The sequence below is a fragment of the Streptomyces sp. NPDC051105 genome (genome assembly GCF_040682795.1).
In the GTDB taxonomy this organism is placed as follows: Bacteria; Actinomycetota; Actinomycetes; order Streptomycetales; family Streptomycetaceae; genus Streptomyces.
Map to the genome: position 1 here is coordinate 1 of NZ_JBFBBR010000019.1, position 56,672 is coordinate 56,672.

The window sequence follows — 56,672 nt, forward strand, 5'->3', positions numbered from 1 at the left end:
CGGGCGGACTCCTTGTTGCCGCCGACCGCGAAGATCCAGTTGCCGTACTTGGTGCGCAGCAGCACCCAGGTGGCGATGGCCGCGAACACCAGCCAGTAGACGATGGTGATCTTCACTTCGACGCCGCCGACGTGGAAGGAGGACGCGAAGACCTGCTGCGCCTGGCCGAAGCCGTCCATGTTGCTGATGTCGTCGGTGGCGACATTGCCGGTCACCAGCTTGGTGACCGCGAGGTTGGCGCCCTGGAGGATCAGGAAGGTGCCCAGGGTGATCAGGAAGCTGGGCAGCCCCGTCCTGACCACCAGCCAGCCGTTGAGGAAGCCGATCGCCAGCGACACCAGCAGCGCGACGACCACGCCCGCCCAGACGTTCATGGTCAGCTGGTAGGCGAGCATGCTCGCGGTGAGCGCCGAACTGACCACCGCGACACCGGCCGAGAGGTCGAACTCGCCGCCGATCATCAGCAGCGCCACCGGCAGCGCCATGATCCCGATCGTCGACGACTGGTACAGGATGTTCGCCATCGAGGAGCCGTCGCGCACCGGCGGAGCCGCGATCAGGAAGAACACGTACACCGCGGCGGCACCGAGGAAGACGCCCACCTCGGGCCGGGCCAACAGCCGGACAGCCCGGGACCGTTCGGCTGTCCGCCCGTCCTTCTGGTGGGCCGGTGGAGTCGGCGACGGGGCGTCCGTCGCCGGGGCCGCGCTCTGGACCGTACTCATCACCGGGTTCCCTTCGCCGCGAACTCGGCGATCTTCGCGACGTTGGTCTTGTCGACGAAGGCCGGCCCGGTCAGCACCGGCGCCTCGCCGCCGCCGCTGTAGTTGCCGTTGTTCTTGTAGAGCCACAGGGAGTCGACCGACAGGTAGCCCTGCAGGTAGGGCTGCTGGTCGACGGCCCACTGGATCTTGCCCGACTTGATGGCGCCGACCGCGTCCTTGTTGAGGTCGAACGTGGCGAGCTTGGCCTTGCCGCCCGCGTCGGCGATGGACTGGATGGCGGTCATCGCGAACGGAGCACCGAGGGTCGTCACGTAGTCGATGGACGGGTCCGTCTTGAGCTTGGCGGTGATCGTCGACTTCACGGACGGCATGTCGGTGCCGTTGACATAGAGGATGTCGGTCTTGCCCTCGAACGTCTTCTTCACCCCGGCGCAGCGGGCCTCCAGGGACACCTGCCCCTGTTCCATGATCACGCAGACCGTGTGCTTGGCGCCGGCCTCGTTCAGCTTGCGGCCGAAGGCCTCTCCGGCGATGCTCTCGTCCTGGCCGAAGTACTCGAGCAGACCCTGCTTCTTCCAGTCGGCCACGCCGCTGTTGAAGCCGACGACCGGGATGCCGGCCTGTTCGGCCTTGGCGACCACGGCCTTCATGGCGTCCGGCTTGGCGAGGGTGACCGCGATGCCGTCGACCTTCTGGTCGATCGCGTTCTGCACCAGGCTGGCCTGGTTGGGGCCGCTGGGGTCGCTGGAGTAGACGAGCTTGACGTTGTCCTTCGCGGCGGCCGCCTCGGCGCCCTTGCGTATCGTGTCCCAGAAGGTGTCACCGGGCGCGGCGTGCGTGATCATCGCGACCGTCATACGGGCGGTGGTGGCCTTGCCGGCCGAGACGCCGCTGTCGGCCTCCTCGGCCTTCTTGCCTCCGGAGTTGCTGGAGCATCCGGCGACGAGCAGCGCGGCCGCTGCCGCCGCGGCGACGACGGGGGCGATTCTGCGGGAGCGGGGGTACGACGAGCGATCCATCTTCCGGCACCTCACTGTGCGACGGGGAGGAGAAGGAGGCGACTGGCTACGCAGGCGCTACGGGACACATGCCGTTAACGCGGCTGTTTCCCATGACGAGATGGAACCGCCATGAACCCCGGGGGTCAACGTTTGTAATGACATCATTTATCCATCAGGACACGATGTCAGAACATGCGCTTGACGCCGATTGCGGCGCCCTCCGCACCTGAAATGGCCTGAGCCATTCCGTCTCCTTTTTAGATGCATTAGCCATTCAGCACCCGGCCGCACGGGAGGCGACCCGCACCGGCGGAGAGCGTCCGGCACCGGGTCGCCGGCAGGCCCGACGACCGGCGGCAGGGCAGAGGATTCCGAGCCGACCGGAACGGACGAGGCCCATTCCCGGACGGGCGCGAATTCGACCCGGAATCGGCGGGACAGGCGGTCCGTGTACGGTTACGCGGTGGCGCGCGGCACCGAACGCGGCTGCCCGGCGCTTTCCCCTACCTCGTCGACGAGTCCCTTTCCCTTGGGTTCCGCGGCGAGGGGGCCCACCCTCATGGCAGCCATCATTTCTCCATCATCGTCCGCGGCGAGGGCGGCGTCGGAAACGTGGCCGCAACAGGGCCGCGCCGAAATCGGAGTGCCAGGGGGCCGTTGCCTTGTGATACTGCTCCGATGATCAACCTGCCTACCGCCGCGCTGGACTCGTTGTCCGGGCTCGCCTTCGGTGATGCCTTCGGTGACCGCTGGTTCGGCATCCTGCGCCACGAAGGCCCGGCAGCCTGGGAGGCGCGGATCCTGCCCCCGGAGCCCCTGTGGCGGTGGAGCGACGACACCGCCCAGGCGCTCGTTCTCGTCCGGGAACTCGCCGAGGGCGGCGGCATCGTCGACCAGGACCGCCTCGCCCTCCGCCTCGCCGAGGCCTACGCCGACGACACGCACCGCGGCTACGGAGCCTCGATGCACGACGTGCTCCGCCGGATCGGCGCGGGCGAGCCCTGGCAGGAGGTAGTGGCCGGACAGTTCGGCGGCCAGGGCTCCTGGGGCAACGGCGCGGCCATGCGCGTCGCCCCGCTCGGCGCCTGGCACGCCGCCGACCTCGACGCCGTCGCCGAGCAGGCCGCCCGCCAGAGCGTGGTCTCGCATCACCATCCGGAGGCGGTCGCCGGGGCGGTGGCGGTAGCCCTCGCCGCGGCGCTGGCAACGCGCAGCCGGGGCGGGCCCGCGCCGGCGCGTCCGGACTTCCTGCAGGCCGTCGCCGCGCGACTCCCCGACAGCGACGTCCGGTCGGGAGTGCGGATCGCGGCCCGGATGCCGGCACGTACCTCGGTTCGCCACGCCGCGGAGGTCCTGGGCTCCGGCTACCGGATGTCGGGGCCCGACACCGTCCCCTACTCCCTCTGGTGCGCGGCGGGACACCTCGACGACCTGCACGAGGGCCTGTGGTTCACCGTCGCCGGGCGCGGCGACATCGACACCACCTGCGCCATCGCGGGCGGGGTGATCGCCGCTCGCACGGGCGTCGCCGCGCTCCCCCCTGCCTGGCACGCAGCCCGTGAGCCGCTGCCCCCGACCCCGGTCGGGTAGCCGAACTGCTCCAGGGACCGGTACAGCCGATCGGCTGTACCGGTCCACGTCGTGACGCGGCGGCACCCGCTTGAGGGGGGAGTCGCGCCTCGTCCTCCGGAGTACCGGCTACAACCCCACGATCGCGTTCCACCGCTTCGCGAAGGCCACGCGTTCGGTCGACGTGATGTCGCGGGCGATGGCCAGGCGCCTGCGCATCGCCGCGTTCGGGAAGATCAGGGGGTTCTCGGCGAGGGCCGCGGTGTCCTTGTCCTTGGAGGCGGCGAGGACCTGCTGGGCCGCCGGGACGGGGCAGACGTAGTTGACCCAGGCGGCCAACTCCGCGGCGACCTCGGGCTCGTAGTAGTAGTCGACGAGGCGTTCGGCGTTGGCCTTGTGGTCGGCGCGGTCCGGGATCATCAGGGAGTCGGACCACAGCTCCGCGCCCTCCTCCGGGACGAGGAAGCGGATGTCGGGGTTGTCGGCCTGGAGCTGGATGACGTCGCCGGAGTACGCCTGGCAGGCCAGGACGTCGCCGCTGACCAGGTCCTTGGTGTAGTCGTTGCCGGTGAAGCGGCGGATCTGGCCCCGGGCGACCTGCTTCTCCACCTCGTCGCAGACGTCGTAGAAGTCGTCGGCCGTCCACTTGGTGATGTCCACGCCGTTGCCCTGCATCAGCAGCGCGAACGCCTCGTCGAGGCCGGAGAGCAGGGTCACCCGGCCCTTGAGGTCACTCGCCCACAGGTCCTTGACGTGCCGGATCTCGCGGCCCAGCTTCCTGCGGTTGTACGCGATGCCGGTGATGCCCGACTGCCACGGCACGGTGTAGAGGCGGCCCGGGTCGAAGGCGGGCGAGCGGAGCAGCGGGTCCAGGTACTTCGCCACGTTCGGCTGGTGGGCGCGGTCCATCTTCTGGACCCAGCCCAGCCGGACGAACCGCGCGCACATCCAGTCGCTGATGACGATCAGGTCGCGGCCGGTGGACTGGTGGTTCATCAGGGCCGGGCTGATCTTGCCGAAGAACTCGTCGTTGTCGTTGATCTCCTCGATGTAGTCGACGGAGATCCCGGTCCGCTTCTCGAAGGCGTCGAGGGTGGGCCGCTTGTTCGGGTTGTCGTCGTCCACGTCGATGTACAGCGGCCAGTTCGCGAAGACCAGCTTGTGGTCCTGGGCGGAGAGGTCGGTCACGGCGCGGTCGCCGGCCTTGACGTAGGCGGCGGGCACCCCACAGCCGGCCAGGGCGCCGAGTGCGGCGGTGCCGCCGAGCGCGCGCAGCAGGGAGCGACGGGAGAGCGCGGGCGTCCGAGGAGAGGTCTGGGGCACACCTGAAGCATGTCGCGCCTTCCTGTGGCCGGGCAATCGACGCTGCGTCGAGCCCCTGAGACGGACCGGACACCCTGTCGATGACCTAGGTCAACACGGCGTTACGCACCGGGTCACCGGGGACTTCCCCACCCCGGGCAGCGCAAGCGCCCCGAAAGGGGCACCCCTGTCGATGTGCGGCTGCGGCCGCGTGGGCGCGACCAGCCCCCACGCGGCCGCAGCCAGGATCAGCCCTCCAGCGACGTCATCACGTGCTTGATCCGCGTGTAGTCGTCGAACCCGTACGCCGACAGGTCCTTGCCGTACCCGGACTTCTTGAACCCGCCGTGCGGCATCTCCGCGACCAGCGGAATGTGCGTGTTGATCCACACGCAGCCGAAGTCCAGCTTCTTGGACATCCGCATCGCCCGCCCGTGGTCCTTGGTCCACACGGAGGACGCCAGCGCGTACTCGACGCCGTTGGCCCACTCGGTGGCCTGGTCCTCGTCCGTGAAGGACTGGACGGTGATGACGGGACCGAAGACCTCGTTCTGGACGATCTCGTCGTCCTGCTTGAGCCCGGAGACGACGGTCGGGGCGTAGAAGTAGCCCTTGTCACCGACCCGCTGCCCGCCGGCCTCGACCTTGGCGTGGGCGGGGAGCCGCTCGATGAAGCCGGAGACCTGCTTCAGCTGGTTGGGGTTGTTGAGGGGACCGAACAGCACGTCCTCGTCGTCCGGCTGCCCGGTCTTCGTCTCGGCCGCGGCCTTCGCGAGCGCGGCGACGAACTCGTCGTGGATGGACTCCTGGACGAGGACCCGGGTGGCGGCCGTACAGTCCTGGCCGGCGTTGAAGAAGCCCGCGACGGAGATGTCCTCGACGGCCTTGGCGATGTCCGTGTCCTCGAAGACGACGACCGGCGCCTTTCCGCCCAGTTCCAGGTGGACCCGCTTGAGGTCCTTGGACGCGGACTCGGCGACCTGCATGCCGGCGCGTACGGAGCCGGTGATGGAGGCCATCGCCGGAGTCGGGTGCTCGACCATCAGACGGCCGGTGTCACGGTCGCCGGTGACGACGTTGAAGACGCCCTTGGGGAGGATGCCGCCGAGGATCTCGGCCATCAGGACGGTCGACGCCGGGGTGGTGTCGGACGGCTTCAGCACGACCGTGTTGCCCGCGGCGAGCGCCGGGGCGAACTTCCACACGGCCATCATCATCGGGTAGTTCCACGGCGCGACCTGCGCGCAGACACCGACCGGCTCGCGGCGGACGATGGAGGTCATCCCCTCCATGTACTCGCCGGCCGACCGGCCCTCCAGCATCCGCGCCGCGCCCGCGAAGAAGCGGATCTGGTCGACCATCGGCGGGATCTCCTCGGAGCGGGTGAGCCCGATGGGCTTGCCCGTGTTCTCCACCTCGGCCGCGATGAGGTCCTCGGCGCGCTCCTCGAACGCGTCGGCGATCTTGAGGAGGTACTTCTGGCGCTCGGCGGGCGTGGTGTCCCGCCACGCCGGGAAGGCCGCGGCGGCGGCCGCCATGGCCGCGTCGACGTCCGCCGCCCCCGACAAGGGCGCCGTCGCGTACGCCTCGCCCGTCGCCGGGTTGACCACCTCCGTGGTCCGTCCGTCGGCGGCGTCCCGGAACTCACCGTCGATGTAATTGCGCAGACGACGCAGCTCGGTGCTCACTGCCGGCCCTCCAAGTTCGGGTGTCCATTGACTGAGACACCCACAGTAATCCGAGATCCCACGTTTTCAACACCCCCACGGCCGCCGTCTCTGCGAAATCCGCAATACCGGGTACCCCAAACAACGAATTTCATCGATACGGCCTTGCGGAACCGCCGAGACGTCGTGCACAGTGAGGTCGTGGCCAGTCGAAGCGCAGACCAGAGGGACTCGTCCCGCGAGTCCAGGAACGGCACTCCCCAGTTGGATGCCGTTTCCCTCGCCATCATCCAGCAGCTCCAGGAGGACGGCCGCCGGCCGTACGCCGCGATCGGCAAGGCCGTCGGCCTGTCGGAGGCGGCCGTGCGCCAGCGCGTCCAGAAGCTGCTGGACCAGGGCGTGATGCAGATCGTCGCCGTCACGGACCCGCTCACCGTGGGCTTCCGCCGGCAGGCGATGGTCGGCGTCAACGTCGAGGGCGATGTCGAGTCGATCGCGGACGCGCTGACCGCCATGTCGGAAGTCGAGTACGTGGTGATGACCGCGGGCTCGTTCGACATCCTCGCGGAGATCGTCTGCGAGGACGACGACCACCTGCTGGACGTCATCAACAAACGCATCCGGGCGCTGCCCGGCGTGCGCTCCACCGAAAGCTTCGTCTACCTGAAGCTGAAGAAGCAGACCTACATGTGGGGAACCCGATAACCGTGACCCAGAAGGACCTCAGCCGCACCGCGTACGACCACCTGTGGATGCACTTCACCCGCATGTCCTCGTACGAGAACTCGCCCGTCCCGACCATCGTCCGGGGTGAGGGCACCTACATCTACGACGACAAGGGCAAGCGCTACCTCGACGGTCTCGCGGGTCTGTTCGTGGTCCAGGCCGGTCACGGCCGCACGGAACTCGCCGAGACCGCCTTCAAGCAGGCCCAGGAGCTGGCGTTCTTCCCGGTGTGGTCGTACGCCCACCCGAAGGCCGTCGAGCTGGCGGAGCGCCTGGCGGACTACGCCCCCGGCGACCTGAACAAGGTCTTCTTCACCACCGGCGGCGGCGAGGCCGTGGAGACCGCCTGGAAGCTCGCCAAGCAGTACTTCAAGCTCAAGGGCAAGCCGACCAAGTACAAGGTCATCTCCCGCGCGGTCGCCTACCACGGCACCCCGCAGGGCGCCCTGTCGATCACCGGCCTGCCGGCTCTGAAGGCGCCGTTCGAGCCCCTCGTCCCGGGCGCGCACAAGGTGCCGAACACCAACATCTACCGCGCCCCGCTCTTCGGCGACGACCCGGAGGCCTTCGGCCGCTGGGCCGCCGACCAGATCGAGCAGCAGATCCTCTTCGAGGGCCCCGACACCGTCGCCGCGGTCTTCCTGGAGCCCGTGCAGAACGCGGGCGGCTGCTTCCCGCCCCCGCCCGGCTACTTCCAGCGGGTCCGCGAGATCTGCGACCAGTACGACGTGCTGCTCGTCTCCGACGAGGTCATCTGCGCCTTCGGCCGCCTCGGCACGATGTTCGCCTGCGACAAGTTCGGCTACGTCCCGGACATGATCACCTGCGCCAAGGGCATGACCTCGGGCTACTCCCCGATCGGCGCCTGCATCATCTCCGACAGGCTCGCCGAGCCGTTCTACAAGGGCGACAACACCTTCCTGCACGGCTACACCTTCGGCGGCCACCCGGTGTCGGCGGCCGTGGGCCTCGCCAACCTCGACCTGTTCGAGCGCGAGGGCATCAACCAGCACGTGCTCGACAACGAGGGCGCGTTCCTGTCGACCCTCCAGAAGCTGCACGACCTGCCGATCGTCGGCGACGTCCGTGGCAACGGCTTCTTCTACGGCATCGAGCTGGTCAAGGACAAGGCCACGAAGGAGTCCTTCAACGACGAGGAGACCGAGCGCGTCCTGTACGGCTTCCTCTCCAAGGCCCTGTTCGAGAACGGCCTGTACTGCCGTGCCGACGACCGCGGCGACCCGGTCATCCAGCTCGCCCCGCCGCTGATCTCCAACCAGGAGACCTTCGACGAGATCGAGCAGATCCTGCGCGCCACGCTGACGGAGGCGTGGACGAAGCTCTGATCATCGGATCAGCGGTCCGATCCGGCCCCGGAGCCGTCCGTTCGAGTGAGAACGGCGGCCCGGGGCCGTGTGCTGTCCGGGCTCGGCCCGCCGACCTGCCTAGCGTGCACGTGACCGATCGCCCCGGCCTTCGTTCCCCCGGACGGGGGATCGAAGACGGGAAAACGGATCAGAACCGAGGTGTACGCCCATGGAGGCCCCGCCGGACAACGACGTGCTGTGGGCACGCTCCCTGCACTTCTGCCACCCGGACGGCTCGCCCGGTGTCGCCGGTGTCTCGCTCGGCGTGCGGGAGGGCGAGATCCTTGCCGTCAGCGGGCCGCGCGGCAGCGGCAAGACCACGCTGCTGAGGTGCCTGTCCGGTCTGGTCCCGGTACAGCGCGGCGAGGTCTGGTTCAACAGCACGGCCGTGCACCGCATGGGCCCGCTCACCCGCGAACGGCTCCGCCGCGACCGCTTCGGCTGGATCGACCCGGCCCCGGCGCTGGTCCCCGAGCTGAACGTCTGGGAGAACACCGCCCTGCCCCTGATGCTGCGCGGCACCGGCCGCCGCCGGGCCAAGGTGGCCGCACTGGAGTGGCTGGAGCGCCTCGACATCGGCGACATGGCCCGTAGCCACCCCGCCAAGCTCCAGCAGGCCGAACGCCAGCGCGTCTGCATCGCCCGCGCCCTCGCCCCCGCCCCCACGATCCTCTTCGCGGACGAGCCGACGGCACCGCTGCACCGCGCCGATTGCGCCCATGTGCTGCGCACCCTCACCACGGCGGCCCGCTCGCACGGCATCACGGTGGTCCTCGCCACGCACGACGCGGAGACGGCGGCCCTCGCCGACCGCAAGATCTCGCTCCTGGACGGGCGCCGGGTGAACACGGTCCACCTGCCGCCGGTCCCCGAAGCGGAGGGCCGGGCCGAGTGCTCGCTCTCCGTCTGACCCGCGCCGCCCGCCCGGCCGTCCACCTGCGCCGCCTCCTGGTGGCCACGGCGGCCGCCGGCACGGGCTTCCTGCTGCTGTCCGCCCTCGGCTACGCGATGGTCCACCCGGCCCACTCCACGGCCGCCCTGCTGCGCCTGTCGTGGTGTGCGATCCCGCTCGCCGCCACGGTGTACCTCGCGATCGCGGTGGCCCGCACCGACCCCGGCACCAAGCCGCGCCCGGGCCTGTCCGCACTGGGCCTGGGCCCGGCCCGGCTGATGGCCATCGCCGCCCTGAACACGGCCCTGGCGTGCACCCTGGGCTCGCTGCTGGCCCTCCTGGTCTTCCTCCACCTGCGCGGCGACCTCACCGGCATGCCCTTCGACGGCGCGGCGAAGGACTTCCTGGCGGCGAACCGGTCCCTGCCCGTCCCGGCGGCCCTGACGCTCCTGGCCGTGCTCCCGGTGCTCGCGTCCACGGCGGTGGCGGTGACCCTCCGCCCCAGGGACCTGCCGGGCCGGGCGGGCCGGGCGCGCATCTACGGCCGTTTCGGGGCCTACGACACGACAGCGCGGCGGGAGACCTTCGGAACGTACGGCCGCTTCGGCGCCCGCCTCTTCCCCTCCTCGCCCCGGTCCGTACCGCCGCCCACGGGCAGCCACGCCGCCGAGACGGCCCAGGCAGCCGCCGCGGACGTCCCCTCCGGGGACGGCACCCCGCAAGCGCCGGCCGGCGAACCCACCCTCCCGGCCCCCGCGGACGTCCCCGAGCTGATCGGGGTCGCGAAGTCCCCCACCGGCCTCCCCTGGGGCATCGCCGTGCTCGCCGCGGGCCTCGCCGTGGAGTCCTACGCCGGCGCCACCGAAGCCACCCCGCGGACCACCCTCCCCGGCGGCCTGGCCGTAGGCCCCGTCGGGGTCCTCGCCGGCTGGACCCTCACGGCCCTCGGCCTGATCCTCGCCGCCCCCGGCCTCACCCACCTCTGCGGCCGCCTCCTCCAGACCGCCCGCCCCGGCGCCCTCCGCCTCCTGGCCGGCCGCGTCCTGATGGCGGAGGCCACCCGCATCGGCCGCCCCCTCGGCGTCGTCTGCGCGGTGGCGTCGGCGGCCTTCGCGGCCCGCACGCTCTACGACGACGGCGGCACCCTCGCCTTCGGCCCGCTCACCGCACTCGGCGGTGCCGTGGTCGCCGGCTGCACGCTGGCCACTCTCCTGACCGCCGCCGTGGAGGCCCGCCAGTCCCGCGCCGACACCACCGAGGCCCTGCTCCGCCTCGGCGCCCCGGCCACGGTGCTGCGCAGCGCCGCGGCCCTGCGCTCCGGCGCCCTACTGGCCTTCTTCGTCCCTCTCACCCTGCTGGTCGCCGACCTCGCCGCGCTGCCCCTCGCGCGCTGAGCGGCCGGACGAAAGTCACCGCACAAAAACGCGAACCCACCGATGACTTTCGGGCCACCCCGCGGTCTGACCCCCCGAACGGCACGACACCCGAGGGAGAGACCCCCATGTACCAGCAGATGATCTTCGTGAACCTGGCCACCAACGACGTCGCCGCGTCGCGGAAGTTCTTCACGGAGCTCGGCTACTCGATCAACCCGCAGTTCAGCACCGACGACTGCTCCTGTGTCGTGATCAGCGACACGATCATCGCGATGCTGCTGAGCAAGCAGCGCTACGCCGACTTCACGAAGAAGGAGATCGCGGACTCGACGAAGACCAGCGAGGTGCTGATCTGCCTGAGCGCCGAGAGCCGCCAGAAGGTCGACGAACTGGTGGAGAAGGCGGTCGCGGCCGGCGGCACGGCGAACGACGACGTCCAGGACCAGGGCTTCATGTACGGCCGCTCCTTCGACGACCTCGACGGCCACAGCTGGGAGGTCGTGTGGATGGACCCGGCGGCGGTCCAGGGCTGACCGACCGGCCCGGCCCCGCCCGCTCCTTCTCCCCGGGGCCCGGTGAATCCCTCCGAATCCCTACGAACAGCTGTGCCAGCATGGGCGGGTGCATCCGACACCCGCCCAGCCCCAGCCCCACCGTGCCGCCCGCGACCGTGAGATCGAGTCCCTCGCCGAGTTCGACGAGGTCGTCGCCGCGCACGGCACGCTCGCCCAGTACCGCGTCCAGGCCGTCGACCTGACGGACCGTACGGATGTCCTGCTCACCACCGACGCCGCGGGCGCCGTCTTCCTCGGCTGCCCGATGTCGGACGAGGCCGCCGCCCGGGTCCGCGCCTCGGGCGCCCTCGTCTTCCCGCCCGTCCCGGACCTCCCCTTCGACCCCTACCGCGCCTTCGTCTACACGCCCGACGAGCTGTTCGACGCGCTCGGCGAGGGCTACGAGGCGACCCCGGACGCCCGTTCGTACGCCTGGTTCCAGGGGACCAAGGCGGACGGCGACATATTCGCCTCGATGCTGCGCTCGATCCACGACGACGCGGTCTCCGACGCGCTCGACGAGCTCCTCGTCGGCGCCCGGGTGGTGGGTGTGATGGGCGGACACGCGATGGCGCGCGGCACGGTGGAGTACGCCGGCGCCGCCCGGCTCGGCCGGGAGCTGGCGCGGGCCGGCTTCACGGTGGCGACCGGCGGTGGCCCGGGCGCGATGGAGGCGGCGAACCTGGGCGCGTACGCGGCGCCCTTCGACGACGGGATGCTGGAGGAGGCGCTGCGGCTCCTCGCCAAGGCGCCGTCGTTCCGGCCGTCCGTCACCGACTGGGCGCGGGCCGCCTTCGAGGTCCGCGAGCGCTGGCCGGACGGCGGTCCCTCGGTCGGCATCCCCACCTGGTTCTACGGCCACGAGCCGCCGAACGCCTTCGCCGCGCACATCGCCAAGTACTTCGCCAACGCCACCCGCGAGGACGGTCTGCTGGCCCGCTCCAACGCCGGTGTGGTGTTCCTGCCGGGCGCCGCCGGGACCGTACAGGAGATCTTCGACAACGCGACGCCCAACTACTACGAGTCACGGGGTGAACCGACGCCGATGGTGCTCGTGAACGAGGCGCACTGGAGCGAGAGGCTGCCGGCCTGGCAGCTGCTGACCTCGCTTGCCCGGGAGCGGCCCATGGCGTCCCGTATCGCCCTGGTTGACCGGATCGAGCAGGCTTCCGTGGCACTGAAACGTCTCAGTGGTTAATAAGCAGGCAAAGTCAACACCCGTGGACCGCATATGCATTGACACTACTTACGGCACACTTATAGACCTGTGAGCCTCCTGGGGTTGCTGATGCCTCACCTCACGTTGCGTCAACTTCCCCGCAAACCCCCCGCAGTTATGCACCCAGTAAGGACAAACGTGTCCATATCCCGCCGCAGTGCACGTCGTTCCGTGCGCATCCTGGGAGTTGCCGCTGCGTCGGCCGCGCTGACGCTCGGCGTCTCCGGTTCCGCCCTCGCGTGCAACATCTCTGATTTCTCCGCCGAAGCCACCTGCGACGGCTCCAACGGCGTCATTACGGTCACCGACACCGACGCCTCCGGTACTCCGGCCACGATCACCGTCTTCCTCGAGAGCAACGGCGGCGACGCGAAGCAGGTCGGCGACGCCCAGACCGTCAAGGGCTCCAAGGAGGGCACCCCGGTCACCTTCTCCGAGGACTGGCAGCCGAACGCGGTGTACCGCGTCCACGTCAAGGTCGACAGCGGCAAGATCCAGATCGACAAGGACATCACGCCCAACCTGACGACCTCGTCCACCGCCTGCAAGGGCGAGGAGAGCTCCAGCCCGTCCCCGTCGGATTCGGCCACGCCGTCGCCGTCGGAGTCCACCCCGGCCGAGTCCGACTCCCCGACCCCGTCGGCCTCGGAGAGCAGCAGCACCGCTCCGGCGGGCACGTCGGACAACGCCCCGTCCCCGGCGGTCGGTGAGTCGAACCTCGCCGAGACCGGTGCCAACTCGAACACCGGTCTGATCGCCGGCGTCGCGGGCGCGCTGGTCGTGGTCGGCGGCGGCGCCGTGTGGTTCGGCATGCGCCGTCGTGGGGCGAACAGCGGAAGCTGACGCACCCGCCTTCGTACACCGCTTCGTACACCGTCGAGGCCCGTCCCCGTATCCCCGGGGGACGGGCCTCGGCCGTGTCCTGAAGAGCCTCAGTCCAGTACGACGGTCTCCGCCGCGTCGAACTCGACGCCCACCGCGTCCCCGGCCTCCGGCGCCTCCCGCAACGCGCAGGCGGCCTCCAGGCGCGGGCCATCCTGGGGCTGGAGGTGGACGGTGACATGGGTGCCCTGGAAGGTGCGGGCGGTCACCGTGCAGGGCAGCCCCGCCTCGGCCGCCACGAGCCGCACACCCGCGGGCCGTACCAGTACGGTGCGGGACCCCTGGGGCGCGTTCCCGGGCAGCGGCAGCTTCCCCCAGGGCGTGACCGCGACCGAGCCCTCGACGGTCGCCGGGACCACGTTGCCGAAGCCGAGGAAGCGCGCCACGAACTCGTCGGCCGGCCGCTGCCAGACATCGAGGGGCGTGCCGGACTGGGCGATCCGGCCGTCCCGCATCACCACCACCCGGTCGGCCAGCGCGAAGGCCTCGCCCTGGTCGTGGGTGACCGCGAGCACGGTCGTGCCCAACCGGCCGAACAGCTCCCGCAGTTCGACCACCAGCCGCTCCCGCAGCGAGCGGTCGAGCTGTCCCAGCGGTTCGTCGAGCATCAGCAGCCGGGGCCGGGGCGCCAGCGCCCGCGCGAGCGCCACCCGCTGCTGCTCACCGCCGGAGAGCCCGGCCACCGCCCGCCGAGCGGCCCCCGGCAGCCCGACCAGTTCCAGCAACTCGCCGACCCGCTCGGCCTGTTGCTCCTTGCCGGCGCCACGCATCCGGAGCCCGAAGGCCACGTTCCCGCCCACGTCCCGCTGCGGGAACAGCTGATGGTCCTGGAACATCAGCCCGACCCCCCGCCGATGGGCCGGTACCCGCGTCTGATCCTGTCCGTCGAGCAGCACCCGCCCCTCGTCCGGCGGTCGCAGACCCGCCACCACCCGCAGCAGCGTCGACTTGCCGCTCCCGCTGGGCCCGAGCACACACACCACCTCGTGCTCGGCGACCTGGAGGTCCACGGCGTCGAGCACGGGCCGCCCGCCGAACCGCACGGTGGCCTGCTCCAGTTCGAGAAGCGGCATCAGAACTCCCCCGTTCGGTCGGTCCGCAGCCGCTCCAGCACCAGCAGCGCCACCGCGCACACCACCATCAGAATCGTGGAAAGGGCCATCGCCTGGCCGTAGTTGAGATCACCGGGGCGGGACAGCAACCGCGCCACGGCCACCGGCAGCGTCGGGTTGTCCGGCCGCGCGATGAACACCGTCGCCCCGAACTCCCCCAGCGACACCGCGAAGGCGAACCCGGCCGCGACCAGCAACGCCCGCCGCACCATCGGCAGATCGACCTCCCGCCACACCCGCCACGGTGAGGCCCCGAGTACGGCCGCCGCCTCCCGCAGCCGTTCGTCCACGGCACGCAGCACGGGCAGCATGGTCCGTACGACGAACGGCACCCCGACCAGTGCCTGTGCGAGCGGCACCAGGATCCAGGACTGCCTGAGGTCCAGCGGCGGCTTGTCGAGGGCGATCAGGAACCCGAAGCCGACGGTCACCGCGGACACCCCGAGCGGCAGCATCAGCAGCGCGTCGAAGCCCCGTACCAGCCGCCCCGCGTCCCGCCGGGCCAGCGCGGCGGCTGCGAGGCCGCCGATCACCACGGCGATGGCGGTGGCCGCGACGGCGTATTCGAGTGAATTGACCACCGACTGGACGGGCGCGACCAGGAAGGTGCCCCCGTCGGCGGCGCCCAGCGCCCGGTAGTAGCCGAACCCCCCGTCGAGCGACCGCCGTACCAGCACGGCCAGCGGCAGCACGAGGAGTACGGCGACGGTGGCGAGGACCCCGCCGAGCAGTGCCCACTGCCCCGCCCCGCGCGGCCGGCGTGCCGTCACCGACGGGTCCACCAGCCGCAGCGCGCTCTCCCGCCGCCGTACCGTCCACGCGTGCACGGCGAGGATCGCACCGACCGCGACGAACTGCACGATCGTGAGGACGGCTGCCGTGGAGAGGTCGAAGATCTCGGAGGTCTGCCGGTAGATCTCCACTTCGAGGGTGGAGAAGGTCGGCCCGCCGAGGATCTGGACCACCCCGAAGGAGGTGAAGGTGAACAGGAAGACCATCAGCGCGGCGGCGGCCACGGCGGGCGCCAGCGCGGGCAGGGTGACCTTCCGCCAGGCGCCCAGCGGCGAGTCGCCGAGCATCCGCGCGGCCTCCTCCTGCCGAGGGTCCAGTTGGGCCCACAGTCCGCCCACGGTCCGTACGACGACCGCGTAGTTGAAGAAGACGTGCGCGAGCAGGATGGCCCAGACGGTGGTGTCCAGTCGTACGCCCCACAGTTCGTCCAGCAGTCCGCCGCGGCCGACCAGGGCCAGGAACGCCGTACCGACCACCACCGTCGGCAGCACGAAGGGCACCGTGACCACGGCCCGCAGCACCTGCTTGCCCGGGAAGTCCAGGCGGGCGAAGACATAGGCGGCCGGCAGCGCCACCAGCAGGGTGAGCGCGGTGGAGGCGAGCGCCTGCCAGGTGGTGAACCACATGACGTGCCGGATGTCGGACTCCCCGACGACCTCGGCGATCCGCCCGAACCGCCACACCCCGTCGACCTTCAGCCCGCGCGTGACGATCGCCGCGACCGGCCACGCGAAGAAGACCGCGAAGAACGCGACGGGCACGAGCATCAGCCCGAGCCGTGCCGCCCTCCCGCGCCTGCCGGCTGCTTGAGCACGAGCCGCTTGAGCACGATCTGCTTGAGTACGCGCTACTTGAGTACGAGTGACGTCCACGTCTTGACCCACTGGTCACGGTTGGCGGCGATCTTGTCGGGCGCCATGGTCTCGGGGTCCTTCGCGGCGGGACCGTACTTGGTGAACTCGGCGGGCACAGCGGCCCCCTTGACCACCGGGTACACGAACATGTTCAACGGCATGTCCTCCTGGAACTCCTTGGAGACCAGGAAATCGACGAACGCCTTGCCGCCCTTGGTGTTCTTGGCATTGCTCAGCAGCCCGGCGAACTCGATCTGACGGAAGCAGGTGCCGGTCGCGACGCCGGTGGGAGCGGTGCTGGGTTTCGGGTCGGCGTAGATGACCTCGGCGGGCGGGGAGGACGCGTACGACACGACGAGCGGCCGGTCGCCCTTCGCCTTCTTGCCGCCCGCCGAACCGGAGAACTCCTCGTTGTAGGCCTGCTCCCAGCCGTCGACGACCTTGACGCCGTTGTCCTTGAGCTTCTTCCAGTAGCCCTGCCATCCCTCATCCCCATACTCCGCGGCGGACCCGAGCAGGAAGCCGAGCCCCGGCGAGGACGTGGCCGCGTTCTCGGTGACGAGGAGGTTCTTGTACTGCGGCTTGACGAGGTCGGCGTAGGACGTGGGCGGGGTCAGCTTGTGCGCGCTGAAGTAGGCCTTGTCGTAGTTGACGCAGATGTCGCCGTAGTCGATGGGGGTGACCCGGTGCTTGCCCGCGTCGAGTTGGTAGTCCGTGCCGACCTGGTCGAGGCCCTTTGCCTGGTACGGCTGGAAGAGACCGTTGTCGAGGGCGCGGGAGAGCAGGGTGTTGTCGACGCCGAAGAAGACGTCGCCCTGCGGGTTGTCCTTGGTCAGGATCGCCTTGTTGACGGCCTGGCCGGCGTCGCCGTCCTCGAGGACGTTCACCTTGTAGCCGGACTGCTTCTCGAAGTCCTGGAGCACGCTCTTGGAGACGGCCCATGAGTCGTGGCTGACCAGGGTGACGGTCTTGGAGTCGGTCTCGGTACCCGACGACGAACACGCGGACAGCGTGACGAGGCCGAGTCCCACGGCCGCGGCCAAGAAGGTCTTGGTGTGCACTGGTGTTTTCCTCCTGGGGTGGACCAGGAAGAGACGCGGCCCCGCCCAGAGGATCTGATCTTCTGGGCAGGGCGCAACAGCTTGAGTGATGACCGAACTTCCTACCCAGAATGACCTGGGCGAGGTTCAGAGGGTCTGCGGCCCGGTTGCCGCACTCTCAGCGCTGTGGCGCTCCCCTGTCGGAATATGAAGATGTACCTACGGCCCTCAGATTACCGCTCGGTGGCCGCGAGCTGACCGCAGGCTCCGTCGATCTCCTGACCACGGGTGTCCCGGACGGTGACGGGTACACCGTGCGCGGCGATCGCCTCGACGAACGCCTTCTCGTCCTCGGGCCGGGAGGCGGTCCACTTCGAGCCCGGCGTCGGGTTCAGCGGGATGAGGTTGACGTGGACGGGCTTGCCCTTGAGCAGGCGGCCCAGCCGGTCCCCGCGCCACGCCTGGTCGTTGATGTCGCGGATGAGGGCGTACTCGATCGACAGCCGCCGCCCGCTCTTCTCGACGTACTCGAACCCGGCGTCGAGCACCTCGCGTACCTTCCACCGCGTGTTCACGGGGACGAGGGTGTCGCGCAGCTCGTCGTCGGGAGCGTGCAGGGAGATCGCGAGCCGGCACTTGAGTCCCTCGTCGGCGAACCGGTGGATGGCCGGCACGAGCCCGACCGTCGACACGGTGATCCCGCGCTGCGAGAGACCCAGCCCGTCCGGAGCCGGGTCGGTCAGCGCCCGGATGGCGGTGACGACCCGCTTGTAGTTGGCGAGCGGCTCGCCCATCCCCATGAACACGATGTTGGAGAGCCGCGCCGGACCACCGGGCACCTCCCCGTCCCGCAGCGCCCGCATCCCGTCCACGATCTGGTGGACGATCTCCGCGGTGGACAGATTCCGGTCGAGGCCCGCCTGCCCGGTCGCGCAGAACGGGCAGTTCATCCCGCACCCCGCCTGCGAGCTGATGCACATGGTCACCCGGTCCGGGTAGCGCATCAGCACGGACTCGACGAGCGTGCCGTCGAACAACCGCCACAGCGTCTTGCGCGTCGTCCCCTCGTCGGTCGACAGATGCCGGACGACGGTCATCAGCTCGGGGAACAGCGCGTCCCGCAGCCGGTCCCGGGAGCCGGCCGGGATGTCCGTCCACTGCTCGGGCTCGTGCGCGTACCGCGCGAAGTAGTGCTGCGCGAGCTGGTTGGCACGGAACGGCTTCTCACCGATCTCGGCCACCGCGTCCTTGCGCTCGGCAGGCGTGAGGTCGGCAAGATGCCGCGGCGGCTTCTTGGCTCCGCGCGGCGCGACAAAGGTAAGTTCTCCGGGCTTAGGCATGGCTGTACCAGTGTCGCAGATCCAATTGGGTGACCTGGGGCCACGGCTCGCGAGGGCTGTCGTCGGTAGGCGCTACCAGTCGTGACTGAGCGGCTTCGGACGGCCCGGAGTCGGCCCGGCCGAGGGGGCTGCGCGTCCCGGCCGAGCTGCCACGGTCGTCGTTGCGGTCCACTTACGCGGAGTGGACCGTCCGTGGCGATACGTGCCGCCGCGACGAAGGCGTCGAGGCGATCATTCGGGCGGAAGCGGATCTGGGATCCGAATCGACGGGCGTCTCCCCGCCGGGTCCGTGGGACCCCGGCCGTCCGTCACCAGCACATCCCACCGGGGCTTTTCCCCTTTGTCCGGAGGGGCACACGGTCAGTGAGACCCCACGGAGGTGCCGAGATGAGCGCCGGAGAACGGGCCAAGGCAAAGGCCGAACAGATCGTCGGAAAGACCGTGCGGAAGGCGGCCCACGCGGTGCACAAAGAGACCCTCGCGGCAAAGGGTGCCGCTCTCGAGACACGGGGCAAGTTGCGGGGCGCGAAAGAACAGGCCAGGGGCTCCTTCAAGCGCTGACCGCGCTACCCGTCAGATACCCATCGGGTGACCTGCGACCGTCGCTCCGGACGGCCGTCGCCGACCGCGCCGCAGATGACCCCAGCGGGAGATCGCGTACGCCGTGAGCGTCCTCATTACCGCAAGCGTGCCTTTACCGCGGCCCTGGGTTCGAAGAGCGGCCGGACCGGTAGCAGGGCGGTGCCCGCCGGTCACCACGTCACGGGCAGGGTGCGCGGGCCGCGGATCAGGCCCTGGCGCTGGAACTCGACCTCCTCGGCAGGCACGGCCAGGTGGATGCCGGGGAAGCGGGTGAGGACCGAGCCGATCATGATCTCGGCCTCCATACGGGCCATGATGGCGGCCATGCAGTGGTGGGGCCCGTGCCCGAAGGCCAGGTGGGGGCCGTCGGTGCGGTCGAAATTCAGGTCGTCGGGGTCGGGGAAGACCTCGGGGTCGCGGTTGGCGGCGACATACGCGTTGTAGATGACCTCACCGGCCCGGATCAACTGGCCGCCGACCTCGACGTCCTCGATGGCGACCCGCGGGATGCCGACGCCGTTGCGGTGCGGGACGAAGCGGAAGAGTTCGTCCACGGCCTTGGGGAGCAGTTCCGGCTCGCGGCGCAGCCGCTCCAGATGACGGGGGTGGGTGAGCAGTGCGTACATCATCGAGCCGCTGTTGTTGCGGACCGCGTGACCGCCGCTGACCTGGATGGCGGTGGCCAGCGAGATCGCCTCGTCGCCGGTGATCTCGCCGGACTCGGTGGCCAGCGCCAGCACTCCCGCGAGGTCCTCGCGGGGCTCCTCGCGGCGGTGCTGGAGCAGTTCGGCGATCCGGGCCCGGGTGGTCCGGGCAGCCTCCTTGGCGCGCTCCTCGGCGTCGGCGCCGGCGGACAGCAGGGCCTCACCGGTCGCCGCCCAGCGGTGCCAGTCCTTCTCGTCGACGCCGAGGAAGTCACGGATGACGGCGATCGGGAAGGGGCCGTGCAGATGCTCCATGAGGTCGGCCGGCGGTCCGGCGGCCGCCATCACGTCGAGCAGTTCGGCGGCCCTACGCTCGGCCTTCGGCCGCAGTCGCTGCATGGCCCGCCCGGTGAAGGCACGGGCGACGACCCGGCGCAGCCGGTTGTGCCGGGGCGGGTCGATGTACTGCAGGCCTGCCGTCTGCGAGGCCACGGGCTCCGGGCGCATGCTGGTGACGTCGCGGCCGACGACCTGTTCGCGGGAGAAGCGGGGGTCGGAGGTGACGAAGCGACAGTCCTCGTACCGGGTGATCAGCCAGGCGTACCCCTCGCCGTGCGCGAGTTTGATCCGGGTGACCGGTTCGTTGCGCAGCATCTCGTCGAGGAACGGGTCGGGGTCGAGGGCGGGCAGGTCGTCGACGGGCCAGAACCGCACCGGAGGAGGCGGGGTCTGGGGCGGCGTGGAGGCCGGGGCCGGGTCGAGGGGCATGGGCACACTCCTGCGCGTCGGAGACACAGCGTCCTCACAGGGAGTGTGCCTCCCACCGGACTGACCATGCGATTTCTGCTGCGTCATCCGGGGCCGACAGCCGTCGAGCCCCCGCCCTGCGAAGGACGGGGGCTCGACTACGACAGGTGTGGGTCAGCCACTGCCGACGAAGAGCACCATCAGCAACCACACCACCGGAGCCGTCGGCAGCAGCGAGTCCAGCCGGTCCATGATGCCGCCATGGCCCGGGAGCAGTGTGCCCATGTCCTTGATGCCCAGGTCCCGCTTGATCATGGACTCGCCGAGGTCGCCGAGGGTGGCGCTGGCCGCGACCGCGAGGCCCAGCAGCAGGCCCTGCCACCAGGTGCCGTCGTCGATCAGGAACTGCATGCACAGCGCGCCCGCGGCCATGGCGAACAGCACCGCGCCGACCAGGCCCTCGCGGGTCTTGCCGGGGCTGATGCGCGGGGCGAGCTTGTGGGTGCCGAAGCGCCAGCCGACCGCGTAGGCGCCGGTGTCGCTGACCACGGTGAGGAGGAGGAAGGTGATCACCCGGCGGGGGCCGTCGTCCGCGGTGAGCATCATCGAGACGAAGGTCGCCAGGAACGGGACGTAGAACGCCGCGAAGAGGCCCGCCGTGACGTCCCTGAGGTAGCCCTCGGGGGGTTCCGTCATCCGCCAGACCAGGACCGCGAGCCCGGTGAGCGCCAGGGCGACCCAGGCGCCCTCGGCACCGCGGGCGTAGCCGGCGACCACCATCGCCGCGCCGCCCAGTGCCAGCGGGACCAGGGGCGCCTTGATGCCCTTGCGCTCCTGGAGCCGGCTGGTCAGCTCCCACAGGCCCACCACGACCGCGACCGCGACCACGCCGACGAAGACGGCCTTGACGACGAACAGGGACGCCACGATCACGACGCCCAGTCCGACGCCGACGCCTATGGCCGCACCCAGGTCCCGACCCGCGCTCTTCTTCTGCGGCGCGGGCGCCGGCTGCGGGGCGTCGGGCATGGGCTCCGGATTCTGCGGCGCCGCCGCATGGGGCAGAGGCTGCGCCGACGGGGTGTCGTCGCGGTACGTCCCGTCGCGGGACGTACCGTCCTGGAAGGTCTCGTCTCGGACCGAGGGGCCGCTCAGCCGAGCGGCCCCTCGGTCGTCGTCCTGGTCTCCGCCGTACGGTGGTGCGTCGTCGGGCACGATGGGCATGGGGCGAGTCTGCTGCGCGTCATGCGCATCGTACGCGGGACCCGCCGGGGCGGCTCCCTGGACATGTCCCTGGCCATAGCCATGGGTATAGCCGTGGTCGTACCCCTGGCCGGGAACATGGTCGTACCCCCGGCCTTGGACAGGACCCCGGTCGTCGTACCCCTGACCCTCGCCGGGACCCTGGTCGTACCCCTGGCCGCTGCCCTGATCGACCGGGCCCCAGTACCCGGCCGGTGAACCGGCCTGCCCGGCCTGCGCACCGGCGTGTGGCGGCGCTCCCCAGGATGAGTCGTTCATCAGACTTCGAGAAGCTCCGCTTCCTTGTGCTTGAGGAGCTCGTCCACCTGCGCGACGTACTTCGCGGTGGTGTCGTCGAGCTCCTTCTCGGCGCGACGGCCCTCGTCCTCGCCGACCTCGCCGTCCTTGATCAGCTTGTCGATGGCGTCCTTGGCCTTGCGGCGGACGGAACGGATGGACACCCGGGAGTCCTCCGCCTTGCTCTTGGCGACCTTGATGTAGTCGCGGCGGCGCTCCTCGGTGAGCTCCGGGAACACCACACGGATGATGTTGCCGTCGTTGCTCGGGTTGACGCCCAGGTCCGAGTCGCGGATCGCCTGCTCGATGTTGCGCAGCGCGCTCTTGTCGAACGGGGTCACGACCGCCATGCGCGGTTCCGGTACGGAGAACGAGGCCAGCTGGTTGATCGGCGTCGGCGCGCCGTAGTAGTCGGCCACGATCTTGTTGAACATCGCCGGGTGCGCACGACCGGTGCGGATCGCGGCGAAGTCCTCCTTGGCAACCACGACGGCCTTCTCCATCTTCTCCTCGGCCTCGAGGAGGGTCTCTTCGATCACCACTTGCTCCTGCGTGTCTTGAGTAAGGCCCGGCTGCGGTTCCTGTGCGGGCGGCGGCCGGCTGCGTCGCGTCTTCTTTCCTGCACGGTTCCCGACCGGCAGGACATTGTCCATCCCCCGGTCAGGGTGCGTCAGGCGGTGCCGGTCAGGCCCGGCTGCCCTGGTCACCCACCAGCGTGCCGATCTTCTCACCCTTGACGGCCCGCGCGATATTGCCCTCCGCGAGCAGCTCGAACACCAGGATCGGCAGCTTGTTGTCGCGGCAGAGCGTGATCGCCGTGGCGTCGGCGACCTTGAGCTCGCGGGTGATGACCTCGCCGTAGCCGAGGGAGTCGAACTTGACGGCGTCGGGGTTTTTCTTCGGGTCGGAGTCGTAGACCCCGTCCACGCCGTTCTTGCCCATGAGCAGCGCCTCGGCGTCGATCTCCAGGGCGCGCTGGGCGGCGGTGGTGTCGGTGGAGAAGTACGGCATGCCCATACCGGCGCCGAAGATGACCACGCGGCCCTTCTCCAGGTGGCGCACGGCGCGCAGCGGGATGTACGGCTCGGCGACCTGGCCCATGGTGATCGCGGTCTGCACCCGGCTGTCGATGCCCTCCTTCTCCAGGAAGTCCTGGAGGGCCAGGCAGTTCATCACCGTGCCGAGCATGCCCATGTAGTCCGAGCGGGCCCGGTCCATGCCGCGCTGCTGGAGCTCGGCGCCGCGGAAGAAGTTGCCGCCGCCGATGACGACGGCGACCTCCGCGCCGTCGCGGACGACGGCCGCGATCTCACGGGCGATCTTGTGCACCACGTCGGGGTCCACGCCCAGGCCGCCGCCACCGGCGAACGCCTCTCCGGACAGCTTCAGCAGAAACCGGCCGCGTACTTTGCCGTCGTCGCTCTTCTGAGCCTTGGTGGTCATGGAGATCCCGCCTCTTTCACGTGGTGCACATACGAAGAAGGCCATTGCCGGTGGGGTCGCTTTTCGCTGCCCATGCGCGGCAATGGCCTCCTCGTCAGATCTGCTGCCGTCCGTCACGACCCTGGGTCTGGCCGGGTACCCGGACGACTGCTGTCGACCGACCCTACCGGGATTTCCCCGCGGGTCGCGCGTCGATCGCGGTACGGACTCAGATGCCGACCTTGATGCGCGTGAAGCGCTTCAGGGTGACACCGGCCTCGTCCAGAACCTTCTGGACCGACTTCTTGTTGTCGAGCGCGTACGGCTGGCCGAGCAGCGTGGCGTCCTTGAAGAAGCCGTTCAGACGACCCTCGACGATCTTCGGGAGCGCGGCCTCGGGCTTGCCCTCGGCGCGGGTGGTCTCCTCGGCGATACGGCGCTCGGACTCGACGACGTCGGCCGGCACGTCCTCCTTGGAGAGGTACTTCGGCGCGAAGGCGGCGATGTGCTGGGCGACGCCCTTGGCGATCTCGGCGTTCGGCTTGTCGAGCTCGACGAGGACACCGATCTGCGGGGGCAGGTCGGGCATCGTGCGGTGCATGTACGCGAGCACGAAACCGTCGGCGTACTGCGCGAAGCGGTCCAGGACGATCTTCTCGCCGAGGTTGGCGTTGGCCTCGTCCACGAACGCCTGGACGGTCTTGCCCGGCTCGATCTCGGAGGCGAGCAGGGCGTCCAGGTCCGCGTAGGCGGACTTGGCGACGTGCTCGGCGATGGCGTTGGCGGCGGCCTGGAACTTCTCGCCCTTGGCGACGAAGTCCGTCTCGCACTTCAGCTCGACGAGGACGCCGGAGGAGTTGTCGTCAGCGATGATCGAGACCACGGCGCCGTTCTCGGCGGAGCGGCCCTCGCGCTTGGCGACGCCCTTCTGGCCCTTGATACGGAGCGCCTCGACGGCCTTGTCCACGTCGCCGTCGGCCTCGTCGAGGGCCTTCTTGCAGTCCATCATGCCGGCGCCGGTGAGCTCGCGGAGCTTCTTGACGTCAGCGGCGGTGTAGTTCGCCATGAGTCTGTAAGTCTTTCTCGAAGTCTGGAAGATCGAAGATCTGCACGTCTGCGATCCACATGGATCCCATGTGCGGATTCCACCTGTAGGGGTGGACCGCGGACCGTTGGCTGACCTACGGGTGAACGGTGGGGGCGGACTTCATGGCACCGCCCCCACCGTCAACGCTTCACCGGACGGTCAGGCCTGCTCGGCGTCCGCGGCCGGGGCCTCGGCGGCCGGGGCCTCGGCGGCCGGAGCCTCGACAGCGGCCTCGGCGGCAGCCGGAGCCTCGGCCTGCTCGGCGTCGGCGACCTTCTCGGTCTCGGCAGAGGTCTGGACCTCGGCCTCGTCCGCCTTCTTCTCGCCCTCGAGCAGGTCGCGCTCCCACTCGGCGAGCGGCTCGCCGGCGGCCTTCTCGCCCTTGTCGCCGGTGGCGACGCGGGAACGGGAGATGAGGCCCTCGGCGACCGCGTCGGCGATCACGCGGGTGAGCAGGGTGACGGAGCGGATCGCGTCGTCGTTGCCCGGGATCTTGTAGTCGACCTCGTCGGGGTCGCAGTTGGTGTCGAGGATGGCGACGACCGGGATGTTGAGCTTCCGGGCCTCACCGACCGCGATGTGCTCCTTCTTGGTGTCCACGATCCAGACGGCGCTGGGCACCTTGGACATCTCGCGGATACCACCGAGGGTCTTCTCCAGCTTGGCCTTCTCGCGCGAGAGCACGAGAAGCTCCTTCTTGGTCAGACCGGACGCGGCGACGTCCTCGAAGTCGATCTGCTCGAGCTCCTTGAGGCGCTGCAGACGCTTGTAGACGGTCGAGAAGTTGGTGAGCATGCCGCCCAGCCAGCGCTGGTTGACGAAGGGCATGCCGACGCGGGTGGCCTGCTCGGCGATGGCCTCCTGCGCCTGCTTCTTCGTGCCGACGAACATGACCGTGCCGCCGTGGGCGACGGTCTCCTTGACGAACTCGTAGGCGCGGTCGATGTACGACAGCGACTGGAGCAGGTCGATGATGTAGATGCCGTTGCGCTCGGTGAAGATGAAGCGCTTCATCTTCGGGTTCCAGCGACGGGTCTGGTGACCGAAGTGGACGCCGCTCTCCAGCAGCTCCCGCATCGTGACGACGGCCATGGCCGTATCTCCTTGAATTTCTCGGTTGTGCCGCGGGGACCGGACGGCTCCCGCGCCTGACGCCCGTTTGCGCTGTGCCACGAAGGACCGAGAAGCGCTGACCCAGGTCGTTGTGCTGACCTGATGTCGGGGCGTGCGAAGTCGACCCGGTGACCCGGATCGCCAAAGGAAGTGTACGGGACCCGCGAGGCCCCGGGTGACGCCGCTGTCCACAACCGGTGAGTAGTCCACAGGTACCGGCCATGATCGGCCGATTGCGGGACGGTTCGGTCATGTGGGCGATGCGACGAACGATGCGGTGGATGTGGGCGGTGACGGTGCCGCTGCTCCTGACGGCGACCGGGACCTGGGCCTGGAGCTGGAGCTGGGCGGTGGCTTGGGCGGAGGATCCCGCGCCACCTCCGGCGACGGTCCCGGCGATCGGCCGGGCCTGGCCGGTGGGGGTACGACCGCCGGTCCTGCGCGGCTGGGAGCCGCCGGCGACGGTGTACGGCCGGGGACACCGCGGGGTCGATCTGGGCGCCGCGCCCGGCGCGGAGGTGCGGGCGGTGGCGGCGGGCCGGGTCCTTTTCGCGGGGCGGGTGGCGGGGAGGGGGGTGGTGTCGGTGCAGCTGACGGGCACCGACCTTCGCGCCACCTACGAGCCGGTGACGGCGACGGTGCGGAAGGGGGACGAGGTGGCGGCGGGAGAGGTCGTGGGCACGGTGGAGGCGGGGGGTGCGCACTGCGGTGCTCGTTCGTGTGTGCACTGGGGGCTGCTCAGGGGTGACGTGTACCTGGACCCGCTGCTGCTGTTGCCGCCGTGGCTGCTGAACCGGGGGCCGTCGAGGCTGCTGCCGGTGCTGGGGGTTCCGCTGCCGGAGGGGTGAGCCGGGGTTCCGCCGCCGAAGGGGTGAGCCGGGGTTCCGCCGCCGGAGGGGTGAGGCGGGGTTTCGCCGCCGGAGGGGTGAGCCGGGGTTTCGCCGCCGGAGGGGTGAGCCGGGGTTCCGCCGCCGAAGGGGTGGCAGGGGCGGTCGCGCGACCGCGGGTGCGTGGGGGCTGGTCGCGCGGTTCCCCGCGCCCTTGCGGGGCGCTTCGCCCGCCGTTTCTTCCCAGCCGCGGGCAGTCGTGCCTCCCCCAGTGCCTCAAGGGCCTGGGAGGTGCCCCAGGGTGCGGCACGGGTGGGCGCGGGTGGGCGCGGGCGGCACCCTGCAAGCGCCGGTAAGCGACCCCACCCCCGGCCCGCCTCAGCCCCGCACACCCCGCAGTGCCATGGCCACAGCCGCCTCCGTGATCACCGTCGGGTCTTCGGCCGCGCCCAGTTCGATGCGCCGTACCGCCGCGTCCACGACCCCCTGCACCAGCATCGCCGCCAGCCGGGGCTGCGCGTGCCCCAGCTCCCCCAGCGCCTCCACGATCAACGTGACCAGCCCGCCGTGGGCGGCCCGGATCTTCTCCCGCGCCCCCGCGTCCAGCTCGCTCGCCGAGATCGCGACCACCGCCCGGTGCCGCCGGTCCCCGACCAGCGCCAGCTGCTGCCGGACATACGCCTCGACCTTGCCCTCGCCGGACGTCGCGCGCTCCATCGCCGTCTCGACCTCCGCCGCCCACACGGGGAAGTCGACCTCGCACAGTTCCTCGACCACCGCGGCCCGGGAGCGGAAGTACTCGTACACGGACGAGCGTGCGAGTCCCGTCCGCTCGGCGAGCGCGGGAAACGTCAGCGCCTCCGTCCCACCCTCGGACAGGAGGGACCGCGCCGCGTCCAGCAGGGCGGCTCGCTGCATCGACCGGTGCTCGGCCACGGAGGCCGCTCGAATCCTTGGCACGTCAACCACTCTACGGACGCGCCCCGCCGGACGGGAGACAGCACGACCGGGACACGGGTCGCGCCCCGGCCGACACGCCGGAAATCCCCAGACCAGCGGCCGAAAGCCGCCGCTCAGCGGCCGAAACTCGCCAGCTTCGCCCGCAGCTGCAACACGGACTTCGTGTGGATCTGGCTCACCCGGCTCTCGGTGACCCCGAGCACGTTGCCGATCTCGGCGAGGGTGAGCCCCTCGTAGTAGTAGAGGGTCACCACGGTCTTCTCCCGCTCCGGCAGCGTGTTGATGGCTCGCGCCAGGAACCGCCGCAGCTCCCGGTCCTCGGCCACCTCCACGGGGTTGTCCGCGGCGGTGTCCTCCAGCGTGTCCATCAGGCTCAGCCGGCCCCCGCCCTCGCCCCCGACGTGCAGCAACTCCTCCAGCGCCACCACGTTGGCCAGCGACAACTGACTGAAGACGGCGTGGAGTTCGTCGACCTCGATGCCCAGCTCGGCGGCCACCTCGACTTCCGAAGGGGTCCTGCGCAGCCGGGCCTCCAGCGTGGCGTAGGCCCGCTCGACGTTGCGCGCCTTCTGCCGTACGGACCGGGGGATCCAGTCCAGCGCCCGCAGCTCGTCGATCATCGCGCCCCGGATCCGGGTGATCGCGTACGTCTCGAACTTGATCTCCCGGTCGACGTCGAACTTCTCGATCGCGTCGATGAGCCCGAACACCCCGGAGGAGACGAAGTCGGCCTGCTCCACATTGGGCGGCAGACCGACGCTCACCCGTCCCGCCACGTACTTCACCAGCGGCGAGTAGTGCAGGATCAGCTGCTCCCGCAGCCGCTCGTCACCCGTCGCCTTGTACGACCGCCACAGCTCGTCGAGCGTCGAGGGAGCGGGCGGCCGCACGCTGCCACCGTCGCGGGCGGCTGGGGGGATCGCCGCCCGGTCGGACCCGGAGGTGTGCTGGGGCATTCGTCGCCTTGTGCCGTTCTGCCGTCAAGTGCCAGGAAGTGCTGTGATGCGCCGTGGAGTGGGGTGAGCGGGGTGAAGGGTGCGGGTTGGGCGAGGTGTCGGTCTGGTGCCGGTTGGCGCGGTCTGCGTCAGGGCTTTCGTGAGCGTAGCGTGACTGAGGAGTCGCGGTGTGCGAACACCGAGGCTCCACCCCTGCGTGAACCCCCTGTACGGCGCGTCCGGCCGCGCTCGGCGCGTCGCTCTGCGTGATCGGCCGGGGGTGTCAACTACGGGAATTCCCAAGGGCGTCGGGGGTTCCCCCGGACGGCCGAACACGCTCGGTCAGCGCCGACTCCGACGCTCTCGGACCGAGATCATCGCCTGGCGTGTCAACTTCCAGCCGTCGCCGTGTCGTTCGACGTAACCAAGTGCTCGGAGTTCGTACAGTCTCGCGACGGCCTCGTCCTCGGACGTCTGAGCGCCCCGTGCCACCTCTTCGGGTGACGCCGTCCGGTTCCCGGGCAGGGCGGCCAGGACCCGCCGGACGGCGGGTACCAGCAGGTCACGCGGGAGGACGGGACCCCGTCTGGCCGGTGCCAGCTCGCCCATGTCGCCCACGAGTTCGACGACCTCCGCGGCGTCCGTGACGAGGACGGCCTCCCCTCTCAGCAACTCGTGCACCCCGGCCGAGAGGCCGCTGGTGGCGGGTCCGGGCACGCCCATGGTGAACCGGCCGAGCCGCTGGGCCGCCCGCGCGGTGACCAGCGAGCCGCTGCGGTGGGCGGCCTCCACGACGACGGTCCCCCTGGTCAGGGCCGCGATCACCCGGTTGCGGAGCAGGAATCTGCTCTGCGTCGGATGCTCACCGGGCGGCAACTCCCCCACCACCAGGCCCTGTTCCGCGATCCTGCCGATCAACTCGGTGTGCCCGCGCGGGTAGGGCCGATCGACCCCGCAGGCCAGCACCGCGACGGTGGCACCACCGGCCCCGAGGGCGCCGCGGTGGGCGGCGCCGTCCACGCCGTAGGCACCGCCGGACACCACCACCCAGCCGCGCTCGGCGAGCCCCGCGGCGAGGGTGGCCGCCATGTGCGCCCCGTACTCGGTACAGGCCCGCGCCCCGACGACGGCGACGGCACGCAGCGCCCACATCCGCAGACTGGGCCGCCCCCGCACCCACAACCCGAGGGGGCGGGCATCCCCGAGGTCGTCGAGCTGGGTGGGCCACTCGGTGTCACCGGGGGCGACGAAACGCACTCCGGCATCCCGCGCGATCGCGAGGTCCCGTTCCGGGTCGGCGTGTCCGGCCCGGGCGCGGAGGCCGGCCCAGCGGGTCTCGCTCACCCCGGGCAGTGCCGCCGCCCCCTGCGCACGCAGCCGCCGGGCCACCTCCTGGACCCCGTACTCCCGCAGCCACCGCCCGCCCGTCTCGTCGCCGGGTTCGATGACCCTGGTGAGGAGGATCCGGGCGTGCAGTCCGCCGCCGCTCATGGCGCGGTCCGTTCCAGGACCGCTCCGCGCCGGACGCCGGTGCGCAGCTCCAGGGCCAGGTTGACGTCGTTAACCGAGGGCCGGTCGTGGCCCGCGAGGTCGGCCAGTGTCCAGGCGACGCGGAGCACCCGGTCCAGGCCACGGGCGGTGAGCAGGCCCCGGTCGAGATCCAGTTCGGCCTTGGCGAGCGCGCCGGGCTGGACGTGCCAGCGGGTGCGCAGCTCGTGGCCGGGCACCTCGCTGTTGGTGTGCCAGGGCAGACCGTCGTAGCGGCGGGCGGCCCGCTCCCTGGCCGCGCGCACCCGGTCGGCCACGGCGGCGGAGGGTTCGGCGCCGGTGTGGAGCCGCAGCAGTTCCTCCCGGGCGACCGGTTCGACGTTCACCCTGAGGTCCACACGGTCCAGCAGGGGCCCGGAGAGCCGGGCCCGGTACCGCTTGATCGAGGAGGGCCGGCACTCGCAGGCGTCGCCGGGGGTGCCGTGCCGGCCGCAGGGGCAGGGGTTGGCGGCCAGGACCATCAGGAACCTCGCCGGCATCCGCAGCATCCCGGCGGCCCGGGCGACCACGACATGCCCGGACTCCAGGGGCTGGCGCAGGGCGTCCAGGACGCTGCTGTGGAACTCGGCGGCCTCGTCCAGGAAGAGCACGCCGTGGTGGGCCAGGGACACCGCTCCGGGGCGTGGCAGGCCGGTTCCGCCGCCGACCAGCGAGGCCATGGTGGCCGAGTGGTGCGGGGCGCAGTAGGGCGCCCTGTCGACGAGGGGATGGCCCGGAGGCAGTATCCCGGCGACCGAGTGGACGGCGGTGACCTCGAGGGACTCCTGCCGGCTCAGCTCGGGCAGCAGCCCCGGCAGCCGCTCGGCCAGCATGGTCTTGCCGGCTCCGGGCGGGCCCTTGAAGAAGACGTGATGACGTCCGGCCGCCGCCACCTCCAGGGCGGCCCTGGCCACGCGCTGTCCGGCGACGTCGGCCAGGTCGGGCGCGTGATCACCGATCGTCATGCCGGTACCGAGTCCCATGCCGGGGAGTGCGAGCCCGGCGAGGAAGGGGTCGGAGCGGATCTCTCCGGGGATCGGCTCCTCGTCGGGCACCGGTTCGTCGGTGAGGACCGCGATCAGCTGGCGCAGGCTGCGCACGCCGAGCACCGACACTCCCGGCACCAGCGAGGCCTCCGGCACCGCGCTCTCGGGCACGACCACCTGCTCGTATCCGGCGTCGGCGGCGGCCAGCACCGCCGGCAGGATGCCCCGGACCGGCCGCACCCGGCCGTCCAGGCCCAGCTCGCCGATCATCACGATCTCGGCGAGCACCCGGGGATCGATCCGCTCGGCCGCGCCGAGTACCGCCGCGGCGACCGCCAGGTCGAAGCCGCTGCCGCTCTTGGGCACGGACGCCGGGCTGAGCCCGACCGTGAGCTTCTTCGAGGGCCAGGCCGCCCCCGAGTTCACCACCGCCGCCCGTACCCGGTCCTTGCTCTCCGTCAGGCTCTTGTCCGGCAGCCCCACCAGCGTGAACGCCGCCACTCCCGGTTCCAGGTCGGCCTGGACCTCGACCACCACGCCCTCGACGCCCATCAGCGCCACCGAGCACGTCCGCGCGAACCCCATCTCACGCCACCCCCCGCGCGTGCTCGACCACGGGCGCCCCGCGCTGCGGCAGGAGCACGCCGATCACGTCGATGCGGACGCCGCCCGGCGGTGCTCCGCCGTGTGCGTGGATCCAGTGTTCGGCGAGGCCCCGCAGGCGCTCCGCCTTCTCGGGGGTCACCCCGGCCATGGGGTGTCCGAAGGGCCCCGCCCGCCGGGTCTTGACCTCGCAGACCACCAGGACGTCCCCGTCCCGCGCCACGATGTCGATCTCGCCCGACCTGCCGCAGCGCCAGTTGCGCTCCAGGACCGCCAGACCGGCCTCCGTCAGCCGGCGCGCGGCCAGCGTCTCGCCGTACTTGCCGAGTGCATTGCGTGCCCGATTCGTGTTCATGTCGGCACCACCTCCGGCGCCAACCGTCACGCATCCCCGATCCAGAAGTGGATCTTGGTGGGTTACTCAGCGATTGTGGACAACTTCGTCACTCACACGAGTGATCCCAAGCCGCCCTCGAAGCTGACCCCAAGCCGCCCTCGAAGCCCGGCTCAGCCGCCCGGAAGCTCCAGATCGCTCTTGTTCAGCTCCTCGATATTCACGTCCTTGAACGTAAGGACGCGGACCTGTTTCACGAAGCGGGCCGGCCGGTACATGTCCCAGACCCAGGCATCCGCCATGGACACCTCGAAGAACACCTCACCCTGGACCGAGTGCACCTGCATCTCGTAGTCGTTGGTGAGGTAGAAGCGCCGCTCGGTCTCGATCACGAATTTGAACAGACCGACGACATCGCGGTACTCCCGGTAGAGCTTCAGCTCCATCTCGGTCTCGTACTTTTCGAGGTCCTCGGCGCTCATGGCATGTTCCCCTTCAGCCGTGCGATCCCACCATTGTGCGCCAGTCCCGCGTGCCCCTAGACGATTTCCGTGTCAAGGGTGACGGGCCTGACGGGGGGACCTTCGTCGAGCAGCCTACGGAACAGCTCGGCGAGTCTGCTCGGATACACCGTCTCATGTGCCCGGGTCAGTTCCCGGCACGTCCACCAACGTGCTCCCGCGACACTGCGCCGCTCCAGCTCGGTCAGGGCTGTGGCCTCGGGCTCGACCTCAAACGTATGCGCCGTCCGGGCCAGGTAGTACCACTCGTCCTGGTCCCAGCGGCGGCCGGCGAAGGGGAAGGAGCACATCCGCCGCCACAGCAGCGGGCCCAGTTCGACGTCCGTGATGCCGGTCTCCTCGGCGAGTTCCCGCAGCGCGGCCTGCTCACGGGTCTCGTCACCCTCCAGTCCGCCGCCGGGCGTGAACCACCAGTCGTCGGCCGGGTCGTCCGGTTCATGGCCGTGCAGGAGCAGGATGCGGTCGTCGGGGTCCAGGAGGACCACCCGGGCCACCTTGCGCGGGGCACGCGGGGTGCCCTCCGGCAGCGCCTCAGCGGGCACCGGCGGCCTCCGTACGGCCACGGGCACGGGAGCGGCCCAGCAGGCCGGCGATCGGGCCGTACGCGCCGCCGGCGAGGACCAGCACGGCACCGCCCACGATCATGAACTCGATGGTACGCAGCGGGCCCGGCTGGGAGAGGGCGCCCAGCGTCTCGAAGCCGGTCGGGCGCTTGAGCAGGCCCTTCATGGGCCAGATGACGGCGTCCACGCGGGCGCTCACGGCGCTGCGGGCGACCGTGCCCTTCGCCGCGTCCGTGAGGTGGGCGGTGGAGTCCAGGGAGCCCTGGCGCTCGTCACCGAGGAGGAAGAGCCGCCCCTTGGGGACGGTGACGCTCGGGAAGCCCTGGAGCTCGGCCAGGCTGCCCGCCGGCAGATACCCCTCGTCGATCTGCTTGCCGTTCACGGTCAGCTTGCCGTTTGTGCAACAGGCGACGGTGTCGCCGCCGACCGCGACCACACGCTTGACGACGTCCGCGTTGGTGACCCAGCTCGTGTCGTGGAAGACCACGACGTCGCCCCGGCGTACCTCGTCGCCGTCGATGCGCTGGCCGAGGACCCGGTCCCCGGCGTCGATCGTCGGTGTCATGGAACTGGTGGGCACGGTGTACGGCCGGTAGACCACCGCCGCCCAGGCGAACCCGCCGAGGAACAGGACGATGCCCAGCGCGACGGCGATGCCGGACAAGCGATTTCCGAGCGTGCTGCCGGTCCGCGCCGTGCCGGCGCTGGTGCCTCCGCTGCGCGGGGCCGTACGTATCGTGCTCTCGCCACCCATGAGGCCGCACCCTACCCGGCGGTACCGGGCCGGGGCAGCCCTTCTTCCCCGCCCCTGGTCACAAGCTCCCCAAGGGTTTCACACGGGTGGGTGAGCGCCGCCCTGCGGCCGTCCGGCCCGGTCAGCGCTTGCCCGCGGCCGTCGGCCGCTTCTCGACCTTCGACTCGATGCGGTCGCCCCGCCGCCGGCGCCACACCGCGATCGGCAGGACGGCCGCGACCGCCACGCCCTCCGGCGCCACCGACAGGGAGGCCGCGGCGGACGACTGCGTGTTGATGCCGCTCTGGTCGAAGGTGTCCGGGACCGGCAGGGTGCCCCAGCGGTTGATCGGCCAGGCCTTGACGATGGCGCGGCCGACGACGTCCTTGACCGGGACCATGCCGTGGTGGCTGTCGGACTGGTTGTAGCGCGAGTCGCGGGAGTTCTGGCGGTGGTCGCCCATCACCCAGATGTACCCCTTGGGCACCTTCACCGTGAACTGGCCGCCCTGGTCGTCGACGCTGCACGGGGTGTTACCCGGATACACATACGGCTCGTTCAGCGCATGACCGTTGACCATGAGCGGGCCGCTGTTCTTGCAGGAGACGGTGTCGCCGCCGACGCCGATGACCCGCTTGATGAGGTCCTTCTCCTCGGCGGACGGCATCAGGCCGATCCAGCTGAGGAACGTCTGGATCGCGTTCGGCTGGGCCGTGGGCTCGCCCGCCAGCCAGTCGTCCGGGTCGTGGAAGACGACGACCTCGCCACGGTCCGGCTCGGAGCCGAACCAGGGGGTGAGCTTGTCGACCAGGACCCGGTCACCCTGCTGGAGGGTGTTCTGCATCGAGTCCGACGGGATCGAGAACGCCTGCACCAGAAACGTCTTGATCAGCAGCGCCAGCACCAGCGCGATACCGATCAGGATCGGCAGCTCCTTCCAGAAGGAGCGGGGCTTCTTCGGCGCGGGCGCGGCCGAGTCGCCCGCACCCCCGTCCGTGTCCCCGCCGCCACCGCCGGGGTACGGACCGCCCGCCGGACCGCCGTCCCCGGTCGGCCCACCGTCATTTCCTGAGGTGGAACCACCGTCGACGGGGGGGACATTCTCCACGGGGCGCCCGCTGTGCTCCTCGCCGTCGTGTCCCGACCGTGCGCCAACCGCCACATCCCCCACGCCAACTCCTTACTCCGTGCCGCCGCCGGCGCCATCCCCGGCGCAGACCCACCACTCCCATAACGAGCGGGAGTTCCGCAGGGCTCGGGAGGTGGACGTATCCGTTGGGATCGTCGGAGGCAACCCTATGCGACAGCCGGGGGGCCGCGGTCGACCCCGACACGGAGTTGGAAACGCTTGCGAAGGTTTTAGGTTCGTCCAGCGAGGTCCAGTGCCCGAACGGCCAGCCGATCCACTTGGCCCGCCCCACCACCAGGCTCACCGGGACCGTGCCGCCGTAGTCGGTGTCCTGGTGCGCCCGGGAGTCGGCCGAGTTGCCGCGGTGGTCGCCCATCACCCACAGCCGCCCCTGCGGCACGGTGATGTCGAACTCGGTGGCGGACGGCGCGTTCCCCGGATAGAGGTAGTCGCCCTCGGTCAGCGGTACGCCGTTGACGGTGACCCGGCCCTGCGCGTCGCAGCACTTGACGTGGTCGCCGCCGACGCCGATGACCCGCTTGATGAGGTCCTTCTCGTTGGCGGAGGGCAGCAGACCGATGAAGGTGAGGCCTTCCTTGATCTGTTTGACGACGATCGGGTCGTTGGCCTTGGTGGTCTGCTCGTCGTTCAGCCAGCCGCCCGGGTCGTGGAAGACGACGACGTCCCCGCGGTGCGGCTCGGAGCCGAACCACGGGGTGAACTTGTCGACCAGGACACGGTCGCCGATCCGGATCGTCTCCTCCATCGACCCCGAGGGGATCACGAAGGCCTGCACGAGGAACGTCTTCAGCACCAGGGCTATCAGGACGGCCACACCGACCAGCAGCGGTATCTCCCGCATCGCGCCGCGCCGGCGCTTGCGCTTGACCTTGCGCTGCAGCTTGCGCCGCTCCGCGCGGGACCGTCCGCCGGACGAGCCGGAGGCGCGCCGGGCCCCGGTGGGCAGCAGATTGGCGGTGGCGTCCGTGGGCACGCCGCGCGGTTTGCCCCGGTTACCCATGGGCCGCTCCCGCCCCCTTCGACCGCCGTGCCGCCGGCACGCGCGCGTAGGCGGCGGGGCGGGTGAGGTGGGTCCAGTGGGCGTACGGCCAGACGATCCAGTCGGCCCGGCCGATCACGTCCTTGACGGGGATCATGCCGCCACCGGGCGAGCCCAGGTGGTCGCGGGAGTCGCTGGAGTCGCTGCGGTGGTCACCGAGGACGAAGAGCGTGCCGTCGGGGACCTCGACGTAGAAGGGCACGGTGGACGGGGTGTCACCGGGATAGAGGAACGCGGTCTCGTCGACCGACCGGCCGTTCACTTCGATCCTCCCCTCCTTGTCGCAGCAGACCACACGGTCTCCTCCCACACCGACAACGCGTTTGATGTAGTCGGCGTCCCCGAAGTACCCGGTGCCGTCGAACACGACGACATCGCCCCGGCGCGGCTCGGCACCGAAACGGTACGCCAACTTATTTACGAGAACTCGGTCCCCGATCCTCAATCCCTGTTCCATGGATCCGCTGGGAATCTGGAATGGTTGCGCCACGAAAGCGTTGAGGACGAGCAAAAACGCCAGGCAGGCGAAGAGGGTCAGGGTGATCCAGCCGCCCGGCAGCCAGTCGGTGACCCGCGTCAGGAACGCGAAACGCGACCGGTCCTCCGTGGCCTCCGGTTCGGGGCTGGAGGAGCGGTCGCGCTCCGTCGGCTGTGCTTCGGTGTCCATCGGGGCCAGATGTTATCCGGCCTCGGTGAGGCACCTTCTTATCGGCTCGCTCGCCTACGGCTCACGAGGCTCGTCGCGCGATCAGTTGTCGCGCTTCTCCTTGATCTTCGCGGCCTTGCCGCGCAGGTCGCGCAGGTAGTAGAGCTTGGCGCGACGCACGTCACCGCGGGTGACGAGCTCGATCTTCTCGACGATCGGGGTGTGCACCGGGAAGGTGCGCTCGACGCCGACGGAGAAGGAGACCTTGCGGACGGTGAAGGTCTCGCGGACACCGCTGCCCTGGCGGCGGATCACAACGCCCTTGAACTGCTGCACACGGGAGCGGTTGCCCTCGATGACGCGGACGTGGACGTTGACGGTGTCACCCGGGCGGAAGGCCGGGACGTCGCTGCGCAGCGACGCGGAGTCGACGGTGTCGAGAAGGTGAGACATTTTTCGTCTGCTTTCTTCGCTGATGCCACAGGTCATCAACGGGAACTAGAGGTTCTTCGGAGGTGGGCCGTGCCGTCGGGGTGGGCGTCGTCTCCCCCTGTGGCAGGGGCGCACACCGGACGGTTCACAGCACAACAGCCGCCTATTCTTCCACGCCGGGGGCCCGGCGCCAAAATCGGCCGTGGGGCTCCCCCTCCGGGTCCGGTTCCCAGCCCAGGATGGAGAGCATCTCGCGGTCCTTCTTGTCGAACGCCTTGGGCGCGCAGCGCTCGATCAGGTCGGGCCGGTGCGCGGTCGTGCGCTTCAGGGCCTCGTCGCGGCGCCAGCGGGCGATCTTCCCGTGGTGGCCGCTGAGCAGCACCTCCGGGATGTCACGCCCCCGCCACTCCGGCGGCTTGGTGTAGACGGGCCCTTCCAGGAGGTTGGCCATGGCGCCGGGCGCGAAGGAGTCGTCCCGGTGCGACTCGGCGTTGCCGAGGACGCCGGGCAGCAGCCTGGCCACGGCCTCGGTGACGACGAGTACGGCCGCCTCGCCGCCGGCCAGCACATAGTCGCCGATGGACACCTCGTGGACCGGCATCCGGGTGGCGTACTCGTCGATGACCCGCCGGTCGATGCCCTCGTAGCGGGCCGGTGTGAAGATCAGCCACGGCCGCTCGGAGAGTTCGACCGCGAGTTCCTGGGTGAAGGGGCGGCCGCTGGGAGTGGGCACGATCAGCGCGGGCGTGTGCGCGCCGGTCTCGTAGCCGTCGGCGAGGACGGTGTCGAGGGCGTCGCCCCAGGGCTCGGTCTTCATGACCATGCCGGGTCCGCCGCCGTACGGGGTGTCGTCGACCGTGTTGTGCCGGTCGTACGTCCAGGTCCGCAGATCGTGCACCCGCACATCGAGCTGTCCACGCGCGCGTGCCTTGCCGACGAGCGAGACGTTCAGCGGTTCCAGGTACTCGGGGAAGATCGTGACGACGTCGAGGCGCATCAGGTCTCGTCCCGGGAGGAGGCGATCTCGGCGCGGTCGTCGATCAGGCCCGGCGGGGGCGCGATGACGGCCTTCTGCTCTTCCAGGTCGATCTCGGTGACGATCTCCTCGACGAACGGGATCATGACCTCGCTGCCGTCGGGGCGTTCGACGATGAACAGGTCCTGGGAGGGCAGGTGCGAGATCTCGGTGATCCGGCCGACCTCGGTGCCGTCCGCGGTGACCACGTCCAGGTCGATGAGCTGATGGTCGTAGAACTCGTCCTCGCCCTCGGGCAGCTCCTCCGGGTCGATCTCGGCGATCAGGAGCGTGTTGCGCAGGGCCTCGGCGCCGGTGCGGTCCTTGACGCCCTCGAAGCGCAGGAGCAGACGGCCGCTGTGCACGCGGCCCGTCTCGATGGTGAGCGGTCCCACGCCCGCGGGATCGGTGGCGAGTACGGCGCCGGGCGCGAGCCGGAGTTCCGGCTCGTCGGTACGTACCTCGACGGTGACCTCGCCCTTGATGCCGTGGGCGCGGCCGATCCGTGCGACTACCAGCTGCACTGTGCTTGCTCTCCTGTCCTGCGACTCATACGACCAGCCATACGACTACGGGCCGGGGACGGCCCAGTGGCCCTCCCCGGCCCGAGCCGGTTGCGATGAAGCGTCAGCGGACTTGGTCCACGTCGACGAGGTCGACGCGGACTCCACGACCGCCGATGGCGCCCACGACGGTGCGCAGGGCACGGGCGGTACGGCCGTTACGGCCGATCACCTTGCCGAGGTCGTCGGGGTGCACCCGGACCTCCAGCACGCGCCCACGACGCAGGTTGCGCGAGGCGACCTGCACATCGTCGGGGTTGTCGACGATGCCCTTCACGAGGTGCTCAAGCGCCTCTTCGAGCATGCTGCTCAGGCCTCGGTCGACTCGGACTCAGCCGCGGCCTCGTCCTTCTTCTCAGCCTTCTTCTTCTGGGTGATCGCCTCACCCTTGCCCTCGTCGTCACCGCCGAGCGCCTCGAACGACGGGCGCGTGGCCTTCGGCGCGGCGACGAGCAGCGGCGCCGGGGCGGGCTCGCCCTTGAACTTCTGCCAGTCGCCGGTCTTCTTCAGGATGGCGAGCACGGGCTCGGTCGGCTGGGCGCCGACACCGAGCCAGTACGCGACGCGGTCGGCGTCCACCTCGATGACCGACGGGTTGTAGGTCGGGTGGTACTTGCCGATCTCCTCGATCGCACGGCCGTCACGGCGAGTGCGGGAGTCGGCGATGACGATGCGGTAGTGAGGCGAACGGATCTTGCCCAGACGCTTCAGCTTGATCTTGACTGCCACGGGAGTGGGTTCTCCTGGATTGACGTGTTTGGGCACGGCGAGTCTGCCGCGTGGGGTTGCGGTACCCGAGTGCCCGATGGACGCGTCAGCCGGAGGAGAGAGGGGTCCTGTGCGGCTGTCGAGTACAGCTAGCCATTGTGCCACACCCTGCGGGTCGCGTTGGCCGACGTCGAGGTGACGGACCCTGGGCATGCCGCAGGCGCACCCGGCGTGGAGGTGAGGTACGTCGGGTGCGCTGCCCGCGGGGAGGCCTGGGTGCGGCGATGAGCAATGGCTACGGCTGCCACGAGCAGCCGTGTGCTCAGCTCGCCGCCGCTCCCACGATCTCCGGGATGCGGAACGGCTTGCCGCAGCCGCCGCACACGATGGGCGCCTGGGCCAGGACCGAGGGCACCACCCGGACGTTGCGACCGCAGTCGCACACCGCCTTGACCCGGACGCCGCCGCCGGACGAGCCATGGCGGGCGGCCGGGCCGCGGAAGGTGCGGGAGGTGTCGGCAGAGGTCGCCACCGTGTGGGCCTTGAGAGCGCGCTGCAGTCTCTCGATGGTCGGCCGGTAGCGGCGCTTGGCCTCGGGGTTGAGCGCGACCAGCGAGAAGCCGCTGCTGGGGTGCGGCTCGTCGGGGTGGTCGAGGCCCAGCTCCTCGGCGATCGCGAGGAATCTGCGGTTGTGGTAACGGCCGGCCCTGGAGGTGTCGCGCACTCCACGGGCTGCGGCGATGCCGTGGACTGCCTCATGGAGCAGTCGTTCGAAGGAGAGCTCGTGTCCGCACGCGGACGACGACTCTCCGATCAGGGACTCTGGCGCGGCAAGGTCCGGCAGTTCGGGGTGGTACCGCTGAATGTCGGCCCACGCCTCTGCCAGCTCTGCGGCGAGAACAGGTGGTGTCTGTGTCGTGCTCACGTAATGAGAACGAGCGGGAGGGCCACTGTGTTCCTATTCCGGGGCATCCCAAATAATTTGCACGTACCCGTCAGTTGGCACTGATGCGTGGAGACGAGTACGGGTGCGCTGATCTGCGGAGAAGCCTCACAGCTCGTACCAAGCCGGTGCGTAGTCTGACGTACGACCCGACGCGTACCCCGGCGTAGGGAGCGAGGCGCTGTGGCCGGCGGATGCGCAAGAGGCCTTTCGGTCGCTCTCGTGGCGGCGGACCTCATCTCGGTCAGCGCCCGCGACGGTCCCGACGTTACCCGGATCCCGTCGTCATCCCGGCACCGGCCCCGTCTCCGGCGACCGGAGGTCATACGGCCACCATGCCGACCGACCATGGCCAGAACCGCCGTGTCATGGGTCCGATGGTAGAGCCACAAGTTGCGGGGATGTGAAATCTCGCCACAGTCACAGTCCACGCACAAGCCGGGTCACGCGACCTCTGGACGCCACCGCGAGCCCGGAGTTACCTGGCATACGTGGGAAGTGCGAGGGCACGCCACGGGGGCCACGGAATCGGTCAGTGCGTAACTCTCGGCGGATTGGGGCGCTTACCTATGACACCTACGCTCGTGCGGCATCACCCGTCTCACGCGGACTCCGCACCCCGCGTGAACCTGGGCGCACGCGCGCGTGACTGGTCAGAGATCCAGGAGCGGATGCTGGTGCCGCTCTACCAGACCGTCCACGAGCGACTCGAAGTGGGCCCCGCCACCCGGCTGCTCGGCCTGCGCTGCGGTTCCGGTCTCGCCCTGCTGATGGCGGCGGCCAGAGGGGCCGTGGTGACCGGTGTCGACCCCTCCCCCGAACGCCTCGCCCTCGCCCGTGAGCGCCTGCTGCCCGAGCCGGCCCTCGGGGCACGCGCGCGTGGCCGCGCCGCCCGGGTCGTCCAGGGCGGGCCGGCGGACGCGGCGGACGCGCAGGCACCGGCGTACAACCTGATCACCGCCTTCGACCCCATCGGCTGCCTGGCCGGCGACGCCGAACGGCTCGGTGGACTGCTCGCCGAGGCCACGCCTCTGGCGGAGCGCGGGGCGGCCGTGGTGCTGGTCGGCTGGGGTCCGCCGGAGCGCTGTGCGACCTCGTCCGTCCTGCGGGTGGCCGCGAAGTTGGCCGATCCTTTGCGCAGCGCGGGACGTTGGCGGCCCGCCTGCCGCGACGACCTCGAGGAGGTCGCCCAGCGGGCCGGGCTGCGGATAGACGGTTCCGGCCGGGTCTCCTGCCCGTTCGGGTACGCCGACGCGGACAGCGCCGTACGCGGGCTGCTGTCGACCGGGCTGTTCGACGCGGCGATCGCGGCGACCGACCAGGAGCAGGTCGACAAGGAGCTGACCGAGGCGCTCCACCCGCACCAGCGCCCGGACGGCACGGTGTGGATGCCGAACGTCTTCCGCTACCTGATCGCCCGCGTGCGCTGACGCTCCGCCGGGAGGCCGACGTCTTTCGTCCGCGGCCGCGTCGTGGCTGGTCGCGCCCCCACGGCGGAGCCGCATAGCGGTACAGCCCCGCGCCCCCTTGGGGGCGCTCAGCTCCCGTCGGGATCCTTGGCCAGGCGTGTGATGCCCGCGATCCGGTAGGCGTCCGCCTCCTCCAGCGTCTCGCGTTCCAGCAGGGCCTGGGCCAGTGCGTCCAGCTGGTCGCGGTGGTCGCGGAGTTTGCGGCGCGCCTCCTCGTAGCACTCGTCGACGATCCGGCGCATCTCGGTGTCGATCACGTCGAGGGTCTGAGGCGCGGCGGCGAGTCCGTAGGCCTGCTGGGCGTCGTTCGGGAGGGCGGAGAGACGGCCGACCTCTTCGCTCATGCCCCAGCGGGACACCATTCCGCGCGCGATGTTGGTGACCTGCTCCAGGTCACTCTCCGAACCGGTGGTGATCACGTCGTAGACCTCCTGCTCGGCGGCCATTCCGCCGAGCGCGCCGATGATCCGGCCGCGCAGGTACTCCTCGGTGTACGCGTACTTGTCGGCGTCCGGCGTCGACAGCGTGACGCCGAGGGCGCGGCCGCGCGGCACGATGGTGATCTTGCGGACCGGGTCCGCGCCGGGCTGGAGCATGCCGAGCAGGGCGTGCCCGCTCTCGTGGTAGGCGGTACGCCTGCGCTCCTCCTCGGGCATCACCAGCGGCCGTTCGGCACCGAGCTGGACCTTCTCCAGGGCCTCCGAGAGGTCGGACTGGGTCACGCGGTCCTGCTTGCGCTTGACCGCGAGCAGGGCGGCCTCGTTGGCGAGGTTGGCCAGATCCGCACCGGTCATGCCCGGCGTCGTACGGGCGACCTGGGCCAGGTCGACGCCCGGGGCGAGCGGGATCTCGCGGGTGTGGATCTCCAGGATGGCCTCGCGGCCGGTGCGGTCCGGGGGCGACACCTGGACCACCCGGTCGAAGCGGCCGGGGCGGGTGAGCGCGGGGTCGAGGATGTCGGCACGGTTGGTGGCCGCGATGACGATGACGCCCTCGGAGCCGGAGAAGCCGTCCATCTCGGTGAGGATCTGGTTGAGGGTCTGCTCGCGCTCGTCGTGACCGCCCATGGAGGCACCGCCGCCGCGGGCCCGGCCGATGGTGTCGATCTCGTCGATGAAGATGATCGACGGCGCGACCTTGCGGGCCTCGGCGAACAGCTCACGCACGCGGGAGGCGCCGACGCCCACGATCATCTCGATGAACTCGGAGGCCGAGGCCGAGAAGAACGGCACCCCCGCCTCACCGGCGACGGCCCGCGCGAGCAGGGTCTTGCCGGTGCCTGGCGGGCCTGCCAGCAGCACACCGCGCGGCATCTTGGCGCCCATCCGGCGATAGGCGTCGGGGTTCTTCAGGAAGTCGACGACGTCGTTGAGTTCGCCCTCGACCTCGTCGATGCCGGCCACGTCCTCGAAGGTGGTCCGCTGCTGTCCGGGCTCCAGTTCGACCGGCTTGGGCGGCGCCTTGCGGCCCAGCATGCCGCCCGCGCCGCCGAGCCCCGCACTCATCCGGCGGGCGATGAAGAGCCACACCGCGACCAGGATGATGATCGGCGCCAGCGAGATGAGCAGGTTGGCGAGGAAGCTGCGGTGCTGGACCACCGGTGCGGCGGTGACCGTGACGCTGTGCTTGGTCAGGTTCGCCCAGAGGCCGTCGTCCGCGAAGGACGGCCGCTCGGTGTTGAACTTGGTGTAGTTCCCGCCGCCCTCGGGGTTCTTCTGCTCCTTCTTGAGCTGCCCCTGGATCGAGTCGCCCTTGGCGTAGATCTTGTCGACGTTGCCGTCGTCGACCTGTTTGCTGAACTCGGTGTACGAGATCGTCGGCTCGTTGGCCTGGTCGAAGTAGGACAGCACCAGGTTGGCGAGCAGGTAGACCACCAGCGCGGTCATGATCAACCGCCACCAGCCGCCGCGCATCTTCCGCCCACCGGGCGGCTGCTGCTGCGGCTCCTCGGGGGCGCCCTCGGTACGCCAGGGCTGGTCGGGCGACTTGCGCGGGGGCGCGGGGTTGGTCATATGCGGAAGGTACGACACCGACCAACCCCTGGCACGCGCACAGGTGGACGCAGCCCTTGAACCCCCATGGACTTCAGCCCATGGAACGTCAGCCCATGAACTTCTTGAACTCGTCCGGCAGCTCGAAGTCCTGGCCGCCCTGCTGCGGCACCCCGAAGGCGTTGCCGGCCTGGGCCGCCGCCTCGCGGCGCTGGGCCTCCTCCAGCTCCTGCTGCTTGCGCTTCATCGGGTTGCCGGAGCGCTGCTTGCCCTTGGCCTTCTTCGGCTGCTTCTTGGCCCGGCCGGGGCCGCCGCCCATGCCCGGGATCCCCGGCATGCCCGGCATGCCGCCCTGGGCCATGCGGGACATCATCTTGCGGGCCTCGAAGAACCGCTCGACGAGCCCCTTGACCGCGCTGACCTCGACGCCGGAGCCCTTGGCGATGCGGGCGCGGCGGGAGCCGTTGATGATCGTGGGGTCCTGGCGCTCGCCCGGGGTCATCGACTTGATGATCGCGGCGGTGCGGTCGACGTCCCGCTCGTCCAGGTTGTTGATCTGGTCCTTGATCTGGCCCATGCCGGGCAGCATGCCGAGCAGCTTGGAGATGCTGCCCATCTTCCTGACCTGCTCCATCTGGGCCAGGAAGTCGTCCAGGGTGAAGTCCTGGCCCTTCTTGGACGCCAGCTTGGAGGCCATCTTCTCGGCCTCTTCCTGGCTGAACGTCTTCTCCGCCTGCTCGATCAGGGTGAGCAGGTCACCCATGTCGAGGATGCGGGAGGCCATCCGGTCCGGGTGGAAGGCGTCGAAGTCGTCGAGCTTCTCGCCGTTCGAGGCGAACATGATCGGCTTGCCGGTGACCTGGCGGATGGAGAGCGCGGCACCACCGCGGGCGTCACCGTCGAGCTTGGACAGGACGACACCGTCGAAGCCGACGCCGTCGCGGAAGGCCTCGGCGGTGGTGACCGCGTCCTGACCGATCATGGCGTCGACGACGAAGAGGATCTCGTCGGGGCTGACCGCGTCCCGGATGTCGGCGGCCTGCCGCATCAGTTCCTGGTCGATGCCGAGGCGGCCGGCGGTGTCCACGATCACGATGTCGTGGACCTTCTGCTTGGCGAACTCGATGGAGTCCTTGGCGACCTTGACCGGGTCGCCGACGCCGTTGCCCGGCTCGGGCGCGTAGACGGCGACCCCGGCGCGCTCGGCGACGACGCTGAGCTGGTTGACGGCGTTGGGGCGCTGGAGGTCGGCGGCGACCAGGAGCGGGGAGTGGCCCTGCCCCTTGAGCCAGTGGCCGAGCTTGCCCGCGAGGGTGGTCTTACCGGCACCCTGGAGACCGGCGAGCATGATCACGGTGGGCGGCTGCTTGGCGAACCGCAGCCGCCGGGTCTCGCCGCCGAGGATGGTGACCAGCTCGTCGTTGACGATCTTCAGGACCTGCTGGGCCGGGTTCAGGGCCTTGGAGACCTCGGAGCCGAGCGCCCGCTCCTTGACGTTCTTGATGAAGGTGCGGACGACCGGGAGGGCCACGTCGGCTTCGAGGAGCGCGATGCGGATGTCCCGGGCCGTGGCGTCGATGTCCGCTTCGCTCAGACGCCCTTTACCGCGCAGATTCTTGAAGGTCGCTGAAAGGCGATCGGAGAGAGTGTCGAACACGGCGGCGTCGGTCCTCGGAGTCGGGGGCAGTGAGCGTCTTCCAGGGTATCCGGCCGCGCAAGGAAGTGGTCCCCGCCTTGCACAACCGTACGGTCAGGCCCTCAACGTCTCCTCCAGTTTGCGCGCCACGGAGCTCGCCTCCTCCGCGGGCAGCGGCGCGTGGTCGGTGCCGGTCACGTAGAAGGCGTCGACGGCGTTCGACCCGAGCGTACTGACATGCGCGCTGCGCACCCGTACCCCGGCGTCCTCCAGCGCCCGCCCGATCCGGAACAGCAGTCCGGGTGCGTCCTGGGCCCGCACCTCGATCACCGTGGCGTGCCGGGAGGCCGCCGAGGCGACCGTCACGCGCGGCGGCGGGGCCACCCAGCCCCGGCGCCTCGGGTAGGCAGCGTCCCGCTCGGCGAGGCGTCCGGCGATGTCCAGGGAGCCGTCCAGGGCGCGGACCAGGTCCGCACGGAGGCGGGCCGCCTGGGGCAGGGAGCCGTACTCGGCGGCGACCCGCCAGTCCAGGAGCAGGACGGCGCCGTCGTCGACGTCGTCGGGGAGCTGGAGGGAGCGCAGCTCGGCGGTGCGGACGGCGAGGCGGTGCATGGCCAGGACGCCGGAGACGGCCGGGAGGACGCCCGGCTGGTCCGGTACGGCGATGAGCAGTTCCACGCCGAGCGGCTCGGGGTCGCCGGACGGCTCGTCCTCCGTCGCCGCCGGTTCGGTCTGGGCCCGCAGGGACAGCACCGGGCTGCCCGTGCGGAACGCCTCGATCGCCAGCCGCTCCTGCTCGGCCGTCGGCGCGCCCGGCTCGGGCTCGTCGGCGTCCCCGGCGAGGACCGCCGAGACCCGCTTGACCAGGTCGGCGACGAGCGAGCCGCGCCAGGACGACCAGGCGGCCGGGCCGGTGGCCAGCGCGTCGGCCTCGGTGAGGGCGTGCAGCAGCTCCAGGGTGCCCTGGCTGCCGACCGCCTCGGCGACCAGCCGGACCGTGGCCGGGTCCTCCAGGTCGCGCCGGGTGGCGGTCTCGATGAGCAGCAGATGGTGCCGTACCAGCGTCGACAGGACCGCCACCTCCGTGCGGTCGAAGCCGATCCTGGCCGCCACGTCCTTGGCGATGATCTCGCCGGCCACCGAGTGGTCGCCGGGCCAGCCCTTGCCGATGTCGTGCAGCAGCGCGGCGACCAGGAGCAGGTCGGGGCGGTGCACGCGGCGGGCGAACTCGGAGGCCCGGACGGCGGTCTCGATGAGGTGCCGGTCGACGGTCCAGATGTGCACGGCGTTGCGCTGCGGACGGCAGCGGACCCGCTCCCAGTCGGGAAGGAGGCGGGTGATCAGCCCCTCGGCCTCCAGTGCCTCCCAGACGTCGACGGTGGGGCGGCCGGAGCCGAGGAGCGTGACCAGCTGCTCGCGCGCCTCGGCGGGCCAGGGCGTGGGCAGGGGGCGCGCAGTGGCGGCCATGCGCCGTACGGCGTGCAGGGAGAGCGGAAGGCCGGCCTGAGCGGCGGCGGCCGCGGCGCGCAACGGGAGCACGGGGTCGCGTTCGGGGCGTGCGGCGCGGGCGAGCACCACCTCGCCGTCCTGCTCCACCACCCCTTCGGCGAGCGGGGAGCGCTCGGTGACCGGCTTGCCGCCCAGCATGGCGCGCAGCCGGGGCCGCACGGCGCGCGAACGCAGCACGCGCCCCACTTCACGCCAGGTGACGTCACTGGCGTACGAGATGACCCGCGCGGACTCGTAGACCTGGCGCAGCAGCGTGTCGGCGTCGAGGAGGTCCAGTTCGGCGGCGACCTGGTCCTGCTCCTGGAGCGCCAGGCGGTCGGTGGCGCGCCCGGTCGCGAGGTGCAGGGCGTCACGGACGTCGAGCAGGCGCCGGCGGGCGTCGGCGAGGCCCTCGCGCGGGGCGTCGGCCAGCCAGGAGGCGGCGACGGCACGCAGCGTGGTGGCGTCCCGCAGCCCGCCGCGGGCCTCCTTCAGGTCCGGTTCCAGGAGGTACTGCAGCTCGCCGTGGCGTTCGGCGCGCTCGAGGCAGAGCTCCTGGAGTTCGGGGAGGCGTTTGGGGGCCTGGTTGCGCCAGTCGGCGAGGATCGTGGTGCGCAGTCCGGTGGTCAGGCCCAGGTCGCCGGCGATGTGGCGGGCGTCCAGGAGGCCCAGCTGGACCTTGAGGTCCTCGCCGGCGGTCTTGCGGGCCTCGGCGGGCGTGCGCACGGAGTGGTCGAGGGCCAGGCCCAGGTCCCAGACGGGGTACCAGAGCCGGTCGGCGACGGCGGCCACCGCGCCGGAGTCGCCGCCCTCGTGCAGCAGCAGAAGGTCCAGGTCGCTGCGCGGGGACAACTCGCCGCGGCCGTAGCCGCCGACGGCCACCAGGGAGACGCCGCCCCTGACGCCCTCGGTGGCCGCCGCGAACAGGCCGGTCAGCCAGCCGTCCGTGAGTTCGGCGAGGGCGGTACGGCGCGACGGCCCGGACCGCGCCCCCTCGGTGAGGAGGCGCAGCCGGGCCGCCGCGTAGCCGCTGGGTCCCGTGTTCTCCGCGTCGTTCCGAACTTCCGTACCCGTCACCCAGCGACTCCTGCCTGTATTCAGATGGTTCTGTTCTACAGTGCGTCCGGTCCGCGCTCGCCCGTACGGACCCGAACGGCGGTCTCGACCGGGACGGACCAGACCTTGCCGTCACCGATCTTGCCGGTGCGGGCGGCCTTGACGATGACGTCGATCAGCTGTTCGGCGTCCTCGTCCTCGGCCAGCACCTCGATGCGGATCTTGGGCACCAGGTCGACCGTGTACTCCGCACCACGGTAGACCTCGGTGTGGCCGCGCTGCCGACCGTAGCCGCTGGCCTCGGTGACCGTGAGACCGTGGACGCCGAAGGCCTGCAGGGCCTCCTTGATCTCGTCGAGCCGGTGGGGCTTCACGACGGCGGTGATGAGCTTCATGCGTCCACCTTCTTGCTCGTGCCGGCCAGGGCCGCGGCGGAGACGGTGCCGACGACACCGCCGCCCGCCCCGCTGAAGTCGTATGCAGTCTCGGCGTGCTCGGCCTGGTCGATGCCGGAGATCTCCTCGTCCTCGGAGACCCGCATGCCGATGGTCTTGTCGAGGAGGAAGGCGAGGACCGCGGAGGCCACCAGGGAGTAGCCGAGGACCGCGCCGACACCGGCGAACTGCTTCCACAGCTGGGTGAAGGAGTGGTCGCCGTAGAAGACGCCGGTCGCGGTGGACTGGCCCTTGCCGGTGGCGAAGAAGCCGATGAGCAGGGAGCCGATGATGCCGCCGACCATGTGGACGCCGACGACGTCCAGGGAGTCGTCGTAGCCGAACCTGAACTTCAGGCCGACGGCCGCGGCGCAGGCGACACCGGCGATGGCGCCGACGGCGATCGCGCCGAGCGGGGAGACCGCACCACCGGACGGCGTGATCGCGACCAGCCCGGCTACCGCGCCGGAGGCGGCGCCCAGCGTGGTGAACGCGCCGTGCCGGATCTTCTCGTAGGCGAGCCAGGCCAGCATGGCGGCGGCGGTGGCGACCTGCGTGTTGACGAACATCAGCGCGCCGACGCCGTCGTCGTTGCCGAGCCAGGAGCCGGCGTTGAAGCCGAACCAGCCGAACCACAGCAGACCGGCGCCGAGCATGACCAGCGGGAGGCTGTGCGGGCGCATCGGGTCCTTCTTGAAGCCGACCCGCTTACCGATGACCAGGATCACGCCGAGCGCGCCGGCACCGGCGTTGATGTGGACCGCGGTACCACCGGCGAAGTCGATCACACCGAGCTTGTAGGCCCAGCCGTCGGCGCCCCACACCCAGTGGGCGACCGGGACGTAGACGACCGTGAGCCACAGGGCGACGAAGAGCGCCCAGGCCGAGAACTTGACGCGGTCGGCGATGGCACCGCTTATCAGAGCCGGCGTGATGACCGCGAACATCATCTGGAAGACCATGAAGACGAAGATCGGGATCGTGTAGCCGTCCCAGAGCTCCGTCAGGCCGACGTTGCTCATGCCCAGCCAGTCGGAGTTGAAGCCGATGAAGCCGTTGCTGGAGCCGAAGGCCAGGGAGAAGCCGTAGAGCACCCACAGGATGGTGACGATCCCGATGCTGACGAAGCTCATCATCAGCATGTTCAGGGTGCTCTTGACGCGGACCATGCCTCCGTAGAAGAAGGCGAGTCCCGGCGTCATGAGCAGCACCAGGGCGGAACAGATGAGCATGAAGCCTGTGTTCGCGGAGGACAGCTTGGGTGCCTCCGCGGCAAGCATGATGGCTGGTGCCATCGGCGTCTCCTCGTCGATTGGTACGGCCCTGTGTGCGGGCGATGCCTGAGAGCGGTCCGGTTCAAGCGGGGGGTGGGCCGGTTATGCGCCATGAGATTGGCGCAGCGCGGTTTCGGTCGTTGCCCCTCGTTGTTTCGCCGCCGTGACGAAGGAGTCGCGGGTGTTACGCGTCGGTGAACTGGCTGATGTTCGCGGTGCGGATCGTTATCGTGACGCAACCTCGATGGATGACACCGCAACCATCGGTGGAGGAACCCCCACGGCGACCGGCCGCGTCCGCGAGAGCGGCGCCGGTGTGGGCGCGAAGACAGGACCGGCCGCGGGCGGCCTTCCGATGACCTGGCGTGGGGGAGCCGAGTCGGGCAGTTCGGGAGGGCCGGCCGCGGCCGGGGTCCGGGCGGTGCCGGGGTTCAGACCGCCTCGGCGGTCTCCGGCAGATCGACGGCGAGCTGTTCGGTGAGGTCGACGACCGCGGCGAGATCGCCATGATCACGGACGGCCGAGTCCACCGTCTTTCGAATACGAGTGTTCACGCGTTCGGAGCGCACCTTCTTGGCGATGCCCATGGCCTCGGCGGCGAGAACCGTGCTCTGCTCGGGCTCGCCCCGCAGCAGGTGCACGGTGGCCATGCCGATGAGGTTCAGTGCGTACGACCGCTGGTGCTCGGCGTCCTTGGCGAAAAGCTCCACGGCCCGCTGCATCAGGGGCTCCGCCAGCGAGGCGTAGGTGGGGCTGCGGCCGGCGACATAGGCGAGGTCGCGGAAGGAGTGGCTGTTCTCGCCGTAGAGCTCGGCCTCGGAGAAGAAGCGGATCCAGTCCGGGTCCGGCTCATCCCACTCGTCGGCCTCGGCGAAGGTGTCCTCGGCCATCCGGACCGCCCGCTTGCACTTCCCGGGCTGGCCCATGTTGGCGTAGGCGCGGGCCTCCATCGCATACAGCATCGACTGGGTGCGCGGGCTCGCGCAGTCCCGGCTGCCGTACTGGGCGAGGTGGATCAGCTCCAGAGCGTCGTCGGGCCGGCCGAGGTGGATCATCTGGCGGCTCATGCTGGAGAGGACGTAGGAGCCCAGCGGCTTGTCGCCGGCCTCCTTGGCCGCGTGCAGGGCGAGCACGAAGTACTTCTGGGCGGTGGGCTGGAGGCCGACGTCGTACGACATCCAGCCGGCCAGTTCGGCCAGCTCGGCGGCGACCTTGAAGAGCTTGCGGGCCGTGGCCTCGGGCTGGGGTTCCTGGAGGAGGTCGGTGACCTCGTGCAGCTGGCCGACGACCGCCTTGCGGCGCAGGCCACCGCCGCACTGGGCGTCCCACTGGCGGAACATCACCGTGGTGGACTGCAGCAGCTCCAGCTCGGGCTTGGAAAGACGCCCGGGGCGGCGGGAGTCGGCGGCCGACTCGGGGGGCGGCTGCGGTCCGGCGGGCGAGGGGACCAGCCAGCGCTGCATGGGCTCGATGAGGGACGGGCCCGCCGACAGGATCAGCGAGGTTCCGAGGAAGCCGCGCCGCGCCAGCATCAGGTCGCTGCGCGAGAACTCGCTGAGCAGGGCCACCGTCTGCGGGCCCGTCCAGGGCAGGTCGACGCCGGTCGCGGAGGGTGACTGGCGGGCGGCCCGCAGACCGAGGTCCTCGACCGAGACGACACAGCCGAAGCGCTCGGAGAACAGCTCGGAGAGGATCCTCGGGATCGGCTCGCGCGGGTTCTCCCCGTCGAGCCAGCGGCGCACCCTCGACGTGTCGGTCGAGATGTGGTTGGCCCCCAACTGGCGTGCCCTGCGGTTCACTTGCCGCGCCAGCTCGCCCTTGGACCAGCCGCTGCGCACGAACCACGAGTTGAGCAGCTCATTGGGGCGCTTGTCCGTACTGGCCGCGGTCGTCCCGCTTCCGCCGTTGCCGCCCACTGGAACGCCCCCATCCCTGAGACCACTTGTTGCCGGATGCGCCAAGCCCTATCAGAATGCCGGTAAATACGGCTGCCCGTCCGCCAGTTCTCACCCTTCGAACGGGATACCGAGTTGCCTCCGGCATACCCACGAGTGCATGTGCCCCCAGGCCTCGTGCACACAAAGTAATCCTACGATCACTGCTCCAGCCATGGCGATCCCGGAAACGCCACCATTCGCCACCCCTTCGAATGAACTCACGACGGCCCTGGCGCGATTCACTTGACATAGGACGGCCGGGAGTAGGCGGAGCGATGCACTCGGGGGCGCGCAGGCCCCGATGCACCACCGGCAGCGCTTCCAGGCGCTGACTTGACCCTGCGGGCGCGAGGGAAGGCGGAGCCGTAGCGTCACGTTCCGTTTCGGTCTCGTTCCGTGTCGTAACCACCGGCGCGCCGGACCCGTTGGAGGGGGCATGGGCTTCACGATCGGCGGCATTCGCGAGATCCGCTCCGGCACACGCCGGCGCGGTCGTTCATCGGACTGCACCGCCGTCGCCGAGTTCACCGGTCTGTGGGGCTGGGACGTGGTCCCGGGGGCCCGGGCCGCGGCCGGCGCGTGCTCGTGCGGGCACGCCGAGTGTCCCGCGCCGGGAGCGCATCCGCTGGACTTCGCGCCCCAGGTGTCCGCCGGGGCCACGCTCGACGAGGTCACCAAGGCCTGGGGCGAGTTCCCGGGCGCGGCGGTGATGCTGCCGGTCGGCCGCGCCTTCGACGTCGTCGAGGTCGCCGAGCCCGCCGGGCGCCGGGCCCTGGTCCGCCTGGAGCGGATGGGCCTGCCGCTGGGACCGGTCATCGCCACCCCGGAGGGCCGCGCCCACTTCCTCGTCGCCCCCGGCGCCGCCGCCGAACTTCCCGAACTGCTCTACCGCATGGGCTGGGACGACCCCTCCTCCCTGGACCTGCGCGGCCTCGGCCCGGGTACGTACCTCACCGCTCCGCCGTCCGACCGGGGCGGCCTGGGCCCGGTGCGCTGGCTGCGGCCACCGGCCCTGGACTCGGCGACGCAACCGCCGGCGGCGAGGCTGCTGCTGGGGACACTGGCGTACCTGGCACACCGGTCGTGGGCCTGAGCGCTCCGCTGGAATCGCCGCGATACGCCGTCGTTCGTCCACGGCGACGTCGTGGCTGGTCGCGCCCACGCGGCGGAGCCGCATATCGATACGGCCCCGCGCCCCTTCGGGACGCTGCCGAGCAACAGCAGACTTCACCCGACCTGCTCGGCCGCAGGGGGCTCCTCATACGCCGAAGCGCCCGTCCCCGGCTGCACCTTGGGGATCGGGCGCTTCTCACGAAGGCTCACGAAGGTTCTCGCGCCAGCGGCGGGTGAATTTACCCGGCTGGGATCAGTCACCGATAAGGGCATCCACGAACGCCTCCGGCTCGAACGGTGCCAGGTCGTCCGCACCCTCGCCGAGGCCGATGAGCTTCACGGGGACGCCCAGTTCGCGCTGGACCGCGATCACGATGCCGCCCTTGGCGGTGCCGTCCAGCTTGGTGAGCACGATGCCGGTGATGTCGACGACCTCGGCGAACACCCGGGCCTGGATCAGGCCGTTCTGGCCGGTGGTGGCGTCCAGGACGAGCAGCACCTCGTCCAGCGGGGCGTGCTTCTCGACGACCCGCTTGACCTTGCCGAGCTCGTCCATGAGCCCGGTCTTGGTATGAAGACGCCCGGCGGTGTCGATCAGCACGACATCCACCCCCATCTCCTTGCCCTCCTTCACCGCGTCGAACGCGACGGAGGCGGGGTCGCCGGCCTCCGGCCCGCGCACGGTGTAGGCGCCCACCCGCTCGCCCCAGGTCTGGAGCTGGTCGGCGGCGGCGGCCCGGAAGGTGTCGGCGGCGCCCAGGACGACCGTACGGCCGTCGGCGACGAGCACCCGCGCGAGTTTGCCGGTGGTGGTGGTCTTGCCGGTGCCGTTCACGCCGACGACCATCACGATGCCGGGCTTGCGGTCGGCGGGCTCGGTCTTCACGACGCGGTCGGCATCGGTGCCGACCAGATTGAGCAGCTCCTCGCGCAGCAGTCCGCGCAGCTCCTCGGGGGTGCGGGTGCCGAGCACCTTGACGCGCTCGCGCAGTCGTTCGACCAGCTCGGTGGTGGGCTGCACGCCGACGTCGGCGGTGAGCAGGGTGTCCTCGATCTCCTCCCAGGTGTCGTCGTCGAGGTGCTCGCGCGAGAGCAGCGTGAGCAGCCCCTTGCCGAGGGCGTTCTGGGAGCGGGAGAGCCGGGCGCGCAACCGGACCAGGCGGCCGGCCGTGGGCTCGGGGATCTCGATCTCGGGAGCCGGGGGCTCTTCTACGACGACGGGAGCCGAGCCGTCGGGAAGGTCGACCTCCTCTATCGTCCGGCGCGGTTCGTCGCGCGGCGTCTCGGCCTCGTCGCCGACGTGCGGCTCGGCCGGGGGCGCGGTGATGTCGGGCGCGGCGGGGGGCGGCGGGGGCAGCGGCTTCTTGCGCCGGCTGCCGATGACGAGCCCGCCGAGCGCGCCGAGCACGACCACGGCGATGACTACAGCAAGGATGACGGTTTCCATAACCCGTCCAGTATCCATCCCTCCCCCGGGCACGACTTTGTTCCCTCGCGAGGGAGTTTCCGAACGATTCCCCGAGGGGGAATGTCTCCTTTGGGGGCATTCGTCGGACTAAAGTACGATGACTGCTCATGAGCTCCACCGCCCACCACGATGGCGCCCTCGAACATCTGGAAGAGTCACTGGAGCACCACGGCCTCGAAACCCGGGGTATCGAACCGGTCCCCGACTCCGAGCGCACCGGGACACCCCGCGGGCTGCTCCCCACCTGGATCGCCGCCAACATCAGCGTCCTGCTGCTCACCGTGGGCGCGAGCCTGGCGGTGTCGTTCGGACTGAACTTCTGGCAGGCGCTGGTGGTCGGCACCGCCGCGCCGATCGTGTCGTACGGCCTGGTCGGGCTGGTCGGCATCGCGGGCAAGCGCGGTGGCGCACCGGGCATGGCCCTGTCCCGCGCGGTCTTCGGGCAGCGCGGAAATCTGCTGCCCGGCGCGCTGATCTGGGTGGCGCGCTGGGGCTGGGAGACGATCAACGCGGTGACCGGCGCCTATGCGCTGCTGACGGTCCTGGACATCGTCTTCGGGGTCGGGAGCAACACCGCCCTGATCATCGTCGCCCTCCTCCTCTTCGTGCTCACCACGTTCGCGATCTCGGGCATGGGCATCAAGGCGGTGCGGCGCTGCAACCGGTGGGCTACCTGGCTGTTCGGCGCCTTCACCCTGCTGGTCCTCGGCCGTCTGATCGCGAAGACGGACTGGAGCGGCGTGCTCGGGCAGCCCGCCGGCCCCACGGCGGCGATGATCACCGGGGTCGGACTGATCGCGGCGGGCGGGATGAGCTGGGCGCCGGCCTCGCCGGACTTCACGCGGTATCTGCCGGGTACGGCGTCCTCGGCGGCGATCGTACGCAACACGGTCGGCGGCGCCGTGCTCGTCGTCCTCCCCATGGTCCTGATGGGTGCGGTGGTGGCGTCCGGCACGCCCGACCTCGCCAAGGCGAGCGACCCGGTCTCCTTCCTCGGCGAGATCCTCCCGCTGTGGCTGGCGGTCCCCTATCTGCTGATCGCACTGGTCGGGATGGTGCTGATCAACGCGATGTCGATGTACTCGGCCGGCTTCACCGCCCAGACGCTCGGTTTCCGGATCCCCCGCCACTGGGCGGTCTCCGTCAACGCGGTGATCTCGCTGGTCCTGGGCGGGGTGCTGATGCTGGCGGCGACCTCGTTCATGAGCGCGTTCATCGCCTTCCTGTCGCTGCTGGCGGTGGCGTTCTCGGCCTGGGTGGGCGTGTTCGGGACCGACATGCTCCGGCGGCGGGAGTACGACGCCACGGCGCTCCTCGACACCACCCGGGCCAGCGCCTACTGGTACCGGGCGGGCTTCTCCCCCGCCGCCGTCACGGCCTGGGCGCTCGGCCTGGCGGCCGGGTCCCTGTTCACCAGGTCCGACTGGTTCACCGGCCCGCTCGCCTCGAACAACCCCGTCGGCCGGTACGGGCTGGGCTGGATCGCGACGATCGTCGTCTCGGGTCTGCTGTACGCGCTGCTGCCGAAGCCGGCGGTGGTGCCGGCCGCACCCGGGAAGCGCGCGCCTCTGGCTGTCTGACGTGCCGTCAGCTACTGTCCCCGCCACACCCGCCCGGCCAAGGTGAAGGGGAACTCCCATGCCCGTCTCGGTCGTCCGCTTCAACCTCGTCGAGCCCGGAGCCGACTCCGCTTCCCTGGGCGCCCGCTACCGGGCCGCCGTGGAGATGGCCGCGTACGCCGACGAGCACGGGGTCACCACGGTCCAGACCGAGGAACACCACGGGGTCGACAACAACTGGCTGCCGTCGCCGTTCATCTTCGCGGGCGCGGTGTTCGGGGCGACCCGGAACATCGCGGTGACCGTGTCGGCGGTGATCGGCCCGCTGCACGATCCGCTGCGGCTGGCGGAGGACATCGCGGTGCTCGACCTGCTCGGCGGAGGGCGGCTGGTGACGGTGGCCGGGATCGGCTACCGGCCGGAGGAGTACGCCCTGTTCGACGTGGAGTGGAAGCGGCGGGGCCGGCTGCAGGACGAGGTGCTGGAGACGGTGCTCAAGGCCTGGACCGGGGAGGAGTTCGAGTACCGAGGCCGTACGGTACGGGTCACGCCGCGCCCCTTCACCGATCCGCACCCGCTGCTGCTGGTCGGCGGCTCCTCCAAGGCCGCCGCCCGCCGTGCCGCCCGGCTCGGCCTGCCGTTCTTCCCCAGCGCGCATCTGCCGGAACTGGAGGCGTACTACAAGGAGAAGCTCACCGAGTACGGCACGGAGGGCTGGACGATGATGCCCACGGCGGAGACACCGCTGCTGCACATCGCCGAGGACCCGGACCGGGCGTGGGCTCAGTACGGGAAGCACTTCCTGCATGAGGCCCGGACCTACGCGTCCTGGCAGTCCGGCGACATCCACTCGGCGGTGCGCTCGTCGGCCACGACGGTGGAGGAACTCCGCGCGGAGGGCGTCTACCGCATCCTCACGCCGGATGAGTGCGTGGCGGCCGGCCTGGACAACCTGGTCCTGCATCCCCTGGCGGGCGGCATGCCCCTGGAGGAGGGCTGGCGAAGCCTGCGGCTGTTCGGAGAGGCGGTGCTTCCGGCGCTGCCGGCGTAGCGGGGCGGGGGTTCGTACCCGCGCGCACGGGTGAGCGGGGCACCGGCGGACACCGGCGTCGCGGCCGAGCGCCGTCGCGGCGACAGCGAGGCACGCGGCGGATCGGACGGTCGGGCGAGAAGTGCCGGCCGGGCCAGGGCGCCGGGTGGCCAGGGCGCC

At 70.6% G+C, this 56,672-nt stretch carries 53 protein-coding genes and 1 riboswitch; of the genes, 15 read left to right on the top strand and 38 right to left on the bottom strand.

Annotation, left to right across the window (positions count from 1 at the left end; all coding sequences use genetic code 11):
- The coding region (locus tag AB0N16_RS35060; RefSeq protein ID WP_365803923.1) for an ABC transporter permease at positions 1-725 on the bottom strand (725 nt) is incomplete at its 3' end.
- Positions 725-1,744 (bottom strand): sugar ABC transporter substrate-binding protein, encoded by a 1,020-nt coding sequence (locus AB0N16_RS35065; protein WP_365803925.1) that lies wholly within the window; start codon positions 1,742-1,744, stop codon positions 725-727. The genes AB0N16_RS35060 and AB0N16_RS35065, both read right to left, overlap by 1 nt.
- Before the next feature lie 660 nt (positions 1,745-2,404).
- Here AB0N16_RS35065 and AB0N16_RS35070 point away from each other — a divergent pair.
- Positions 2,405-3,316 (top strand): ADP-ribosylglycohydrolase family protein, encoded by a 912-nt coding sequence (locus AB0N16_RS35070; protein WP_365803927.1) that lies wholly within the window; start codon positions 2,405-2,407, stop codon positions 3,314-3,316.
- Between the two features lie 108 nt (positions 3,317-3,424).
- On the opposite strand, the gene AB0N16_RS35075 is transcribed toward AB0N16_RS35070, so the two are convergent.
- Positions 3,425-4,618 carry an extracellular solute-binding protein gene (locus AB0N16_RS35075; RefSeq protein ID WP_365803929.1) on the bottom strand — a complete coding sequence of 398 codons (1,194 nt, stop codon included), beginning with the start codon at positions 4,616-4,618 and terminating at the stop codon, positions 3,425-3,427.
- A gap of 227 nt (positions 4,619-4,845) precedes the next feature.
- A complete protein-coding gene (locus tag AB0N16_RS35080) occupies positions 4,846-6,285 on the bottom strand; it encodes a gamma-aminobutyraldehyde dehydrogenase (protein ID WP_365803931.1) in 1,440 nt (479 codons plus the stop codon).
- A gap of 165 nt (positions 6,286-6,450) precedes the next feature.
- Here AB0N16_RS35080 and AB0N16_RS35085 point away from each other — a divergent pair, with 165 nt between their 5' ends.
- The 7 genes from AB0N16_RS35085 to AB0N16_RS35115 all read left to right on the top strand — a co-directional run bounded on the left by AB0N16_RS35085 (position 6,451) and on the right by AB0N16_RS35115 (position 13,241).
- Entirely contained in the window at positions 6,451-6,969 is a 519-nt protein-coding gene (locus AB0N16_RS35085; RefSeq protein ID WP_089098474.1) for an Lrp/AsnC family transcriptional regulator, read from the top strand.
- The gene (locus AB0N16_RS35090; protein ID WP_365803933.1) at positions 6,954-8,336 is read left to right on the top strand and encodes an aspartate aminotransferase family protein; all 1,383 of its coding nucleotides are present in this window, start codon (positions 6,954-6,956) and stop codon (positions 8,334-8,336) included. The genes AB0N16_RS35085 and AB0N16_RS35090 overlap by 16 nt, the downstream gene beginning before the upstream one ends.
- A 190-nt stretch (positions 8,337-8,526) precedes the next feature.
- Positions 8,527-9,267, top strand: coding sequence for an ATP-binding cassette domain-containing protein (locus AB0N16_RS35095; protein ID WP_365803935.1), 741 nt, complete (start codon positions 8,527-8,529; stop codon positions 9,265-9,267).
- A complete protein-coding gene (locus AB0N16_RS35100; RefSeq protein ID WP_365803937.1) occupies positions 9,249-10,643 on the top strand; it encodes a hypothetical protein in 1,395 nt (464 codons plus the stop codon). The genes AB0N16_RS35095 and AB0N16_RS35100 overlap by 19 nt, the downstream gene beginning before the upstream one ends.
- Positions 10,644-10,750: 107 nt before the next feature.
- Entirely contained in the window at positions 10,751-11,158 is a 408-nt protein-coding gene (locus AB0N16_RS35105) for a VOC family protein (protein ID WP_365803939.1), read from the top strand.
- Between the two features lie 88 nt (positions 11,159-11,246).
- On the top strand, positions 11,247-12,377 hold the full coding sequence (locus AB0N16_RS35110; RefSeq protein ID WP_365803941.1) for a Rossmann fold nucleotide-binding protein: 1,131 nt from the start codon (positions 11,247-11,249) through the stop codon (positions 12,375-12,377).
- Between the two features lie 138 nt (positions 12,378-12,515).
- Entirely contained in the window at positions 12,516-13,241 is a 726-nt protein-coding gene (locus AB0N16_RS35115) for an LAETG motif-containing sortase-dependent surface protein (RefSeq protein ID WP_365803943.1), read from the top strand.
- Between the two features lie 89 nt (positions 13,242-13,330).
- Here the strand turns inward: AB0N16_RS35115 and AB0N16_RS35120 are convergent, their stop codons facing one another.
- The 4 genes from AB0N16_RS35120 to rlmN form a co-directional block, all read right to left on the bottom strand.
- Positions 13,331-14,353 (bottom strand): ABC transporter ATP-binding protein, encoded by a 1,023-nt coding sequence (locus AB0N16_RS35120; protein ID WP_365803945.1) that lies wholly within the window; start codon positions 14,351-14,353, stop codon positions 13,331-13,333.
- On the bottom strand, positions 14,353-15,951 hold the full coding sequence (locus AB0N16_RS35125) for an iron ABC transporter permease (RefSeq protein WP_365803947.1): 1,599 nt from the start codon (positions 15,949-15,951) through the stop codon (positions 14,353-14,355). The genes AB0N16_RS35120 and AB0N16_RS35125 overlap by 1 nt, the downstream gene beginning before the upstream one ends.
- A gap of 80 nt (positions 15,952-16,031) precedes the next feature.
- Positions 16,032-17,099, bottom strand: a complete 1,068-nt coding sequence (locus tag AB0N16_RS35130; protein WP_365803949.1) for a thiamine ABC transporter substrate-binding protein — start codon at positions 17,097-17,099, stop codon at positions 16,032-16,034.
- An 80-nt stretch (positions 17,100-17,179) separates the two neighbouring features.
- Positions 17,180-17,287: riboswitch (TPP riboswitch) on the bottom strand.
- Positions 17,288-17,311: 24 nt separating this feature from the next.
- Entirely contained in the window at positions 17,312-18,418 is a 1,107-nt protein-coding gene (gene rlmN / locus AB0N16_RS35135; RefSeq protein ID WP_365803951.1) for a 23S rRNA (adenine(2503)-C(2))-methyltransferase RlmN, read from the bottom strand.
- 387 nt (positions 18,419-18,805) lie between these two features.
- Here rlmN and AB0N16_RS35140 point away from each other — a divergent pair, with 387 nt between their 5' ends.
- A complete protein-coding gene (locus tag AB0N16_RS35140) occupies positions 18,806-18,979 on the top strand; it encodes a hypothetical protein (protein ID WP_365803953.1) in 174 nt (57 codons plus the stop codon).
- A 191-nt stretch (positions 18,980-19,170) separates the two neighbouring features.
- On the opposite strand, the gene AB0N16_RS35145 is transcribed toward AB0N16_RS35140, so the two are convergent.
- Both AB0N16_RS35145 and AB0N16_RS35150 read right to left on the bottom strand, forming a co-directional pair.
- On the bottom strand, positions 19,171-20,412 hold the full coding sequence (locus AB0N16_RS35145) for a cytochrome P450 (RefSeq protein ID WP_365803955.1): 1,242 nt from the start codon (positions 20,410-20,412) through the stop codon (positions 19,171-19,173).
- Positions 20,413-20,565: 153 nt separating this feature from the next.
- Positions 20,566-21,615: a phosphatidate cytidylyltransferase gene (locus tag AB0N16_RS35150; RefSeq protein WP_365803957.1), complete on the bottom strand. Its 1,050-nt coding sequence runs from the start codon at positions 21,613-21,615 to the stop codon at positions 20,566-20,568.
- Between the two features lie 21 nt (positions 21,616-21,636).
- On the opposite strand from AB0N16_RS35150, the gene AB0N16_RS35155 reads away from it, so the two are divergent.
- Positions 21,637-21,852: a hypothetical protein gene (locus tag AB0N16_RS35155; protein ID WP_365803959.1), complete on the top strand. Its 216-nt coding sequence runs from the start codon at positions 21,637-21,639 to the stop codon at positions 21,850-21,852.
- Positions 21,853-21,911: 59 nt separating this feature from the next.
- On the opposite strand, the gene frr is transcribed toward AB0N16_RS35155, so the two are convergent.
- The 4 genes from frr to rpsB form a co-directional block, all read right to left on the bottom strand.
- On the bottom strand, positions 21,912-22,469 hold the full coding sequence (frr, locus tag AB0N16_RS35160) for a ribosome recycling factor (protein WP_351712500.1): 558 nt from the start codon (positions 22,467-22,469) through the stop codon (positions 21,912-21,914).
- Positions 22,470-22,614: 145 nt separating this feature from the next.
- Positions 22,615-23,373 (bottom strand): UMP kinase, encoded by a 759-nt coding sequence (gene pyrH, locus AB0N16_RS35165; protein WP_365803961.1) that lies wholly within the window; start codon positions 23,371-23,373, stop codon positions 22,615-22,617.
- Positions 23,374-23,581: 208 nt separating this feature from the next.
- Positions 23,582-24,418 (bottom strand): translation elongation factor Ts, encoded by an 837-nt coding sequence (gene tsf, locus AB0N16_RS35170; RefSeq protein WP_365803963.1) that lies wholly within the window; start codon positions 24,416-24,418, stop codon positions 23,582-23,584.
- A gap of 180 nt (positions 24,419-24,598) precedes the next feature.
- A complete protein-coding gene (rpsB, locus tag AB0N16_RS35175) occupies positions 24,599-25,531 on the bottom strand; it encodes a 30S ribosomal protein S2 (RefSeq protein WP_365803965.1) in 933 nt (310 codons plus the stop codon).
- Between the two features lie 242 nt (positions 25,532-25,773).
- Here rpsB and AB0N16_RS35180 point away from each other — a divergent pair, with 242 nt between their 5' ends.
- On the top strand, positions 25,774-26,400 hold the full coding sequence (locus AB0N16_RS35180) for a M23 family metallopeptidase (protein ID WP_365803967.1): 627 nt from the start codon (positions 25,774-25,776) through the stop codon (positions 26,398-26,400).
- A gap of 357 nt (positions 26,401-26,757) precedes the next feature.
- Here AB0N16_RS35180 and AB0N16_RS35185 read toward each other — a convergent pair whose 3' ends face one another.
- The 17 genes from AB0N16_RS35185 to AB0N16_RS35265 form a co-directional block, all read right to left on the bottom strand.
- Positions 26,758-27,315 (bottom strand): helix-turn-helix domain-containing protein, encoded by a 558-nt coding sequence (locus AB0N16_RS35185; protein WP_365804166.1) that lies wholly within the window; start codon positions 27,313-27,315, stop codon positions 26,758-26,760.
- Positions 27,316-27,452: 137 nt separating this feature from the next.
- Positions 27,453-28,295 carry an RNA polymerase sigma factor WhiG gene (gene whiG, locus AB0N16_RS35190; protein ID WP_365803969.1) on the bottom strand — a complete coding sequence of 281 codons (843 nt, stop codon included), beginning with the start codon at positions 28,293-28,295 and terminating at the stop codon, positions 27,453-27,455.
- Positions 28,296-28,616: 321 nt separating this feature from the next.
- Positions 28,617-29,765 carry a DNA-processing protein DprA gene (dprA, locus tag AB0N16_RS35195; protein ID WP_365803971.1) on the bottom strand — a complete coding sequence of 383 codons (1,149 nt, stop codon included), beginning with the start codon at positions 29,763-29,765 and terminating at the stop codon, positions 28,617-28,619.
- A complete protein-coding gene (locus AB0N16_RS35200) occupies positions 29,762-31,372 on the bottom strand; it encodes a YifB family Mg chelatase-like AAA ATPase (protein ID WP_365803973.1) in 1,611 nt (536 codons plus the stop codon). The genes dprA and AB0N16_RS35200 overlap by 4 nt, the downstream gene beginning before the upstream one ends.
- 1 nt (position 31,373) lies before the next feature.
- On the bottom strand, positions 31,374-31,745 hold the full coding sequence (locus tag AB0N16_RS35205; RefSeq protein WP_365803975.1) for a YraN family protein: 372 nt from the start codon (positions 31,743-31,745) through the stop codon (positions 31,374-31,376).
- A 152-nt stretch (positions 31,746-31,897) separates the two neighbouring features.
- Positions 31,898-32,206 carry a DUF2469 domain-containing protein gene (locus tag AB0N16_RS35210; RefSeq protein ID WP_043444228.1) on the bottom strand — a complete coding sequence of 103 codons (309 nt, stop codon included), beginning with the start codon at positions 32,204-32,206 and terminating at the stop codon, positions 31,898-31,900.
- Positions 32,207-32,262: 56 nt separating this feature from the next.
- Positions 32,263-32,787: an NUDIX hydrolase gene (locus AB0N16_RS35215; RefSeq protein ID WP_365803977.1), complete on the bottom strand. Its 525-nt coding sequence runs from the start codon at positions 32,785-32,787 to the stop codon at positions 32,263-32,265.
- Entirely contained in the window at positions 32,777-33,562 is a 786-nt protein-coding gene (gene lepB, locus AB0N16_RS35220; RefSeq protein ID WP_365803979.1) for a signal peptidase I, read from the bottom strand. Before lepB (AB0N16_RS35220) ends, AB0N16_RS35215 begins: the two co-directional genes overlap by 11 nt.
- 121 nt (positions 33,563-33,683) lie before the next feature.
- Positions 33,684-34,712: a signal peptidase I gene (gene lepB / locus AB0N16_RS35225; protein WP_365803981.1), complete on the bottom strand. Its 1,029-nt coding sequence runs from the start codon at positions 34,710-34,712 to the stop codon at positions 33,684-33,686.
- Entirely contained in the window at positions 34,603-35,691 is a 1,089-nt protein-coding gene (gene lepB, locus AB0N16_RS35230) for a signal peptidase I (RefSeq protein WP_365803983.1), read from the bottom strand. The genes lepB (AB0N16_RS35225) and lepB (AB0N16_RS35230) overlap by 110 nt, the downstream gene beginning before the upstream one ends.
- Positions 35,684-36,397: a signal peptidase I gene (lepB, locus tag AB0N16_RS35235; protein ID WP_365803985.1), complete on the bottom strand. Its 714-nt coding sequence runs from the start codon at positions 36,395-36,397 to the stop codon at positions 35,684-35,686. Before lepB (AB0N16_RS35235) ends, lepB (AB0N16_RS35230) begins: the two co-directional genes overlap by 8 nt.
- An 81-nt stretch (positions 36,398-36,478) precedes the next feature.
- Entirely contained in the window at positions 36,479-36,829 is a 351-nt protein-coding gene (gene rplS, locus AB0N16_RS35240; RefSeq protein WP_351323547.1) for a 50S ribosomal protein L19, read from the bottom strand.
- 142 nt (positions 36,830-36,971) lie between these two features.
- A complete protein-coding gene (trmD, locus tag AB0N16_RS35245) occupies positions 36,972-37,805 on the bottom strand; it encodes a tRNA (guanosine(37)-N1)-methyltransferase TrmD (protein ID WP_365803987.1) in 834 nt (277 codons plus the stop codon).
- Positions 37,805-38,347 (bottom strand): ribosome maturation factor RimM, encoded by a 543-nt coding sequence (rimM, locus tag AB0N16_RS35250; RefSeq protein ID WP_365803989.1) that lies wholly within the window; start codon positions 38,345-38,347, stop codon positions 37,805-37,807. Before rimM ends, trmD begins: the two co-directional genes overlap by 1 nt.
- 103 nt (positions 38,348-38,450) lie before the next feature.
- Entirely contained in the window at positions 38,451-38,690 is a 240-nt protein-coding gene (locus AB0N16_RS35255) for an RNA-binding protein (protein WP_014176063.1), read from the bottom strand.
- Between the two features lie 5 nt (positions 38,691-38,695).
- Entirely contained in the window at positions 38,696-39,115 is a 420-nt protein-coding gene (rpsP, locus tag AB0N16_RS35260) for a 30S ribosomal protein S16 (protein WP_089098502.1), read from the bottom strand.
- A gap of 301 nt (positions 39,116-39,416) precedes the next feature.
- On the bottom strand, positions 39,417-40,019 hold the full coding sequence (locus AB0N16_RS35265; protein WP_362572153.1) for a hypothetical protein: 603 nt from the start codon (positions 40,017-40,019) through the stop codon (positions 39,417-39,419).
- 587 nt (positions 40,020-40,606) lie between these two features.
- Between AB0N16_RS35265 and AB0N16_RS35270 the strand changes: the two genes are divergently transcribed.
- Positions 40,607-41,467: an SAM-dependent methyltransferase gene (locus tag AB0N16_RS35270; protein WP_365803992.1), complete on the top strand. Its 861-nt coding sequence runs from the start codon at positions 40,607-40,609 to the stop codon at positions 41,465-41,467.
- Positions 41,468-41,574: 107 nt separating this feature from the next.
- Here the strand turns inward: AB0N16_RS35270 and ftsH are convergent, their stop codons facing one another.
- From ftsH to AB0N16_RS35300, 6 genes are all read right to left on the bottom strand, one after another.
- Positions 41,575-43,518: an ATP-dependent zinc metalloprotease FtsH gene (gene ftsH / locus AB0N16_RS35275; RefSeq protein ID WP_365803994.1), complete on the bottom strand. Its 1,944-nt coding sequence runs from the start codon at positions 43,516-43,518 to the stop codon at positions 41,575-41,577.
- Positions 43,519-43,606: 88 nt separating this feature from the next.
- Complete coding sequence (gene ffh, locus AB0N16_RS35280) at positions 43,607-45,154, bottom strand: signal recognition particle protein (RefSeq protein WP_365803996.1); 1,548 nt, start codon at positions 45,152-45,154, stop codon at positions 43,607-43,609.
- Between the two features lie 93 nt (positions 45,155-45,247).
- Positions 45,248-47,698: a [protein-PII] uridylyltransferase gene (locus AB0N16_RS35285; protein WP_365803998.1), complete on the bottom strand. Its 2,451-nt coding sequence runs from the start codon at positions 47,696-47,698 to the stop codon at positions 45,248-45,250.
- Positions 47,699-47,733: 35 nt separating this feature from the next.
- On the bottom strand, positions 47,734-48,072 hold the full coding sequence (locus tag AB0N16_RS35290; protein WP_365804000.1) for a P-II family nitrogen regulator: 339 nt from the start codon (positions 48,070-48,072) through the stop codon (positions 47,734-47,736).
- A complete protein-coding gene (locus AB0N16_RS35295; protein ID WP_365804002.1) occupies positions 48,069-49,406 on the bottom strand; it encodes an ammonium transporter in 1,338 nt (445 codons plus the stop codon). The genes AB0N16_RS35290 and AB0N16_RS35295 overlap by 4 nt, the downstream gene beginning before the upstream one ends.
- 410 nt (positions 49,407-49,816) lie before the next feature.
- Positions 49,817-51,301 (bottom strand): hypothetical protein, encoded by a 1,485-nt coding sequence (locus tag AB0N16_RS35300; RefSeq protein ID WP_365804004.1) that lies wholly within the window; start codon positions 51,299-51,301, stop codon positions 49,817-49,819.
- 457 nt (positions 51,302-51,758) lie between these two features.
- Here AB0N16_RS35300 and AB0N16_RS35305 point away from each other — a divergent pair, with 457 nt between their 5' ends.
- Positions 51,759-52,415, top strand: a complete 657-nt coding sequence (locus AB0N16_RS35305) for a bifunctional DNA primase/polymerase (RefSeq protein ID WP_365804006.1) — start codon at positions 51,759-51,761, stop codon at positions 52,413-52,415.
- A gap of 273 nt (positions 52,416-52,688) precedes the next feature.
- Here the strand turns inward: AB0N16_RS35305 and ftsY are convergent, their stop codons facing one another.
- On the bottom strand, positions 52,689-53,882 hold the full coding sequence (gene ftsY, locus AB0N16_RS35310) for a signal recognition particle-docking protein FtsY (RefSeq protein WP_365804008.1): 1,194 nt from the start codon (positions 53,880-53,882) through the stop codon (positions 52,689-52,691).
- A 128-nt stretch (positions 53,883-54,010) separates the two neighbouring features.
- Between ftsY and AB0N16_RS35315 the strand changes: the two genes are divergently transcribed.
- Both AB0N16_RS35315 and AB0N16_RS35320 read left to right on the top strand, forming a co-directional pair.
- Positions 54,011-55,483, top strand: coding sequence for a cytosine permease (locus AB0N16_RS35315; RefSeq protein WP_365804010.1), 1,473 nt, complete (start codon positions 54,011-54,013; stop codon positions 55,481-55,483).
- A gap of 58 nt (positions 55,484-55,541) precedes the next feature.
- On the top strand, positions 55,542-56,513 hold the full coding sequence (locus tag AB0N16_RS35320) for an LLM class flavin-dependent oxidoreductase (RefSeq protein ID WP_365804012.1): 972 nt from the start codon (positions 55,542-55,544) through the stop codon (positions 56,511-56,513).
- Positions 56,514-56,672: the final 159 nt, after the last annotated feature.

What these genes read in the sequence shown, in the direction of transcription:
- AB0N16_RS35065 (WP_365803925.1), bottom strand. Translation starts at nt 1,744, where the DNA reads ATGGATCGCTCGTCGTACCCCCGCTCCCGCAGAATCGCCCCCGTCGTC.
- AB0N16_RS35070 (WP_365803927.1), top strand. Translation starts at nt 2,405, where the DNA reads ATGATCAACCTGCCTACCGCCGCGCTGGACTCGTTGTCCGGGCTCGCC.
- AB0N16_RS35095 (WP_365803935.1), top strand. Translation starts at nt 8,527, where the DNA reads ATGGAGGCCCCGCCGGACAACGACGTGCTGTGGGCACGCTCCCTGCAC.
- AB0N16_RS35105 (WP_365803939.1), top strand. Translation starts at nt 10,751, where the DNA reads ATGTACCAGCAGATGATCTTCGTGAACCTGGCCACCAACGACGTCGCC.
- AB0N16_RS35115 (WP_365803943.1), top strand. Translation starts at nt 12,516, where the DNA reads ATGCACCCAGTAAGGACAAACGTGTCCATATCCCGCCGCAGTGCACGT.
- AB0N16_RS35120 (WP_365803945.1), bottom strand. Translation starts at nt 14,353, where the DNA reads ATGCCGCTTCTCGAACTGGAGCAGGCCACCGTGCGGTTCGGCGGGCGG.
- AB0N16_RS35125 (WP_365803947.1), bottom strand. Translation starts at nt 15,951, where the DNA reads ATGCTCGTGCCCGTCGCGTTCTTCGCGGTCTTCTTCGCGTGGCCGGTC.
- rlmN (WP_365803951.1), bottom strand. Translation starts at nt 18,418, where the DNA reads ATGCCTAAGCCCGGAGAACTTACCTTTGTCGCGCCGCGCGGAGCCAAG.
- AB0N16_RS35140 (WP_365803953.1), top strand. Translation starts at nt 18,806, where the DNA reads ATGAGCGCCGGAGAACGGGCCAAGGCAAAGGCCGAACAGATCGTCGGA.
- AB0N16_RS35145 (WP_365803955.1), bottom strand. Translation starts at nt 20,412, where the DNA reads ATGCCCCTCGACCCGGCCCCGGCCTCCACGCCGCCCCAGACCCCGCCT.
- AB0N16_RS35150 (WP_365803957.1), bottom strand. Translation starts at nt 21,615, where the DNA reads ATGCCCATCGTGCCCGACGACGCACCACCGTACGGCGGAGACCAGGAC.
- AB0N16_RS35155 (WP_365803959.1), top strand. Translation starts at nt 21,637, where the DNA reads ATGCGCATCGTACGCGGGACCCGCCGGGGCGGCTCCCTGGACATGTCC.
- pyrH (WP_365803961.1), bottom strand. Translation starts at nt 23,373, where the DNA reads ATGACCACCAAGGCTCAGAAGAGCGACGACGGCAAAGTACGCGGCCGG.
- tsf (WP_365803963.1), bottom strand. Translation starts at nt 24,418, where the DNA reads ATGGCGAACTACACCGCCGCTGACGTCAAGAAGCTCCGCGAGCTCACC.
- rpsB (WP_365803965.1), bottom strand. Translation starts at nt 25,531, where the DNA reads ATGGCCGTCGTCACGATGCGGGAGCTGCTGGAGAGCGGCGTCCACTTC.
- AB0N16_RS35180 (WP_365803967.1), top strand. Translation starts at nt 25,774, where the DNA reads ATGATCGGCCGATTGCGGGACGGTTCGGTCATGTGGGCGATGCGACGA.
- whiG (WP_365803969.1), bottom strand. Translation starts at nt 28,295, where the DNA reads ATGCCCCAGCACACCTCCGGGTCCGACCGGGCGGCGATCCCCCCAGCC.
- dprA (WP_365803971.1), bottom strand. Translation starts at nt 29,765, where the DNA reads ATGAGCGGCGGCGGACTGCACGCCCGGATCCTCCTCACCAGGGTCATC.
- AB0N16_RS35200 (WP_365803973.1), bottom strand. Translation starts at nt 31,372, where the DNA reads ATGGGGTTCGCGCGGACGTGCTCGGTGGCGCTGATGGGCGTCGAGGGC.
- AB0N16_RS35205 (WP_365803975.1), bottom strand. Translation starts at nt 31,745, where the DNA reads ATGAACACGAATCGGGCACGCAATGCACTCGGCAAGTACGGCGAGACG.
- AB0N16_RS35210 (WP_043444228.1), bottom strand. Translation starts at nt 32,206, where the DNA reads ATGAGCGCCGAGGACCTCGAAAAGTACGAGACCGAGATGGAGCTGAAG.
- lepB (WP_365803979.1), bottom strand. Translation starts at nt 33,562, where the DNA reads ATGGGTGGCGAGAGCACGATACGTACGGCCCCGCGCAGCGGAGGCACC.
- lepB (WP_365803983.1), bottom strand. Translation starts at nt 35,691, where the DNA reads ATGGGTAACCGGGGCAAACCGCGCGGCGTGCCCACGGACGCCACCGCC.
- lepB (WP_365803985.1), bottom strand. Translation starts at nt 36,397, where the DNA reads ATGGACACCGAAGCACAGCCGACGGAGCGCGACCGCTCCTCCAGCCCC.
- rplS (WP_351323547.1), bottom strand. Translation starts at nt 36,829, where the DNA reads ATGTCTCACCTTCTCGACACCGTCGACTCCGCGTCGCTGCGCAGCGAC.
- trmD (WP_365803987.1), bottom strand. Translation starts at nt 37,805, where the DNA reads ATGCGCCTCGACGTCGTCACGATCTTCCCCGAGTACCTGGAACCGCTG.
- AB0N16_RS35255 (WP_014176063.1), bottom strand. Translation starts at nt 38,690, where the DNA reads ATGCTCGAAGAGGCGCTTGAGCACCTCGTGAAGGGCATCGTCGACAAC.
- AB0N16_RS35270 (WP_365803992.1), top strand. Translation starts at nt 40,607, where the DNA reads ATGACACCTACGCTCGTGCGGCATCACCCGTCTCACGCGGACTCCGCA.
- ftsH (WP_365803994.1), bottom strand. Translation starts at nt 43,518, where the DNA reads ATGACCAACCCCGCGCCCCCGCGCAAGTCGCCCGACCAGCCCTGGCGT.
- AB0N16_RS35290 (WP_365804000.1), bottom strand. Translation starts at nt 48,072, where the DNA reads ATGAAGCTCATCACCGCCGTCGTGAAGCCCCACCGGCTCGACGAGATC.
- AB0N16_RS35295 (WP_365804002.1), bottom strand. Translation starts at nt 49,406, where the DNA reads ATGGCACCAGCCATCATGCTTGCCGCGGAGGCACCCAAGCTGTCCTCC.
- AB0N16_RS35305 (WP_365804006.1), top strand. Translation starts at nt 51,759, where the DNA reads ATGGGCTTCACGATCGGCGGCATTCGCGAGATCCGCTCCGGCACACGC.
- ftsY (WP_365804008.1), bottom strand. Translation starts at nt 53,882, where the DNA reads ATGGAAACCGTCATCCTTGCTGTAGTCATCGCCGTGGTCGTGCTCGGC.
- AB0N16_RS35315 (WP_365804010.1), top strand. Translation starts at nt 54,011, where the DNA reads ATGAGCTCCACCGCCCACCACGATGGCGCCCTCGAACATCTGGAAGAG.
- AB0N16_RS35320 (WP_365804012.1), top strand. Translation starts at nt 55,542, where the DNA reads ATGCCCGTCTCGGTCGTCCGCTTCAACCTCGTCGAGCCCGGAGCCGAC.